This is a genomic window from Bradyrhizobium sp. HKCCYLR20261, from assembly GCF_051168435.1.
Taxonomy (GTDB): domain Bacteria; phylum Pseudomonadota; class Alphaproteobacteria; order Rhizobiales; family Xanthobacteraceae; genus Bradyrhizobium.
Genome location: NZ_JBNPUZ010000003.1, coordinates 624,851 through 667,500 on the forward strand (window position 1 = coordinate 624,851; position 42,650 = coordinate 667,500).

Sequence of the window (42,650 nt, forward strand, 5' to 3'; positions counted from 1 at the left end):
AATCTCTCCAAGGTGACGCTCGCGTGACGGTTCAACATCAGGATGTATCTCCGGAAAACGATCACAATGCTCGATCGCGACGGCAGACGAGCTACAAACAAACCAGATGATCGCCACAGTTGATGCAAATTCAACGAAATGAATGACCTAACTAACGAGGCCGTCGCACATCATCTGAGCGACGGCCTCACTCTTTGCGTCACGCCTTGGCGTCAGAAATTGAACGTCGTCGACACCAGATAGGTGCGCGGCGCACCGAGCGTGATCACGCCGCTATAGGCGGACGCCCAATAGGCCTTGTCGAAGACGTTCTCGACGGCCGCCCGCAGCACGATCGGCTTGCCGTTCCAGGGCGAAGTGAAGGTGTAGCGGGCGCCGATGTCGACGCGCGTCCAATCCGGCAAGGACATCGTGTTCTTCGCGTCGACATATTGTGTCGCCGTGTAGACCACACGTCCCGTCAGGGTCAGATCCCGCACGAACGGCGTGTCCCATTCGGCTCCAATATTCGCAGTCAGCTCAGGAACACCAACAGCGCGCAGGCCATCAGTGGCGCCGCCCTGAGTTTTTTCCTGCACACCGTGCGTATAGGCTACGCCGCCGAGCAGCCGGAATGCCGGCGTGACCTCGCCGAACACGTTGAACTCCGCGCCAGTGTTTCGCTGCAGGCCGTTGAGGACCTGGTCAGGCTTCGCCTGGCCAGGGACTGCGACGCTGATGATGCTGGGCCTCGAAATATCGAACGCGCTGAGCGTCGTGGTGATTCGGCCGAAGTCGACCTTGATGCCGGTCTCGACCTGCTTGGTCTGCCCCGGAGGAAACACCGTGCCGATATTGTTGAAAGTGGCGCCGGTTACGACCGCCGGCGTCTGCAGGCCCTCGATATAATTCGCATAGAGCGCGACCTGCTCGACTGGTTTGATCACCAGCGCATAGGCCGGCGTCCAGACGGACGTATCCTGGAACGGGCGACTGACCCCGGTCGGGAGGAAATTGGCAATCTCGGTCCCGGCGGTCTGCCGACGCGCACCGACCGTCAATTGGATCCTCTTGTCGAGGATGGACATGGTGTCCGAGACACCGATGCTCCACAGATTGGCGCCGACGACCTGATTGGCGGCCAGAGTGGAAGAGAATGCGGGCAGCGGGATGTTGGTCGGATCGGAATAGAGGCTCCACGGCGTCTTCTTGAAATCCGGAGTGCCGGTCACCACGCGCTGGGTATATGTCCGATCGGTGACGGAGTAGCCGACATTGATGGCATGGTTGACTGGACCAGTGTCCGCAGTGATCCGCAGTCCGGCCTCTCCGGCGTAGGTCTTGTAGGTTTCGCTTCCCGTCAATGCCGTTCCGCTCAGACTTCCATTGTTCGCGATCGTCGGCGAAATGTAACGGTAGTTGATGTTGCTGTCGTGATAGCCGAATCCCGCATACGCCGTCACGTGCTCGCCGAGATCGACCTCGCCCTTCACGGTCGAGAAGAAGTCCGTCGGCGCATAATAGGCCCACGGCATCTGGAAATTGGTGCCCGATGCCGGCGGATTGGGAATGCTGGTCGTGGTGGCCCCGATCGTGAAGAACCGCAGCGGCGGGTTCAGATTGTCCGCCTGATAGCCGATATCAGCGTCGAGCCGCACGTTCTCGCCATGATAGTCCACGGCGAGATGGGCGTTGCCGAACTCGTCAGTCTGCCGGTCCCACGGCGTGTTGCCATTGGAGTATTTGCTGCTCAGCCGCACGCCCCATTCCTTGTGCTCGCCGTAGCGGCGGCTGATGTCGACCTGCTCGCCGAATTGCGTCTTCGAAGCATAAGTCGCCGTCAACTGCGTGATGTCGGTGTCGAGCGCGTGCTTGGTGATCAGGTTGACGCTACCGCCGACCGCGCCGCCACTCGACGCGCCGGTGCCGCCGACGGTCATGCCGTTGAGCAGTGCAGCCGGGCCTTTCAATAGCTCCACGCGCTCGATGAAATTGGCCCCGGTCGAATAGTACGGCGCGATGCCGGCAAGGCCGTTCAGCGCATAGTCGCCGCTGTCGTAATAGAAACCGCGGATGTAGAGACTGTCCGCGCCGCCGCCGGCCGCCTGGATCGTGCGCACCGACGGATCGTTGATCAGCACGTCGCGGATCGTCCGGGCCTGCTGATCCTGGATCGTTTTCGCCGTGAAGCTGGTCTGGTTGAACGGCGTGTTCATCACACCGCGATTGCCGAGCAGGCCGAGCCCGCCCCCACTGGCGACCTGGCCGCCGGCATAGGGCGACGGCGGCGCACCGATCGTGCCCGTGGAAGGCGTCACATAGGCGACCGGCGCCGTCGGCGGAAGGTTGCGCGGGGCGACGCGGCGCTGCTGGGCGGTGCGCGTCGGGGTTGCCTGCGGCCTCGGCGCGACCTGCCGCGCCCTCGGCTTCGGTGCATCGACGGTGACATCGGGAAGCTGCGTCTGAGCCAGGGCTTGCGAAATGCCGCCAATATTCAAGGTGAGCGCCAGCGAGCTCACGAGTCCCAAAGATTTCGTCAACCTAACGTCTCTCACCCGAATACGACAAACCATCCTGACACCCCGATCATTCCAAGTTCCTGCTTGGTCCGTCGGTGCTCCTAACACACAGGTATTCGAGGATGGCGTCGCGTGACGTAGAACTCGTCTAACGAGCGACAGATTTGCCGCGCGCGCGATTCTAACTAATTGTGTTTGCGGCTGGATTTTCTTCGCGCGCGTTCTTTGAAGCCTTCCAAAGAAGCGCATGTCGTGTGGATCGCGTGGAGATTTCCGCGGCGATCGCGACAAATAGCATGACGGTGGGGGGCGATGATCTCGAATTCATCGCGCGGGCGTCGATCAACCCTTCATTGACAACTAATCACAACGTCACCTTTAAATCAACGTTTGCTTTCAATTGCGCCGCATCTTGGCCATCGATGCCGCAGAGCGGCGTGAAGTGACGGGCTTCAACGGATGAGTTCGCGCGCAGGGACACGCGCGCGGGGATCGACGACGCGGCCTGTTCCAGGCAGCTCCAGCGCATTCGACGCTGGAGATGTTGCGCTCGTCTGTATCCGCGCCGTCATGGCCGGGCTCGTCCCGGCCATCCACGTCGTACGGCATGCCGCGATGTGCGAATGATAGATGGGTGATTGATCGAAAGGCGACCGTGCGTCACGGTCAGCCGCGCAACAGCGCGGCAGCAGTCCCGTCACAGGGCACAGCTGCTGAGATCAACCTTGCGAAGGAAGCCCACGCAAGGGAAACGCGATCGCGCTCAGCGCGACTGATCGCGCCTGTCGCCCTGCACGTCATCCGGCGCGGTCTTCGCCGCGCGGCTCCAAGGCGTGCCATAGATCAGCGACAGCAGGATCGGCACCGACAGCCCGAGCCAGCACAGGCCATCCCAGAGGCCGTCGCCGAACAGGCCGAAGGCCAGCCCGGCGGTGGCGACGAGGCCGATCATCAGCGGCGCACGAAACACCTGCCAGGCGGAGAGCTGCGCGACGCGGGCCGAGGGCGGCGACGATGCTGCGGATGAACTCATGGCGACACCGTCACCGGCGAGGCCGCCGCAACCACGCCTGCCACCTTGCGCCGGCTGCTCCGCCGCTTCGCCACCCACAGATACAGACCGCTGCACAGCACGATGATGGTGATGACGTCCAGCACGGCCCAGATGATCTTCAACGGCAGCCCGCCATAGTCACCGAAATGCAGCGGCCGCGACACCTGCAGGGCGGTGAGATACCAGGCCAGTTCCGGCGCCACCATCTTGCTGCTGTCCTCCGCGTCCACCAGCACGGGCTTGAACATGCGCGCCGTGAACGGCGTCCGCCCCTTGGTCCAGACCATCAGGTGTTGCGGGCTGCCGAAACGCGTCGTGGTCGGCATGGTGATGGATGTCACCAGCCGGTCCGGAAAGGCGGTGCGGACGGCGTTGACAGCGGCCTCGATCGACTTGGCCTCGGCCAGCGGCTTGCCCTGATAGGGCGCGAGCAGCGCCGGCATGGTCTGGGCGCGCCAGAGATCGAACAGCGGCACCGCGAGCGTATTGATGGTGCCGGTCAAGCCGACCGCAAGCGCCCAGCTCACCGTGACGATGCCCAGGAGATTGTGCAGGTCGAGCCATTTCAGCCGCGCCGAGCGGTCGCGCACGGTGCCGAACTGCAGTCGCCGCATGAACGGCCAGTAGACGACGACGCCGGACACGATGGAGGCGGCGAAGACGAGCCCCATCAGACCGAGAAACAATTCTCCGGGCAGGCCGGTGAACATGTCCCGGTGAATGCGCAGGATCACGTCCATCACGTCCTGATGCGGCACCTCCTCGCCGAGGACTGCGGCCGTGCGCGCATCCACCGTGAGGCGATGAAACTGGCCGGGCACGGGGATGGCGGTCGGCGACATCGCCACCACGATCAGCGGCTCGTTCTGCTTCACGCTCACGAACAGCGCATGCTGCTCCGGAAGCTGCTGCTTGGCCGCCGCGATCAGACGATCGAGCGGCAGACGCGGCGTGTCCGCCGGCATCGCCGGCGCGGCGATCTCGTCCTCGAACAGATGCTCGATTTCGTCATGGAAGATCAGCGGCAGTCCGGTGAGGCACAACATCAGCAGAAAGACCATGCTGACCAGCGACGTCCACGTATGAACCTGAACCCACAGACGCATTGCGCTCGCACCACCCTGCTTCATTGGACGTTGCCGTCACATGAACCGACCGTCCGGCAAGAGAAGGGCTGCAGCAAACTGAATTGCTCTAAGTGTGCTGGAATTTCTTTAAAGTGGCGCGCAGATCCACCGCAAGCATCGGAACGGCAACGAGAATTTCGATCATCCGCGATCGGCCAGCGCGGCGGTCCGCGCGCCTGCCGCAGTCCGCCGCATCGAATCTCGACACCCGACGAATCATCCGATGCGGACACGGTGCGAGCCGCGGAGTCATGCGCGCGGAGACGAAATCTTTCTGCGCGATCAAGCTGATTTGGCCTGTCCAGTCCCTGCGGCGAAAAGATTCCTCTTTCGCTTTTCCGGAAAACATGTTTGATTATGGCATCCCGTCTCGAGCTGAGGGACGTACGCGCGGTCGTCACGATATGTGAGGCGGGGAGCGATGGGCATGGTGGATTGCAGCGCGGGTCGTACTCGCGCCGACGAACGATCTTCCATGCACGGTCAAGTCGCGCGGTCCTGATATCCCGATGCTGATATCAACTCATGACGAAGCCTGGCTTCGCATGGGGATGGTGGCCAGAAAGCCCGGCGCACCAGGGAGAACGCGAAGCAGCCGTTAAGCCATCGCGCAGGGAGGGCCGGGTTTCCGGCTGACCTGTGGTACCTGCCGCCTGCATTCTTGTTCGCAGGCGGGCCACGGGCCTCAGTCGAGGTCCGGCCTTCCCTGCGCCCTCACGATCTCCGAGGGCTTCACGCTGCATCACCCCGGACGGAGCGTCCGCCGCGGGATCACGCGGCCATGCGCCTTTTGACGGACGAACGATCATGCAAGATTCGAATGCCGGCTCGTTCCATCCACGAACAGCGGCAGCCGCACGACGATGCGGGCGCCGCGCGGTGCGTCGGTGATCTCGATGCTGCCGCGATGCGCCTCGACCAGCGTACGGACCACCGCCAGCCCCAGCCCTGCTCCTCCGGTCGCGCGATTGCGCGAGCTGTCCAGCCGTGTGAACGGCTCCAGCATCGCCTTGCGCTGCGCGACCGGAATGCCTGGCCCGTCGTCGTCGACCGTGAGCACGAGATGCTCGGCATCGCTGCGCAGCGAGACATCCGCCGCATGGCCGTATTTGATCGCGTTGTCGATGATGTTGGCGATGATCCGGCGCAACGCGATGCGGTCGCCGAGCATCAGCAGCTCACGGCGATCATCGGCCGGCGCGAAGCGCACGTTCGATCGATGCGCGCGGCGGTCGTCGACTTCGGCCCGCACCAGCTCGTCGAAGGCGATCAGCTCCTGCGGCAGCTCGCCGGCGCCGGCGCGCGTGGCCAGCAGCGCGTCGTCGAGCAGACGGATCATGTCGGAAATGTCGGCCTCGGCGCGCTGCCGCTCGGCCTCGTCGGGAATCTGGTCGACGCGCAGCCGCAGCCGCGTGGCAAAGGTGCGGACATCATGGGCGATGCCGCCGACCAGCACCATCCGCGCCTGCATCAGCGACGCCAACCGGTCCTGCAGACGGCCGAACGCGGTGACCACCGCGCGGACCTCGGGCGCATTGCGACGGACATCGGGCAGCGGCACCGGGGCCCCGGCCAGATCGACGCGGTCCACCGCTGCGGCGAGGCGTGCCAGCGGGCGCGTTTCACGCTGCATGATCACAAGCGCAAACAGCGCGACCAGCGTCCCGAACAGGCCGGCACCGAGACCGACCGGCAGTCCCCGCTGCGTCAGCATCAGCGGCGCGCGCGACTCCACCACGAGCACGTCGCCATTGTTCAGGCCGATGCGGAATTGCAGCGCATTCTGCGGCGCGCGCGACAACCGCGGAAACCACGGCCCGTCGGACTCGGTCACCGAGGCAATCGCCAGATGGCGAGCCCCCAGCGCATCGGCATAGGCCTCACGCAGCCCCTGCCTGAGCGACGCCTGCTCGGTTCGCGGCAGCGTGGCCGCCGCTCCGGCATCGACCAGCCGAACATCGAAACGGTCCGAGGATATTGCGTCCACGACCTGCCCCCGCGCCGCCCGGGGTGTCCGCTCCATGAGCTCGGCGACCGCGGCGAGCCGCGCGGGTGGCGGCGTCGCGCCTTCGATCTCGGCGGTGCGGGCGCGGTAGAATCGCGCCAAGGTGACGATCCAGATCGCCACGAGGCTGATGAGGACGATGAGGCCGATGCGCATCGCGAGCGTCAGCCGCATCATCACGACACCGTCCGCACCATCGCCGTGAACAGATATCCGCCGTTGCGCACCGTGGTGATCAGGTTCGATCCGGGACTCGCCGCCTCGAGCTTGCGGCGCAGGCGCGAGATCAGCATGTCCACGGTGCGATCGAACGGTTCGGCGGAGCGCCCCCGCGTCCAGTCCAGGATCTGGTCGCGGCTCAGCACCCGGCGGGGCCGCTGCACGAAACAGGCGAGCAGGTCGAACTCCGCCGAGGTCAGCTGGATCGGCGCAGCCTCGGCGTCCGCGATCTCGATGCTCCGGGCGTCGACGTCGATGACGAAGCGATCGAAGCCGAAGCGGCGGCTCGCCTCGCGCGGCGGGCTCGCCTGCGACCGCCGCAGCAGCGCGCGGACGCGCGCCAACAGCTCCCGGGGACCGAAAGGCTTGACCATGTAGTCATCGGCACCGAGCTCCAGCCCGACGACGCGATCGATCTCGTCGCTCTTCGCCGACAGGATCAGGATCGGGATGTCGTCGCTCTGCCGCAGCCGGCGGCAGACCGACAGCCCGTCCTCTCCCGGCAGCATCAGGTCGAGGATGATCAGATCGGGCCGTTTCCGCCGCAGCACCGCGTCCATCGCGGCCGCGGTATCCGCGATCTCGATCTCGAAGCCTTCGCGGCGCATGAATTCACCGACGAGCCGGCTGATCTCCGGATCGTCCTCCACCATCAGAAGCGTGGCTGCGGGCATGCTCATGACCAGGACTGATGCCCAAAAACCCCACCCCTTGGCAATGCCCCGGCGGCCGCTGTTACACACTGTTACCCGGCGCCGGCGCAGGCCCTGCGTCGCGCCCGCCGGCGTGCCTCGGACAATGGCCCGTCAGCCACCGCACACGCTTCCGCCATGAAGCACATTTAATTCCAGCGCCCACTTGATGGGTTTAATTAGATTTAATATAAATTAAATCACGCACCCGTGACGAACGATTTTGCGGCTCAGACGACCAATCCATGTTTTCGCAGGCATCGGGCGGCTTCGACGTCCGAGGCGCAACTGATGAAGCTCCCGACACATGCTGCACAATCCGAACGCGAGCACGGTTGCCTATCCCCCGCAGCAGGACCACGGCTGGGAACGCAACGGGCCGGGGCCTTTCGACCTCGCGGTGGGCTTCCTGCGCCGGCACTCCCTGGTGATCGCGATCACCACCGCGCTGTCGCTGCTCGCCAGCGTGATCGTTCTCAAGACCCTGCCCCCGACCTACACGGCGGACGTCAAGATCATGCTTGCGGGTTCGAAACCCGTGGTCGTGCAGCCACAGCCGCAGATTCCGCTGCAGGACGAGCCCCCGCTCGACATGGAATCCCAGATCGAGATCCTGAAATCCAAGTCGATCGCGACCGTCGTGATCAACAGGCTCGACCTCGGCAACGATCCGGACTTCAACGGCAAGGCCAGTCGTTTGCATGAGGCTGCGGGCGCCGTCCGGCGGCTCCTGGGTTCGGCATCCGAGCCGCCGACCATGGACGATCTGGTCGACGAGTTTCAGCGGCGCATGAACGCCTTCAGGATCGGCACCAGCGCCGTCGTCGAAGTCGATTTCAGCGCCAGCGACCCGAAACGGGCTGCGATGATCGCCAATGCCATCGTCAAGGAATATTTCGATCAGCAGACAAAGACCGAGGCGACCGAACACCGCACGATCACCGCCTGGCTCCACGACCGCCTTCAGGACCTCGGCAACGACGCCACCGAGGCCGAGCGCGCCGTCAATGAATTGAAGGGCCGCTACAACATCGTTTCGGCCGACGGCAAGTTCATGGACCAGCAGCAGGTCACCGAGCTCACCAACCGGCTCGTGGCCGCGCGGACGCATACGGCCTCGTTGATGACCCGCTTGAACCGCTTCGACGAAATGCTTGCCGCGAACAATGCGGAGACTTCGCTGGACCGCATCGCCGCCGTCTCGGACTTTTCTCCCGCGGAGCTCAGCGGGAACCTCAATCCGCCCGACGGCCTGTCCTTGAGCAATTCGAACAGCACACAGATCATCAACAGCCTGCGCCAGCAATATCTGGATCATGCCAAGCGCGAGTACGAATATTCCGCCAAATACGGCAGCGATCACGTGGCGGTCGTCAATATCCGCGCGACGATGAAGAGCATCCGCCAGGCGATCCTCGACGAGGTCCGGCGGCTTGCCGACGTCGCCAAGCACGACTACCAGGAGGCCAAGCAACAACAGCAGGAGGTCGAAAAGCAACTCGCACAGGCCGTCGTCCGGTCGCAGGACACGCGCGCGGCCGAGGTCAGCATCCGTGAGTTGGAGACCAGCGCCAGGGGCTATCGCACCCTCTACGACGCGTTCCTGCAGCGTTATATGGGCACCGTCCAGCAGGGCTCGTTCCCGATCGCGAAGGCGCGCGTGATTTCCGCAGCCACGCCTCCGAAAAAGAAGATCAAGCCAAAGTCGATGGTGCTGCTGGCGGTCGGGCTGTTTGGCGGTCTGGCGCTCGGCGGCGGCCTGGGACTTCTTGCGGATGTCGGGGACCGCAGCTTCCGCACGACCGCGCAGATCGAGGATCGCCTGCGGCTTCCCTGCCTCTCGGTCGTGCCGCTGCTGAAACAGGCGGACGTGGACCGGGTGACACGGGAAGCGGCGCTCAGCCGTGTCGCCAAGCCGGACGACGATTGCGGCCAGCGCCAGATCTCGAGAGGCATCGGGACGTGCTGGGCGGCATCCGCCATGCCCTCCTCGCGGTTTGCGGAGTCGATCCGCACGCTGAAGGTGGCCATCGATCAGGATCCGAGCCGGTCGTCGCGGAAGATCTTCGGTTTGACCTCCGCGCTTCCCGATGAGGGAAAATCGATCATCGCAGCCTCGCTCGCCCAGTTGATCGCGAATTCCGGCAAGCGCGTGATCGTGGTCGATTGCGATCTGCGGAATCCGTCTCTGTCCGGCATGCTCGCTCCCACGGCCGGGATCGGCATCGCCGACATCATCGCGGGAGACCGGCAGCTTGCCGACGCGATCTGGACCGATCCGGTGAGCCGGCTGGACTTTCTCCCGGGGAAAGGCGCCGCGCATCGCGACACCAGCGACAGTCTCGGCAATGAGCAGATGCGAGGCCTGTTCGAGCAGCTCCGCAGTTCTTATGACTACGTCATCGTGGACCTGCCGCCGCTCGCGCCCGTGGTCGACGCGCGCGCCGTCTCAGCGCTGCTGGACAGTTTCGTGCTGGTGGTGGAATGGGGACGGACACCGGCGGAGGTCGTCGAGCATGCACTGAACACGGCCCCCAACGTCTATGACGCGCTGTTCGGCGTGGTGCTCAACAAGACCGACATGAAGGCACTGAAACGCTACGCGCATCACTTCGGCGACTACTACAACCAGAAATACTACACCCGCTACGGGACCGTGATGGCTGAGTAGATGGGCCGCAGGGACGAGAATTTCGATCTCGGAGGTTCAGCGCTGGTGTTCGGGCCGCACGGAAGACTGCGCGAGGCCCGCCCGCTCCAGAACGCCGCGGACCATGATGCCTGCCAGATAGCCTGCCTGGACCGCAACAAGACCGCCGACGGAATACAGCGCAGCCGTCAATCCGTTCGCGAGCCCCGCGGCGAGGCACTCCAGCACGACGACGGCGACGAGCACGAGCAAGGTGCGAATGTTGAACATCGCGCCGGCAACGGCTCCGGCTCCGAAATGAAGCGCAATCACCCACATCAGTTTTCGTGCCTCCTCGGACGTCGGAAGGCTAGCGGCCATTGGTTAGCGATGACCTAAGCCGCTTCGGAGGCTTCGAGCAAGCGCAGGAGGGCAACACCCCGCCACCGAAATGTCACCATCGCCCGCCGGGACTGCAAACAGCCGAGGAGATCCCGCGCCGGGACTACGGACGATCGAGGCCGCCCAGCCGAAAAAGCCTCGCCAGCGGTGGTGAGACTCCCACGAAGCTGGCATCGCGGCCCTCGGCCCGCAGTCGCTTCCCGAGCATCAGCAGCAAACCGAGAAAGCGCGCATCCACGGCACAGACATTGGAAAAATCCAAGATGACCGGCTTCCGCGACGCCGCGGCGGCCCGGAAGACCGGAATGGCCCTGTCGACGTGTCGTGCATCCGCAGGGCCAGATAGGCTGAGGGTCACGGTACGAGCACCATGGTCCTGCGTAATGGTCAGGGCCTCGCCCCGCTCATGCGTCTGGCGCAACCACCAGGACCAGAACACAAAAGGAAGAACATGGGTGAGCAGCAGCCGCAGCATCGCGGATCCGTCGCTCCAGTAACGCCGCCAGAGATAGGGCTCCTCCTTGATGCGCCACGCCCACTCCAATCCCCATCTGCGCAGGATCGGCGGCGCGCGCCTGACTGTCCCCGCCTGGAAGTTGAGCGCGGCGCCGAGATGGGCCCGTACAGGGATTGCGAGGCGCTGATGATTGCGCTGCAGCCACGACTGGCCTTTGACGCTGCTCAGGGAGGCGATCAGAAAGTCCGCGCCGCTGGCGTTGATCTCGGCGATGATGTGATCCCGGCTCAGTTCCTCGGCCGACATGTAGCCCGGATTCGACCAACCGACGCATTGCACCCCATGGCGCCGGCTGTTCAGGCTCTGGGCGGCTTTCTCCGCCGCGCCCTCCGGTCCGCCAAAAAGGAACAGCTTCAAGGCATTTGCGGACCTCTCCTCGGCCTTCAGCGCATCGAAGATGTCGGCCCCGGCCGTGCGGCTTCTGATCGGGATTCCGAGAAGCCGCGCGATCCAGACAACGGGCATTCCGTCGACAGTGCAGAGGTCGCTCAGGATCAGCGAGTCCCTGAAGCTCTTGTTCGATTGGCTGGCAACGAGGAAATTGAGATTGGGTGTCGAAATCAGCAGGCGGGTCTGGCGGCGAACGGCATCGTGTATGCGTTGCAGCACACCGCGCATCGCAATCGCGTCGATCGGTACGCCGAGCATGCAATAGACGTCACGGGACAGGTCGTCCGGAGCGGGCGGCTCGATGACCTCCGCACCGGTGTCGGGCCTCCGGTCTACCGCCGTGCGGCCTGGGCGAGCCTGAGAGCGGACGGAAATCTGCACGTCCTGGGTAGTCAACATCGACCGGTCTTCCTTGCCGCCAGCCGTTCCAGGCGCCGCCGTTCGCCAGTCCCACATCGCCGAAGCGAGGGCGCCCAAATCAACATTTAATTCAGGGAAGACAACGAATTTAATGTGGCTTATTTTTGGGAATTAAATAATATTATTTAATACACCAAACCGCATGACGTGATTTAACATCTATCCCCGATCGTGCTCGTCACCGCCGCCATGAGCGGTCGTCGGACAGCATTTCACTCCGAGAGCGCGAATGCCCCGAAGCGCAGCCCCAAGACGAACCGCCCCCGCGCCGCCGGTTTCGGCAGATCGGTTTGATGTTTGCGCGCTGCTCCCGGTCCTGGCTTTCGCCTATTCCTCGCTCATTCAGCCGCTGATCTATTTCAGCTTCCCGCCATCGCCCGGGCTCCAGGGCCTGCTCGAGAGCAGGACCGAGAACAGGGTTTTCTGGCCTGCCCTCGCAGCTGTTGCTGTCGTCACCGCAGCCCAGCGCCTCACCCGCGGCGACCGCCTCGTTCTTCCGCCGAACATCATGGCTCTCTGCGCCTATTTCGGTCTCGCCGGGGCCAGCATCGCCTGGGCATTCAAGCCGGAGTTCGCCTTCGTGCGGTTCGTGCAGGAAGCCATGGTGCTGACGGCAATCATCCTGCCGGCCTTGCTGTCGCCGCCGAACGCCAACATCATGCGGGGCGTATTCCTCTGCTTCGCCGCCGGCGTCATACTCAACATCCTGATGATCCCGGGCGGCTATGCGACTTACGCGCAGTACGGCAACGCCCTGGTCGATATCGGCTACCAGGGCTATTTCTCGGGCAAGAACCTGCTGGGCGAGTTCGCGGCGATCGCCTTCCTGCTGTCTGTTCACGAATTGCTCTACCCGGGCCCCCGTCGCGCGGTCGGGATCGTCGTGGCGGTCGCGGCGGTCGTCTTGATTGTCCTGTCCAGTTCCAAGACCGCGCTCGGTCTCGCACTGCTCGCCCCGATCCTGGCCATTCTGACGCTCTCGATCGCACGAGCGCTGCGTCTTCCGCCCGTTTTGATCCTTGCCGTGATGATCGCCGGCTACCTGATCTTCGGCGAGCTCGCGGGGTTCACGACGGGCCGTATCGCCTACCTGCTGACCGGTGATTCAAGCTTCACGGGCCGTACGACGATCTGGGCGTTCTCCGAAACGCAGATCGCCCAACGGCCGCTTCTCGGATGGGGCTATCAGAGCTTCTGGCTGGTCGGCGCGGACGCGCCGAGCGTGACCGAGGCGCCTGGGTGGGTGAAAGGCATGCCGAACTCTCACAACGGCTACTATGACGCGATCCTGGAGCTCGGCTATGTCGGATTCGGATTTCTCATGGTGTTTCTTGCGATCTCGGTTCACGTGATCGGTCGCGTGATGGAGCGCGACTACAAGCGTTCTTGGATCCTGCTGTCCGTTGCCTTGTTCGTCATGCTCTACAACTTCCTGGAAACGCTGTGGCTGCGCGCGTTCGACGTCACCTGGGTCGTCTTCGTGCTGGTCATCGTCGACGCAGCGCGATGCTGGCGAGCGTCGCGGATGACCACACCGGCATTGCAGCCCGCCGGACAAGCCCCGCCGCGTTTCAGCCGCTCACGCCCCGCTTGGCGCCCGCGGCTCGGCGTGCGCTTCTGACAAAAGCCACGGCTCCGATGCTACCGCGTAACGCCCGGCGCTTGCGCGAACGGCATGCCAGCATCGTACCTCTCCTTGGCCGGCAGCCTGTGCAGCTTGCTTTCGCCGATCGGATCGACCCATGGCCAGGGATTGTCGCCGAAGAAGCCGGGCTTGGCGCTCAGATAGAGCGATGCGGGCAGCGGCCGCTGCGGGAGTTCGTCCGCCCACGCCACCCGATTGGTCAGATAGTCGAAATTGCCGCCGCGGATGGTGGTCGCCAGTGTCTTCGGATCCGGCGCCATCGTCCATCGCTCGGGATCATAACCCAGCATCCAGATGCTGCCCGCACCGCCCTGCCCCCACATCGCCGCTCGCGCGCGCATGGATGGATCTTCGTAGATCCATCCATCCATCCGGCCGGGGCGGCCGAGGACGTTGCCAACGAACGAGTTCCACCACGAGCCATACGCCAGACCGACCGCGCGGAGGCCCGAACGATCGACGAAGCGCTGCCGCTGTCCGGTCAAATGATTGCGGAAAAACGTCAGATAGATCGCGTTACCATGCGTGTAGTCGCTATCGGCGTTGTGGGACAGATTGCCTTCGAACAGAACATGGTGGGAGCCCGCCATGTGGGATGCATTGATGCCGACCTCGACCCAGCCGGGATTGTCGAAGTCGAAGGAATCGTCGGCATAGTTGTAGCCGACGACGCTGCCTGCGCCGGACGATCGGAACACCATGTTCTTGCAGACATCCACGAGAATATTGTTCTCGATCAGCACCTCCGACGAGCCCGCGGCCAGGCTGAGCGCGTAGCCGGCGCCGCCCGGCTGCGGCCAAGAACCCGCGTGGATATAGGAGTCGCGGAGCTCGACCCGAAAGGAATTGTTGATCGCGACGCCCTCGCCGAGCCACTGGGTCACTTCGATGGCCCTGGCCCAGGAATAGGCAGCAGCCTCGAACCTCAGAGCGCCGTCTGCGCCACCGATGATGCTCAACTCCTCCACGCCTGCGTGGCTGACGTGAATGTCGCGATGGTTGGGAGCGTGACCCCCGCTGTTCGGATCCGTGCTGTAGGGCGTGAGCTGTGCCCCATGATCCCGTCGATAGCTGATTGACAATGGCGAGGTGAATGTCACGCCTGTCTCGGAGACGGAAGCGATCTCCTTGATCTCGGCCGTTGCCCTGTCGGTCCGGGCGAACCACGACATCGATTTCGGCAGCATGCCAGGCGTCTGATCGTACGGCCCGCCAGCATCAGCACCTGCATTGTCATCTCCGGGCTGAACGGGATTGTGCATGTTCCAGGCGACCCGATCACCTTGCCAGACCCGCGCGGACCCAGAAAATCCCGCGGGCGTCGGCTGCCAAGATGCGCCCGAGGCTTCGTCGAGCAGCACGAAATCGCCTGCCTTCAAATGGACCGTCGTTGCGACGGTGACGGACGTCGCGCCCTGCGCGCCATCGGCCAGTAGATCCTGCGACGCGGAGCTGTCCGGACCGTTGTTCCAGCGCGAGGGCCCAACAATGATGACCGGCTTGGGATCATAAGAATATGAACTCGGATCGATCGGCATGAGAATTCCCCTGGTGCCGGGGATGACCATGGATGTCCTGCCGCGGGCGCCATTCGTCTTCACCAACCGCGTCGCGCCGGCGCCTGCGCCGCGCAGGGTGACGGGGCGATGGATGAGAAGCGGCTCGTTGACGATGAAGGTGCCCGGGCTGAGCGCGACCACCTGGCCAGGGGGCGCGGCATTCAAGGCCGCTTGAATCGCAGCGCTGTCGTCGGCCCCGCTTGGAACGAGTCTCCGATGGATGACGGTGCGGCCCGGAATGCCTCCGGCGGACATCAGGCCCGGATTCCATGCGGCGGCACGGTCGGCGGGCAGAAGATCTCCGGCAAGCATTGGCCCGGGCGATGCGGAGCCCTCGGCAGCGTCAGCGCCATGTCGAGGACCGAGCAGCATCAACAACACGAGCGCTGCTGCGCCGACGTCGCGGCGGATCGAGCCGGACGCCTGGACTGTGGCTATAAACCAAATCATGATTTTGACACGCATCGCATCATAATATTAAATCACGATTTAATTTATTGAAAGCTGGCTATCGAAACGGCGCATCGAACAAGCTCGGCGCCGATCCTTCCGCTTCCGAACAAGGGATTTGCCCCGTGACGCCCTCGCGCCGCTACCTGCTCATCTCACCATGCCGGGACGAGGCTCAATATCTCCGTCGGACCCTCGACAGCGTGGCGGCCCAGTCGGTGCCGCCGGCCCTGTGGATCGTGGTGGACGATGGATCGAGTGACGAGACGCCGGCCATTCTCGACGACTATGCGAAGCAGCTGCCCTATCTGCGCGTGCTCCGACGCGCCGATCGCGGCGGGCGCAAGGTCGGGCCGGGCGTGATCGAAGCCTTCTATGCCGGCCTCGAGACCGTGCGGCTCGAGGGCTTCGATTATCTCTGCAAGCTCGACATGGATCTGGATCTGCCAGCGCACTATTTCGAGTTGCTGATGCAGCGGATGGAAGGCGATCCGCGCGTCGGGACGACCTCGGGAAAACCCTGGTTCGTCCATCCGCAGACCGGGGCGCTGGAGCCGGAGGTCTGCGGCGACGAGATGTCGGTCGGCATGACCAAGTTCTACCGCGTCGCCTGCTTCCGGGAGATCGGCGGCTTCGTGCGCGAGGTCATGTGGGACGGCATCGATTGCCATCGCTGCCGGATGCTCGGGTGGATCGCCGAAAGCCTCGATACCGAGACGCTCCGCTTCATCCATCTGCGGCCACAGGGCGCCAGCCACAAGGGGATCTGGACGGGACGCCTGCGCAAGGGCTTCGGCCAGTACTTCATGGGGACGTCACCGCTCTATCAGGTCGCGGTTGCCGTCTATCACCTGCCGGCCTATCCGGCACTGATCGGCAGCACGGCGATGCTGTGGGGCTATCTCCGGAGCTGGCTCAAAGGTCTGCCGCGCTACGATGACATCGAATTCCGGCGCTTTCTCCGTGCCTATCAGCATGCCTGCCTGCGTCTCGGGAAGCGGGCAGCCACGGCCAGGATAAATGCGGAGCGGGCTCAGATCTGGCAAGCCAGCCATCCGCTGCCCGATCCGCGGTAACCGACAACTCGCGCAAATTCACCGCCAATAGCGTGGCGACGCAGGCACTCCCGCCAGTCCTGGACATCATGACCGAGATTCTCGAGATCAACGGCCTTCACGAGGCGCCCACGGCAGCGGCGAGCGCAACGGCCGGCAGCAGCGCCCTCGGCGCCACACTGGCGAACGCGCAGATCGGCACGTCTGCGCTGCTTCCGTCGCTCGACGGCATCCGCGCGGTCTCGGTCCTGATCGTCGTCCTCGGCCATTCCGGGCTCCAGGCGATCATCCCCGGCGGCTTCGGCGTCACCATCTTCTTCTTCCTCAGCGGCTTCCTGATCACAACGCTCATGCTCGCCGAGCACGAACGCCATGGGGCGCTCGACATTCCCCGCTTCTACGCGCGTCGCGCATTCCGGCTGATGCCGCCCTTGCTGCTGTCTCTGGCCATCGCCTATGCGCTCACGGCGGCGGGCGCACTCGACGGCGGCATCACCGCCAAGGGGCTCGCTGCACAGATCCTCTATTTCGCGAACTACTACGGCCTGTTCTTCGATCCGGGCAACACAGTCCCTGACGGCACGGGCATCTTGTGGTCGCTCGCCGTCGAAGAGCACTTCTACATCGTCTATCCCTTGCTGATGACGCTGCTGCTCGGAGCGGCACTACGTCCCCGCGCCATCGGTGCGCTGCTCGGACTGATCTGCCTCGGCGTGCTCGCGTGGCGCTTTCACCTCGTGCACAGCCCCGGCTTCTTCTCCGATCGGACCTACTACGCGTCCGACACCCGCATCGATTCGATCGCCTATGGCTGCATCCTGGCACTGCTTCTGAACCCGGCGGGGCAGCGCTCCCCCTCCGGCCCGATGTCGGCACCTCAATGGGCACTGCTTGGCGGTGCGGCGGCAGCGCTGCTGATCTCCCTCGTCTACCGCGACCCGGTTTTTCGCGAGACCCTCCGCTACAGCCTTCAGGGGTTGGCCCTGATGCCCGTCTTCTACTTCGCCGTCCGTTTCGCGCAATCACCGCTATTTCGCCCCCTCAATCGGACCTGGGTGATGACGCTCGGGACCTATTCCTACGCGATCTATTTGATCCATAATGTCGTGATCCGAGCGATCGAGAAGAACGCCCCTGGCATCGCCGGCAAGCCTTATCTGCTGTTTCCGCTCGCGCTCTTGGTCTCGGTGCTCTATGCAGCGGCGCTCGAGCGTCTGATCGAGCCGCATTTCAGGAAACTCAGGCAGCAGTTCAGGCCGCCTCTTGCAGCGCCCGCAGCTGCTTCGATTTCGACGCAGACTGCCGGCGACAGCTTCTCTTTGGCTCGGGCTCGGCCGTCGATAGGCAACGTCCCCCAACCGGCGAATGCAGCCGGTCTCCGAAAATGAGGATCATCGGTTAATCGGCCGCGTTCGGCGCAAGCTGCGGCTTTATGCGTCAAATTGTATAATTCAAATATTTTACCTCGCCATTTAATAATCGCGCACTGCGAAAAAAAATGTTTTTGAGGACTGGCAGATGCGGATTGCGAGCGCGGTTGCACGACGAATTCGCCGCAACACGCTCGGTCCCTTGCCGGACGACCCGGCGTTGCGACCGCCACGGTCACCGCTGCAGATCGATCTCTCCGGCAGGATTGCGCTGGTCACGGGAGCGGCCGGCGAGCTCGGCCGTCCGATTGCGCGAACGCTGGCTGCCTGTGGCGCCAAGGTCGCGATCCACTATCTGACGGCCCGTGCCGGCGCCGAGAAGCTGTGTGACGAACTCAATGAACTCCATCCGCAGCGCGTATGCACGGTCTCCGGCGACGTTGCCGAGCTCGCAGACGTCGAAGCGATGCGGCGTCTCGTCGAAAGCAGGCTCGGTCCGGTGGATATCGTCGTCAACAATGCGGTGACGTGGTTCGACGAACGCCCGGTCGTCGACCAGACCGCCGATCAGTTCGACCGCGTGTTTCGCTCCTCCGTGCTGCAGGCCTGGGCGACTGCCCGCGTGTTCTCGGCTCCCATGATCGAACGCAAATGGGGACGCCTGATCTCCCTGGGCACGGAGATGACGAGCTTGGCCTTGCCCAACCGTGCGCCCTACACCGCAGCCAAATGCGCGATGGACGGCATGCTCCGCTCGCTGGCGCGAGAGCTCGGCGAGCACGGCATCACAGTCAACCAGGTCGCGCCCGGATGGGTCATCTCCGACAAGGATCGTCGCGACCGCGACGAGGTGCAGCCGCACTACGAGCGTTCCGTGCCGCTCGGACGTCGCGGCTACGACCAGGACGTCGCCAACATGATTGCATTCCTCGCATCGGATCTCGCAAGCTTCGTGACGGGTGTGCGCATTCCGGTCTGCGGCGGCATCGTCATGCCGGAGGCCTGAGCGCCTCGGTCGCGCCAACGCGAGCTTGCTAAAGCTCCACCGCGTTCAGCGGAAGACGCGGTGGCGGTGACACCAGCGCACCAACACATAGATCGACCACACCCGCGACCAATAGATGCCGGGCGCTCCGTCGAGAAACGCCTGCCACAGTCGCGCGACGGCGGCAGGCTGCAATCCGACAGGCGCGACAGCCTGCGGATCGCGCAAGGTCTGGTCCATCGCATCCTGCAAGCCGCGCCGGATCCAGCGGTCAAGCGGCAGCACGAATCCCCTCTTCGGCCGGTCGAACAGCGTGAGATCGAGGCCGCGCAAGCCGATCCGCCTCAGCATCGCCTTGCTGCGCAGCGGCGCATAACGGAGATCGTCCGGCAAGCGGTCGACGCTGTCGAACAGCACCTGATCGACCAGCGGCACGCGCTGCTCCAGCGAGGCCGCCATGCTCGCCACGTCGTTGTCGCGCAGCAGCCGTTCGCCGAGGAACAGCCGTTGCTCCATGACGCTGATCGCCGACAGCGGCGTGCGGGAGCGAGTCTCGGCCGTGATCTTCGCCCGCATCGCGACCGGGAGGCCATCGTGCAAGCTGTCGACGAGATCCGGCGCGAGCAGCTCGCGCTGGAAGCCCGGCAGAAACAGGGCGTAGGCCAACTGATACAGCGCAAGCAGATCCGTGCCGTTGCGGACCATGTCGGGAAGCTTGGCCCAGCGCGTCTGCGGCGCGACCGCTCGGGCCGATGGCGACAGCAGCGTTGCGGCGAGGTGGGCAGCCGAGACCTTCAGGTTGTCCGGCAGCCAGGCCGTCCGCTCGGACCAGCGCTGCAGGACCGGCAGGTCGCGAAACGACGTGTAGCCGCCGAACAGCTCGTCGCCGCCCGTGCCGGACAACGCCACTGTGAAGCCGGCGCCCCGGATGGCGTGGGACATGTAGTAGGAGTTCAGGCCGTCGAACGTCGGCTGGTCCAGGCTGTCGAGCGCCGCGTCGAGGTTGTCGACAAAATGCTGCTCGGTGAGCACCACCTCGTGATGCTCGGTGCCGATCGCGTTGGCGATGCGCCGCGCAATCGGTCCCTCATTCAACTCCTGCTCTTCGAAGGCGAGCGTGAAGGTGTGGATCGGACTCGTGGCCGCGCGCTGCGCCAGATTGGCCATGACCGAGGAATCGATGCCGCCCGACAGAAACACCGCCAGTGGCACATCGCTGGCGAGATGCAGCCGCAGCCCCTCCTCCAGGATCTCGGCCAATTGCTCCTCGTCCATCCCGGGCTGCGGCGCTCTCTCCGGGATCGACCAGAAATCCTCGTCGCGGACCGTGTGGCCAAGACCATCGAATGCCGTCAGGTGGCCAGGCGGTAGCAGCTCGACGCCCCGCACCGCCGTGCCAGGTCCCACAACGAAGCCGTTCCAGACGCCACTGGCCACCGCCCGTGGATCGAGCTGCGGCTTGCCCAGAAGCCCCGAGGCCAGAAGGGCCCGCAGCTCGGAGGCAAAGGCCACCGACCAGCCGGCGTCCGGACGCGATGCGCGCGCCACGTAGAGCGGCTTGATCCCGAGCGGATCACGGGCGAGCAGCAATCGGCGCTCGCCCGGATCCCAACAGGCGAATGCAAACATGCCCCGCAGCCACGCCACGGCCTCCGGTCCGTGCAGGCCGAGCGCCCGCAACATCACCGCCGTATCACCGGTGGAGCCGAACTGCTGCCCCTCGGCAACGAGCCGATGCCGAAGTTCGGCGTAGTTGTAGATCTCACCATTGAAGACGATGACGTGCCCCGTCACCGGATCGGTCATCGGCTGCACGCCTGCCGGCGACAAATCGAGGATCGCAAGCCGCCGGTGCGCCAGCAGCGCGCCCCAGCCGCGCTCATCCGGGGTGGAGGCCCACGCGCCGCCGGCATCCGGACCGCGATGAAGCATGGCATCGCTCATGCGTCGCAGCGCCGCGCGATTGGTGTCGTCGATCCGCCCGATGATCCCGGCAATGCCGCACATCAAAGATCCCCGTGCGCCGTCATGACGGCGTGGCGATGGGCGGCCAGCATCGGCGTCCAGTGGCTTGCCGGCCCTTGCCTGGTCATCGACGAGCTCGCAGGGCCGCGGCGGCGTCCGGAGACCAGGATGCCGGCATCTCTATCTCTGTCGCCGTCGCCGTCGACACCGGACCGTACGTCCGCGCGAGACATTGCTGATAGTCGAGGGGCGGCGTCCAGCCGAGCGTCTGCCTCAGCTTGCTGTTGTCGAAACGGAGCGGCTTGAGCATGGCATCGAACTTCGTCGGCGTCAGGATCGCCGGCACCTTGGTCGCCCGCCTGAACACGGTCGCGAACGCCAGACGCACCGCCGCGCTGCCAAGCAAATAGGGTATCGGCAACCGTAGGCCGCGCGCGCCGGTGCCGCGCATGTAGTCCGTGAGATAGCTCCAGACCTGCTCGCCCGGACCATCGACGATGTTCAAGGTCTGGCCGATCGCACGCGCATCGGTCGCGGCCAGCGCAAAGACGTCGGCGCAATTCTCCACATGGGTCATCGGAATACGGGTCAACGGCCCGATCACGACGTGATGCCGTCCGATCTGCTGGCCCAGCGCGGCGAGATAGCCGTGATCGCGTCCCCAGATGAAGCCGGGACGAAGCACGGTGAGCTCCCAGCCCAGCTGATCGGCATAGCGGCGCGTCACGCGCTCCTGCCACCATTTCGCGACGGTGTAGCCGCCGCGACTGTAGACTTCGGGGGTCTGCTGCAGCGGCGAGCTCTCGTCGAGCACATTGCGCGTCGACGTGTAGTCGTAGACGGAGAAGCTGCTGCAAAGCACGAGCCGGCGACATGCGGTGGCCGCCATCACGTCGAGCAGGCGCTCGGTGCCGCCCACCGTTCCGGCGAATTGTGCATCCTCGCCACCGGAGACGACTGCCGCGAGATGAACCAGGACGTCGACATCACGGAAGGCCTCTGCGAGATCGCGCGAGCTGCGGAGGTCGGCCCTGACGATGTCGACCGCCGGTGACCAACCCAGCGTGTCCACCCGCGTTGCGGGGCGCACCATGGCGCGCACCTCGACGCCGCGCGCCAGCAGCGCCGCGACGACATGCCGGCCGAGAAACCCATTGGCGCCGGTGACGAGAACTCTCATCTCCGCTGCTCCCTCATGTTCCCTGCTCCCTCGGCTTCATGGCCTCGACCATCCGGTTGACCGAGAGCACATCCTCCACCGTGATCGGGAGCGGCGTTCCCAATTCGAGCGCGCGATAGGTGCGCGCCAGGCACTCCCAGAGACCCTCATAGGCGCCCGGCCCCTTAAACTTGCGCAGCAGGGTCGACAGCGCCGCACGCCTGATGTCGCCGCCTTCCTCCAGCCCGCTGAAGAACGGACGCAGCGGCTTCGGCACGTTGCGCGGTCCATCGAAGGTGAGCCGGGTCTCGAACAGGTTCGCCGTCGCCTGCATCCGCTCTCCATAGACACGCAGCCAGAACGCATCCGGCTGCGCGCTCGCGCTGAAGCCGAGCGTTGCCGTCCCGCGCTCGGCCTCGACCACGCTGCGAAACTCGTCGAACGGCAACGGCGACGGCTTGCGCTTGCTCCAGACCGTCTGCGCGCTGCGGTGCGGACCGACAAAGGCGTGCGACAGCGAGGCGAGATGCGGCAGGAAGTCGGCGATCGCACCGCCCGCCAGATCGAGCGCCGGATGCGGCGCGTTCGGGTCGGCAAAGCCGTCGGGACCGAGAATGTCGAGACAGATCAGAATGTCGACATGGGTGACAGAACCGAACTCGCCGGTCTCGATCCGCCGCAAGATTTCCTGCGGCGCGCGATTGAAGACGTAGTTGTAGTCCTCGACGACGTGACGGCCGCTCTGCTTGGCGCGCAGGATCAGCGTCTGCAGTTCCTCGAAGGTCGTGGTTGCCGGTTTCTCGACGATGACATGCGCGCCGGCCTCGATCGCATCGATCGACAGCCGGAAATGCGATGTGGGCGGCGTCGTCACATGCACGACATCCGGCCGCACCGTCTCGAGCATCGCGCGATGATCGGTGAACCAGGCCGGGATGCCGTAGCGTTCGGCAGCGGCCTCCGCCGTTGCCGGCGACAGATCACAAATGGCTGCCAAATGGACGCCAGGGAGCGTGTTGAGGCAGGCAAGATGCTGGCGGGCAATCTGCCCGGCGCCGATGAGAGCGGCCTTCATGACGGCGTGGACTCCAGGATCTCGCAGTAGAATTCTTCCAGCGCGCGCGCCGACGCGCTCCAGGCATATTTCTCGACCGCGACCTGGCGTGCCGCGTGACCGATCCGCGCGGCGAGAGCAGGCTCGGCGAGCAGCCGGCCGACAGCATCGGCGAAGGCTGTGGGATCATCGGCGATGAGGATGTCACGCCCCGGCACGGCCTCGATCCCTTCAGCCCCCAGGCTGGTCGAGACGATCGCCTTCCCCATCGCCATGGCCTCGACGATCTTCAGCCGGGTGCCGCCGCCGAGCCGCAGCGGCACGATCACCGCCGCGGCTTCGGCCAGATGCGGCCGCAGGTCCGGAACGAAGCCTGTCAGTTCGATGCGCGGTCCACCAAGCGCTGTCAGCGCCGGCGGCGGCCGGCCGCCGATGATCTTGCAGCGCGCATCCGGATGCTGCGCGGCGATGTTCGGCCAGATATCCCGCACGAAATGCGTGACCGCATCGATGTTGGGCACGGTCGACAACAGACCAAAATAGACCAGCGTGCGCCCGTCCGGCACGGGATCGGCGCTGCGCGGCTGGTAGAAGTCGACGTCGGCCGCATTGGGGATGACCGCCGTGCGCGCTGTCGCGATGTCCTGGCGCAGGCGCGTCTCATCATCCGTGCTGCAGAGATAGACGCCGTCCGCCGCACGATAGGCGGCAATCTCCTCGCGGCGCAGCTTGCGCCAATTGGCGCCCGCATAAAGCCGGCGGCCAATGCTCGCTCCCGTGACCGCGAACTGCCGTGCCAGATCATAGGCGATTTCATGCGAATCGACGATCAGCCGCGGCGGCCTCTCGCCCGCCGGAGCCAGGCGAAAATCGTAGTGAGCGAGATAGGGAAATTCGAGATTGACGATGTCGAACCTGGTGGCGCGCAGCAGCTGGTCCAACACCCGTTGCAGTTCAGGTAGCGCGACACGCAGCCGGTCGAAGCTTTGCAGTGAGGCCAGCGACCGCAATTGCAGCAGGCGCTTGGCAAGGCCGTCGCGACCGAAGGGGTTGGGTAACAGCACGACGTCGCGGCAATAGGCCTGCATCGCCGAGCGACATTCGTCGATATCGAAAGCATCGTCCACGAGCGCCACAGCCGTGATGTCGTGGCGGCGCGCGAGCTCGGTCATCAATCCGTGCATGCGCGCCTGTGCGCCGAAGCGCGGCGGGCTCGGCGGCATGTGCGAAACGCTGAGAATGCGAAGCCGGGGCCGACCGATACCGGTTCGCTCGACCGGCAGCCCCCGCGCAGGTTGCGCGGGCAGCCGGTCCACCACATCCGAGACGTCGCTGTCGCTGATCATGCCGTTCAATAAATTAAATCACATTTCTTATTATATTAACCATTTAAATCTTGGCGAGAGATAATTGCGCCATCGTCACCGCCTGCGGACGGCGTCCAGGATGAACGTGCCTGCAATTCTGAGCGGCTCGGCGTGCCGGAACAGGCCGACCACGACCGCCAGATACAGGCAGGCTGAAAAGCCGCCTGACAGGATCATGCGCAGCAGGGCCGGGTGACCGCTGAGCAGCGCGGTCTGCAACCACCAGCCCGCAGCGGCCGCAGCGACGGCGCCGAGTGCTTGCGGGCCCACCGCCCGGATCACCGTTTCGGCGCCGATGTCGATCGGGCGCCCCGCGTAGAGGACTGACGGCAAGGCCAGCAGCGAATACCCGATGGTGACGCCCCAGGCGACGCCGGCGGGTCCGAACGGCAGTCCCGCCAGCACCGCGAACAGTTGCGCCACGAGAGAGATGATGCCCCAGGTCTGCCATCGGTCCGCCCGGCCGAGCGAGAGATGCAGCCAGCCCTGGGAGCCCTCGACGACGTGCGAAATGCCACGCAGCGCGATGATGCTGAGCAGCGCCCCGGCGGGCTTCCACTTCTGACCAAGCAGGACGATCGTCAGATCCTCGGCGGTGACCGAGAGGATCGCCGCGGCCGGCATCAGGTAGAATGCAAGGCATGACAGCGCTGCCTCGTACTTCTGTCGGAGCGCAGCCGGATTCGCCTGCAGCTTGCTGAGTGTCGAGCTTCCCACCGCGTGAGTCTGGTTCAGCGCAGCGTAGATCGAATTGTCGTACAGGTTCATCGCGTTCTGGTAGTAGCCGACCTGATCGGCGCGATAGAGCAGGCCGAGAGCGATCCGGTCCACCGCGCGCGACAGCGTGTAGGCGACGGTGAATCCGACCACGTGAAGACCGAACCGGACCATCGAGCGCACCTCGGCGTCGAAGACAGGTGTGCCCGGCCGCCAGCGGCAGGCTGACCACGCCGCGAGGACGATGCAGACCGAGCTGATGACGGGCCGCGCCACCAGCGCCCAATATCCGTAGCCAGCGACGGCAACGGACACGGCCGCGAGCGTGCCGGCGAGCGTACCGAACAGCTGAATCTGTCCGATGCGTCCGAACTGGAGCGTGCGCCGAAGCAACGCCATGTGCTGGTTGGTGAGTCCGGACAGCACGAAGGTGATCGCGACACATAGCGCGATCGGCTGCAGCCGCGGGTCGCCATAGATCCAGGCGATCAGTGGACTTGATGCCGCGACGATGGCCGCCACCGCCGTTCCGATGCCCGCGCTGACCCAGAACAATCCGCTGACCTGCGCCGGCGTGATCCGGCTCCGCTGCGCAGTGGCATCGAGCAGTCCAAAATCGATCAGGAGAGGCGCAAAGCTCGTCAGTACGGTGACGATGGCGACCAGCCCGAAATCCTCCGGCGCGAGCAGCCTCGCCAGCACGATGGCGGCGGCAATCTGAAGCACGGCGTTGCCGTACTGGACGACGATGGAGATGATCCCGCCGCGCAGCGCGCGACGTCCGAGATCGTTCGTTTCCCGATGCTCTTCGAAATAGGCGGCGATCGCTTCCGACATATCCGTTCAATCGCCTCAAATGCTCGCGGCCGAGTTTCGAACGGCCTCTCGCAAGCCGCTCAGTCGGGCCGAGGCATCAACATTCGCACTCAGAATCGAGCCATCTCGAAAATCGCGTGCGTCCCGCACGAACGCACCCGCCGCAAATCAATGGCGTCTCATTGTGGCGGAGAAAAGGATTAAATCCCGATCATGGTATCAATACCGCCTCGCGATTTAATTCGCGATCGCCCTGTGATCCCCGGCCCTCCACCATGCCGGCCAGAGCCGCGAGCCTCGCCTTGCGCGCGGCGAGTCCCGGCATCGGCGCGAGACCAAGCCTCTGCAGGATCGTCTCCCACCGATAGACCCAGTCGTGGCGCATCAAGGTCTGCACCATTCCGGTCCGCCGGATCAGATCCTGGCGGTGGAGGTCACGATCCAGCTCTTCGATGACGCGATCGATGTGCGGCGACGTGTGAGGCACCTCGATCATCGGTTCGGGCCAATCGAACAAGCGGGGAAACAGCTCGTTGTCCGGGCGCTCTCCCAGCATGATGGCCCCCGCGGCCGCCCCCTCGAAGTAGCGGTATCCGAATTCGATCTGGCGCCCGGTCTCCTGCGGCTCGTCGAACTTGCCCGGATTGACCAGAAAGTATCGGCTCCGCTTGGCAAGGTTCGCCACCTGCGTCCGGTGCTCGTCGAGATCGATGGCCTGACTGCCGCCGATCGTGTCGTGGAGATAGAGCTGGCCCGTGCGTCTCGCCATCGCGAGCAAGGCCTGGTGCGTGACCCCGGACCGTCGTCCCATGCTGTAGACGTCGATGACCCTCTTGGGCGGATCGGGATAGGGACAGAAGCGCATCACATCGATGGCGAGCGGCAGATGCACGCATGCCTGACCGATCTCCTCGCTGAGCGGCCCGACCGTGCCGATCTGGAACGGCATGACGAGGTCGAACTTGGCGAGCACCTTGAGGAAGTGGCGGTGCTTGGCGATCTCCTTCACCCAGAGCTCGTCGAGCAGACACACCGACATTCTGCTCGCGCCCCGGAGATCCTCGATGGCATCGAACATGATCAGGTCCTGCGGGAAGCCGCAAATCGCGAACAGGACATCGTAGGGCTGCTGCGCCTTGATCCGCGCGATCCCGGGATTGAGCAGCACGGGCGCGTGATATCCCAGCCGCGTCGCAAAACTGGCCCGCCGGTTCGACGGATCCAGCGTGGGCGCGAACAGCTCGGCCGAATCCACGTCGCAGATGATGTCCTCGAATTCCACGTGAGGGCCGCGGTTCAACGCCCTCCCGAAGATGTTTCGAAGCGAAAAAACGGCGACACGTGGCGTGTCCGGAACCGAACTCATGAAACCTCACTTCGGTGCTGTGGGCGCACGCGCGACATCAACCTTCAAATCTCTATTCACGCATGCAAGACCATCACGGCAACACAGAAGGCTTGATCAGACCGGCCTCCAACGCCAGGCGCGCAGCGGCTTCGAGGCGCGCGAATGGAACGTCGGCGCGGATCGCCATATCGAGCAGGCTGTGCTCGCCATCCGCGAGGTTGAGGAGCCATAGAAGATCCATCTGCGTCGCTCCGCCCGCCTCCCGCTGGCCCGCGATGGCGCGATAAAGCCCGCGCCGCCCGAGCTGTGGCTCCCCTCGCCCATCGATGCGCACATAGACGGCGTCACGATCGAGCAGATCCAGCACCTCCGCGATCACGGCGTAGGACTGGTCGAGATACTCCGGCTTGACGAAATCCAGATTGTCCGCCGACGTGTGATACTCCGGGAACGTGCCGTGCACGCCACGCATCAGGCAACCGACGGGCAGATCGAATCCGGGCGAGCAGAACTGCCGCTCATCATAGCCGTAGGGACTGAACGGCAGGATCTCGTGCGGATATCCGCCGTGCTTGAGCACGTGGGCGACAGCACAGTCGACGGTCGCGCCCTTGCGGCTCTGCTTGTAGTGGAAGGCGCTGGAATCGCCGAGACAGGTCAGGACCAGACCATGTTGGATGCGGTCGAGATTGGGTTCATTGCGGTCGAGCCATGCGAGCGCACCGATCGTGGCCGGCAGAAACAGAAAGCGATATCCGAGCCGCGAGGTGCGCCGCGCTTGCCGCATGGCCAGCGCGGTCATGACCACGATTCCGGAGAGGTTGTCGTTGGCGAGGCTGGGATGGCAGACGTGACAGGTGATCAGCACCTCTTGCTGCGTCTGGCCCGGGACGAAGACCTCGCCGTAGGTCAAAGCCCCCTGAGAGAGCTCGCTGTCGATCTCGACGCGATAGACATCCTCCGTCATCTGTCGCCAGAGACGATCGGTCAGGCAGAAGCCCCAGTCGTCGGCGTAGTATCCGGTCCGATAGGGAATGAGGTCGGGCTGATCGGTCAGCGTATGGACATGCTTGGACAGTTCGGCCCGGCTCAGCACCGCCTGCACCGGTTTGCTATAGCCCATCACGTGGAGATTGTTGTCCGCGAAGTCGACGAGACGCTGCCCCGACATCGACGAAATCGACGCACTGCGGATGGTCCACTCCGCCGGGATGTGCCAGTCGAGGACGGGGGTTCCGGACGGCACCTCGTGGATGGCAAGATCGACATGGCGGCCAACGATGGCCAGCGTCTGGCGAACGCCATCGCCCGTCAGGCTTCGATTGAGCGGAAACAGCTCCGAGACCAGATCATGCAGATCGATCGCAGGCGTCCGCGACAGCACCGCCGATGAGAGAGTGTCCAGCATGACGCAAACCTTGCTGTCGAAGAGCGATCAGACCGGAGCCCGCGCAGCGTCCGCAGGAAGATCGGCGGCGGACAAGGGTACGATCGTCGGCTGGTAGATCAGATGCTCGGGGGGCGCCTCCGCCTGATCATAGGGCGCGACCACCTCCTCCGGCAGCCGAGCCAGATCGGTCACGCGCAGGAAGTCGCGCAGGTTCGTTCCCGTGGATTCCGAATCGACATTGGCAGCCCCGCGTCTGGCGCTGACGTCGGCGACGTGAACCGTTCGGAAATCGATGCTGAAGCGCGTCACGCCGGAGGTGTTCGGCACCGAGGAATGCAGATGCGCGCCGGAGAAGATCGTGACACCGCCGCTCGGCGCGATCACCCGGATCTGCGGATCCAGCTCGATCTCCTGCTCGGGCTTGGGTTGAACCCGCGTATCGGTCTTGATGTGCTGCGCCGCCGTCGCGCGCGACGTCCGATTCCACTCGTAATAGTCGTAGTTGCGGGAGCCGTTCTTGATCGCCTCGTCGAAATAGCGCGGGTGAAACGCCAAGCCGTTGTCGGGCGCGATGTCGTAGACCGGCAGCCACCAATTGAGCTGACATGGCGGCGCCGAATACCATGTGTCGCGATGCGGGTGGAAAGCGAAGGCGATGCCCGTGGTCAGATAGTCGTTGCTGGTCGCCGAGCGCAGCCGCGGCACGTCGAAATAGGTCAGCTCCGGGTCGCAGCCCAGCTCGCGGAGCGTCGCCCTCACCAGCTCCTTCGAGCGAGGGTGGTGGATGAAGAAGGGCTTCAGCTTGGCGAGGATATCGACATAGCGCTCGACCGGCAACTCGAACTGCGCCGTCCTCGGATCGAACGGATGAAACGCCTCCTCGATCAGCTGCCTCGTGAAGGCGACGAGAGACTGGAGCGACGGCGTCGGCGAGTACAGGAACAGTGCTCCCTCATACAATTTCTGACGCCGATCGTCGTCCGGCACCGTGGCATCAACGAAGATATTCGTCATTCCGTGGCCCTCCTCGCTGGATCGTCAAAATGTCCGGCGCGACCAGGCCGGCTGACCGCCGGGCCTGTCGTCCCCGTGAACGTGACCGGCCTCACCAGAGGCTCCGCTCGGCCAGCAGCGGCCAAGCCGCATCTTTCGCAGACAACACCGTCACCGGCTGCGGCCAGCGGATGCCGATCATCGGATCATCGTGCCGGAAGCCGTCCGAGAGTTCCTCCACGTAGTCGACACCCATGAGGTACTCGACCGTGACGTCGTCGGTCAGCGTCTGAAACCCGTGGGCAAAGCCCGCGGGGATGTAGAGCATCCGTGCGGTCGACGGACCGAGCTCGCAGGCATGGACCTCGCCACGGGTCGGCGAATGCGGCCTCACATCGACGATGACGTCGTGAATGAGTCCCGCTGTACAGCGGACGATCTTGGCATCCGGACTCGGCGCGCGCTGAAAATGCATGCCGCGCACGCTGCCTCTGACACGCGTGACCGAGCTGTTGCCCTGGCTCGGCCGGAAATCGATCCCCTCCGCCGCAAAGCTCTTTGCGCACCATGTCCGGGTGAAACTGCCACGCTCGTCGGAGCGAACGGTGAGCTCGATCAGTCGCGCATCCGATCGTCCCAGCTGAATGAACCTCATCCTCGAAACTCTTTCGTACTCCCGGCGGAGGCGCCCTGCCCGCTAGTCCTCGATGACCGCCTTCGGAACCGGTACGATGAAACGTCCTCCCCAGCTGCGGATCTCCGTCATCTGCGCCTTGATCTCGTCCTTGATGTTCCACGGCAGGATCAGCACGTAGTCCGGCCTGGCCTCGATGATCGCCTCCGGCGGCAGGATCGGAATGCGGACACCGGGCATGTAGCGGCCCTGCTTGGATGGTGCGCGGTCGACGGTAAAATCGAGAAAGTCGGTACGGATGCCGCAGTAATTGAGCAATGTGACGCCCTTGGCCGGCGCGCCGTAGCCGACGATCGTCTTGTTGTCGCGCTTCAACGCGGTCAGCAGCGCCAGCAGCGCCCGCTTGGTCTCTTTGACCTGCTCGTTCCAGGCCAGGTAGATGGCGTCGTCGTGCAAGCCGTATGCGCGCTCGCGCGCCAGGACGTCGGCCACATTCGGGCTCTCCGCATGCGAGGCCGCGTCGTGGCAGACGAAGAACCTGATCGAGCCGCCATGCGTTTCCGGAAGCTCCACGTCGAACACCCGCAGGCCCGCCCGAGCGAATATGCGCCGGCCTGCGATCAGCGACAGGTAGGAGAAGTGCTCGTGATAGATGGTATCGAACTGATGCCGCTGCATCAGCGTCAGGAGATGCTGCACCTCGAACGTCGCCACGCCCTCCGGCGCCAGCAGGATCTTGACCCCGCCGACGAAGTCATTGATGTCGGGAACGTGCGCGAGCACATTGTTCGCCGTGAGAAGATCGGCCGACCAGCCCTCCTCCAGAAGCTCCTTCGCGCACGCGCGGCCGAAGAACTCGATCCGCGTCGCCACTCCCTTGTCGCGCGCAGCCAGCGCCACGCTTTCGCAAGGCTCGACCCCGAGGCAGCTGATCCCTTTCTGGAGCGAGTATTGCAGCAGGTAGCCGTCGTTCGATGCGATCTCGACATGGCGCGAGGCCGGTCCAAGCCTGAAGCGCTCGGCCATCGCCTCGACATAGCCGCGCGCATGCGCAAGCCATGACGTCGAGTGCGAGGAGAAATAGGCATAGTCGGCCCGGAAGATGTCCGAGGCCGCCAGCAGATCGCGGGTCTGCACCAGGCGGCACTCGCGGCAGACGAACGTCTCCAACGGATAGAACGGTTCCCCACGCATGTAGTTCGCGGGATCGACATAGTCGTTCGCGACCGGCGAGGCGCCGAGATCGATCAGCTTGAGAGTCAGATCATCGCCGCAATGCCGGCATTTCGGCGCGACGCCGACGGCGGTGGGAAGGCTCAGCTCCATGGTGTCTCCGTCACTGTGCTGTCTCGCAGGGCCAAGGCCGTCTCGATGCCGTCACGTCCATTGCAGCCGGTCGTTGATCCTGGCCGTCTCCATGTGATCCTGCAGGACCTTGAGACGGACGAGATCGGACGAGCGAAACTCCGCGTCCTTGAAGTTCATCCGTGTCAGGCCGTCGATCAGGTTCTGGATTGACTGGTCCAGCGTGACCTGCGGCTGATGCCGGGGAGCCAGGGAGCGATAGAGGCCGAAATCGACCTTGTAGGAGCGGCTGTCCACCGGCGCGGAGGTGTTGATCGAAACCTCGGTCCCCGGCACCTTCGCCGCCACGGCGTGGGCGAGATCCCTGACCTGGTAGTTGCGGTCGTCCGATCCGGCATTGACCGTGAGAAAGTGGCCGCCCGTCGCAGCCGGACGGTCGATCGCCCAGTCGATTGCGCGTGCCATGTCGGCGACGTCGATCAGCGGACGCCAGGGCGTGCCGTCCGACAGCACGCTGATCTGCCGGCGCGTCAGCGCACAGGCGACGAAATCGTTCAGGACGAGGTCGAGCCGGAGCCGGTCGGACATGCCGCAGGCGGTGGCGAAGCGCAGGCAGGTGATGATCATGCCGGTGTCGAGCGCCGCAAGCGCCTGTTCCGATCCGATCTTGGATTTCGCATAGGCCGTGATGGGATTGAGCGGATCGCCCTCCTTGCGCGGCGGGCCGTCCGCGATGCCATAGACGCTGCAACTCGAGGCGAAGACGAAGTTCTTCACGCCCGCCGCTGCAGCAGCCCTGGCGAGCGCCACCGTGGTGTTCTGATTGATGTCGAGCGTCACGTCCTGGAAGCGGTTGCCCATCGGATCGTTGGAGATCGCAGCCAGCTGCACCACCGCGTCGTAGCCGCGGAGATCGAGCGACATGTCCCGGACGTCGCCATGGATCTGCTCGTCGAGATACCGCTCGGGCACCACCGGCGCTCCGGTCAGGCAATGGGCGAAATAGGCGTTGTCGAAGCCATGCAGCACCGCGTCCGGCCGAGATGCCCGCAAATGCTTCGCGACAACCGGACCGACATAGCCCATGTTTCCGGTAATCAGGACTTTCAAAATCATCACCTCTCGAGCGGCAAACCGAAAATTTAAATAACGAGCCTCAAATATAATTTAATATGATATTTATTGTCCAGCAGATCGAGACACCCCCCATCCGATCAGCGATAGCAAGACTGCCGCTCAGGCACAGCTCACTGAAACGACTATATAACAATGGGTTACACAGCAAAAAACGGCACCTACGACGCCCCCTTCGTTCGGAAACGCCGTTCCCTCACCGCAATTTAATTCTTCAAAATAAAATAAGCCACGAATTGAACAAACGACAACCGCAAACATCGTCCGCTTTAATTCGACTTGTCATATTGAGATGCGTCTCGCCCACGTGACGACTTCATCCGCCGCGGCGGGCGCATCGGCTGGATTTTTGAGAGACAGAGCATGACGCTATCCGCCGGCGACTGGGTCGAAGTCCGCAGCAAGGAGGAAATCCTGGCCACCCTCGACGTCAATGGACGGCTCGAAGGGCTGCCGTTCATGCCGCAGATGTTCAAGCTCTGCGGACAGCGCCTCCAGGTCCACAAGCGTGCCCACAAGACCTGCGATACGGTGACCGGCTACAACACCGGCGAATGGCTCGGACGCCGGCTTCCGAACACGGTTCATCTCGAGACGCGCTGCGACGGCGAAGCCTATGGCGGCTGCCAGGCGGCCTGCCTGATCTTCTGGAAAGAGGCCTGGCTCAAGCCGGTCGATGTAGTCCAAGCCGCTTCCGCCGATCGCGACCATGCGGCGGCCCGCCAAGCCTCCGGCGGATGCACGGCGCGCGCGGTCTGGGACGCAACCAAATCGCCCGAGCAGCAGCCGGGAAAAGGCCCGCGCTATTCCTGCCAGGCGACCGAATTGCCGAACTATACGCAGCCGCTGAGATGGTGGGATGCCCGGCAATATGCCGAAGACGTCGCCTCCGGCAACGTGTCGGCCGCTAAGATGCTGCGCGGCATGCTCTACTTCGCCTATGTCGGCGCCACCATGGCGCGCCGGCCGAAGCTCGGCCGTCCGGCGCGGTGGTTCTATGACCGCATCCAGTCGCTCTGGGGCGGCGTGCCGTTTCCGCGCAAGCGCGGCATCCTGCTGAGCGACAAGGATGCGCCGATCGCACATCTCGGCCTGCAGCCCGGCGATCTCGTCCGCGTCCGCCCGCACCAGGACATCCTGGCGACCATCGACAAGCAGACCAACAACCGCGGCATGGGTTTCGACGCCGAGATGGTGCCGTATTGCGGCAAGGTGTTCCGGGTGCGCACGCGTGTCGAGAAGTTCATCGACGAGCGCACCGGCTACATCCGGCGGATGAAGACGCCGGCCGTCATTCTCGACGGCGTCTACTGCCAGTCGCGCTATAGCGAGAACCGGCTGTTCTGCCCGCGCGGCATCTACGCCTGGTGGCGCGAGGTCTGGCTGGAAAGGGTGCCGGCCACAGCCGTGGCGCAAGCCTCCGCGCCTGAGGCCATCGAAGTGCCGCGGCGCGCCACGGGGTGATCCCGGCATCGAAGCGCGCGTCGCTCGCGTGCGGCGCCGCGCGGCTCAGCCGAGCGACAGCTTGCGGACGACGAACCCCTCGGCGTAGCGCTCGGCGGCGCGGCACTCCATGCCGCGAAGCCGCGCCAGGCCCATGAAGGTCTCCGGATCGAACCACTGCTTGGAACGCTGGCTGCCGAAATGCGACATCAGCAGCGCGACCTTTCGCTTCATGATCCGCTCAGACACCGGCATGTAGACGTTCGGCCGCCCGAGGTCACCGTCCCATTTCGGGATCTCGTATTCGAGCACGAGATGATCACGAAACGTGTTCCAGACCAGCCGGTTGACCTGCCGATGATCCTGGTGCGCATCATCGCGGCGATGGGCGAGAACGACGTCGGGATTGATCCGGCCCTTCAACTGCTCGAACCAGGCCTTGATCTCCTCGCCCTGCTCCGGAAAAAAACCGTCGCGAAAGCTCATGATCTCGAGATGGCGGCCGGCGGCCTCGGCGAGAAAATCGTCGGCGGAGGCCCTCGCCTCGACACCGCGCTCGTCATTGCCGCTGAGCACGCACCAATGGACGTCGAGGCGAACGCCCTGATCGAGCCAGGTCAGCAGCGTGCCGCCCGCCCCGATCTCGATGTCATCCGAATGCGCCCCGAGACACAGCACCGACAGCGAGTCCCCGCGGCCGGCGAGTTGCAGCGCCCTCATCCGTTCACCACCGCAGCAAGGTTCGCGCTGGAATGCCACGGCGTGTCGCCACGCTCGATCATTTCCTCGAGCACCTGGCGGTCCCGGAGCGTGTCCATCGCGCGCCAGAATCCTTCATAGCGGTAGGCCATCAGCTCGCCCCGATCGATCAGCCGCTTGAACGGCTGCACGACGAGCTCATCGCCTTCCTCGATGTAGTCGAAGATCTCCTTGCGGAAAATGAAGTAGCCTCCGTTGATCCAGATGTCCGAATCATTGCTCGCCGCCATGCGGTTCACCGTGCCGCCTGCGTCGAACTCGGCCAGATGGAAGCTGATCGGCGGATGGATCGCGATGAAGCAGCCGATCTTGCCGCTGCGCTTGAAGCGCTCGATCATGTCGGGCAGCGGCGCGTCCGTCAGGCCATCGCTGTAGTTGGCGAGGAAAATCTCTTCGCCTTCGACCATGTGCCGGACCGCCCGCAAGCGCTGTCCGATGTTGCGCCAGATGCCGGTGTCGACCAGCGAGACCCGCCAATCCGCCGGGCGCTCGCCCAGCAGCTCGATCTTCTTGCCGAACTGCGAAATGGTGCAATCGGTCGTGGCGGCCTGATTGTAGTTCAGGAAATAGTCCTTCACCACATTGGCCTTGTAGCCGAGACACAGGACGAAGTCGCGATGCCCATACTGGCTGTAATACTGCATCACGTGCCAGAGGATCGGCTGGTGGCCGATCGGAATCATCGGCTTGGGAATGCTCTCGGAATATTCCCTGATGCGCGTGCCAAGTCCTCCACAGAACAATACAACCTTCATGACGCGACGTCCTTGGGATCCACGATCGTTGAAAATGAGACCTATCAATCCGTGCAGCCGCGCCGGACGGTCTGCCGCCGGCGCTTCGCGCTCTCCGCCCGCTTCCCCTCCGCCCCGGGATGATCATTCCTCCGGGCGAGGCCGGCGCAGAGCACCTGCGAAAGGATGGTACTCCAATTAAATACACCCCGAAATTAAATATTAACACGGTCGCCGGAAAAAATATTGCTCTGCGGACATTAAATCGACACAAGCGTGGGGGACCCGGGGGCGCCGGCACGTCCCGCGCAGGTGAATCATCAGCAATGACATTCGCTTGCGGGCAAGATGCTGCAGCCGGAGCACGTCGCGGGAGACGGCCGGCCTCAGCAACGAGAACTGTTCCGCGAGACAATTTTTCATTGTCCAAATTAAATATCATGATTATATAAAATCAAATCTACTATTTAACTGAGTTTCGACACCGATATCCCATGAATTACGTGGATCAGCCCGAGACTCTCGATTCAAATGGCGTGACGTCCGCCGTATTGGCGGAGCGGCAATCCGAGGGGCGCAAATGGCCCCTGCATTACGATTCCGTGGAATCGTTCGCGATCGCGGCCGATGTCGCCACGATCACGGCGTCGAGCGTCCTGTCCGGGTTTCTGTACCATCTGCATGACGCCGCCGGCGCCAACGACGTCAGCAAGTCGCTGGGGCTGGCGATCCTCGTCTCTGCCCTGTTCGTGTCGTTGATGAAGATCCGCGGCATGTATCGCCCGACCGAGCTCCTGATCCTGACACGCCAGATCCGTGCGGTCTGCCTTACCTGGAGCACGGCGTTTCTGGTTCTGGCGGGCGCGCTGTTCGCGCTGAAGATCGGCAGCGAATTCTCGCGCGGGACCAGCATCGTATTCGCCATGTTCGGGCTCGCCGCGCTCGTTCTGCATCGGCGCATCACTGCATCGCTGCTCGCGAAGGGGCTCGCGGAGCGGCGTTTCTCCGGACGCTCGATCGTTCTGATCACGGACGCAGAGGGACAGGACAATATCGGACTGACCCAGGCGCTCACCGACGCCGGGTTTCGCGTCAAACGGCAGTTTTTGCTTCCTGATTCCACCTCGGATCCGGATCAGCGGCAGCATATGGTCGCGAGTGTGATCGATTATGTTCGCGGCTCGGACGTCGAGGAGATCGTGGTCGGCGCCAGTCCTGATCCCCGGTCCGACCTGCGCACGCTCGGCGCCGAGTTGCGGGTCCTCCCGTTTCCCGTGAGCTTCGTGCCCCTTGGCCCGGCGTCGGATATCTTCAAGCGACCTCGCCGCGAACTGGGCGATGCGGTCCGCATCGAGCTGCAGCGCGGCCTGCTCAGCCCCTTCGAGCACGCCGCAAAACGAGTCATTGACCTGGCGCTCGCTGGCATCGCGCTGACCGTCTTGTCGCCACTGCTCGTGCTGGTGGCGATCGCCATCAAGCTCGACTCACGCGGGCCCGTGCTGTTCCGGCAGCAGCGCTGCGGCTTCAACGGCCGATCATTTCAGATCTACAAGTTCCGCACGATGTCCGTGCTCGAGGATGGCCCCCGCATCATCCAGGCCCAGGCGGGCGACAGCCGGTTCACCCGACTGGGGAGCTGGTTGCGCCGGACCAGCATCGACGAACTGCCGCAGCTTCTGAACGTGCTCAATGGCAGCATGTCGGTGGTGGGTCCCCGTCCCCACGCTCTGGCGCATGACAACGAGTTCGACAAGCTCGTGCGGAACTATGCCTTCCGCCGTCGGGTCAAGCCGGGACTGACCGGATGGGCGCAGGTCCATGGCTGCCGCGGCCCGACACCGACGCGCGAATCCATCGAACGTCGCGTCGAGCACGATCTCTGGTACATCGACAATTGGAGCCTGTCGCTCGATCTCGCCATTCTGCTGAGAACACCGCTCGAACTCATTCGCGGCGACAACGCCTACTAGCGCGCTGATGGGCGGACGGAGCGCCGCGAACGATCAGGCGCGCTGACGGCGCCCCTTGGCCCCACCGGCCCCGTTGATCTCGAATTCCTCGATTCGACGTCCGGTCTTGATCGCCGCCACCAGCCAACGTGGCTGCTTGCCGCGTCCGGACCAGGTCTCCGACGTCTGCGGATTGCGATACTTCGGCAGCACCCGCGGATATTTGCGTCGCGCCTTCCCGCCGGCGGTCTGGGACACCGCGCCATCACCGCCGGTTCCCTCAATGGCACCGCGACTCCGGTTGAGCACCGCCAGACGACGTTCGAGCTCGCGCTTCTCGGACGTGATCCTCACGGCCAGGATCTGGCTGATCTGCTCGTGGAGGGACCAGAGGTCATCGAAGGACATCGCGTCGAAATCGATCTTCTTGGTGGACATGCAGCGACCCTTGTCTTTGATCTCTATCCTGCCGGATTAATGTCATATAATTCGGTATTTCGTTCCGCAAGTGGTTCGCAGTCGGAAAATCAGAATAATTCCCTCGTTCTCTCTTAGCCAGCGCGAATAGTTGTAGCCCGGAAAAATATCAACCCGCAACCTTTTCGGGCGATTGTGTCGGCTGCGCGCAGCGGCGCAGGATAAAATCGGCACCATCGACCGAAAGATCGCCAAATCACCACGTTTCAGGGTGGATTTCTGCATTAAATGGCGCGCCCGCGTCAAAATGTCGTGATTTTGGCGGCCGCAAATTGCTCGGCGATGGCACTCGGCCCAGGCTTTTGGTGCAGGGCCGAAGACGCATACAACCTATTCTGGCGCGGCGCGCCGGACATCCCGAGTTTCGATATTGAACTCCGCGCAGAAAATACCGCCGGCCGATTTAATTAAGCACTCCGGCGTGAATATGCCGCAATGCCGCCGGAAATCCCGCGCCGGCGAGATCGGCGGGATTGCGATGTTCGTGATCCCCGCACAAGGCACGCATTAAAATGGGGTGACCGCGCCCGCGTCTCGCGCGCGCTGGGACCAGAGAAGCAACGGAGATCGGCGGGGCGCTGCGGCGCTGACTTTGCGTCAGAGATCGCGCAGGCGGGCGGCGCATCGGATCGAGAGGAGCACGTCGGTGACACCGATGCGATGAACACCGGTCGTCAGGCCTCACGGCAGGCCTCTGAGCCACGCTGCCTGAAACAGCGTATCCCGGCAAATCGGGATCCCGTCTGCGGATCTTGCGACGCCGACGGCCCCCGCCGGTTCGAACGCGCCTTGTCTCTCCGCACCGTCTGCCCGCGCTTGAACGGCTATGTGTGCTGTCTGGCGCGGCCGACCAGAGATCGCCGTGGCACGATCGGATGAGCCGTGCTGCGGTGGCGGCGGGTCGTGACCTGGCGGCGCTGAGAGACCTTCGGATGCTCCGGCCGCTTGTCCAGGCTACGGCTGATGGCGCGAATCTCGCCCAGGAGAACGTTGCAGAGCTCAATCTGCGACAGCAGTGCCGATGGCGCCGCGTCGGCCGAGGCAAGGGATTTGATGGCCGCCCTTGCCGCGCGCATTTTTTTCAGCGACCTCAAAACGGCCTCTGAAGCTCCGCCGCAATCCGCCTCCCCGTCATCCTCAATCAACGCGCTCTCAAGTTCGTCACTCAAGGACGGACCCCACTCGTTGGCGAGATTTCAGAGGAGCTTCCCGTCGGACGCCGACGAATTGCGCCATCAGGACGCGCGGCTTTCCCGGGATTAAATTAACCACTCGCGACAAGTTAATTTACCACTTTGAATGCAAGACATTAAATACTTCCGGCACTTGGCGGGTCAGTAGCGTCGCAGCACCGCATCGCCCGAAAGGCCTTATTAAGCATCTTTCGTCGGGGAAAATTGCAGCTTTAGTTTGTTCGAGCCGCGCCTTTTCTGGCGCGGGCCGTTCGCGGAATATCATTTAATTAAAGATTGCACGAAGCTCCACACGCAACCTTTTATTTAATTTTCGCGCGCCGCCCCGCCCCCGAAGCAGGCCGCTTTGCCGAGGAGGCCGCACCTGCGGCCCAGGTCATGCGGGGCCGATCGCGAGAGCTACCAGACCATTGGCCGATCCGGCGCACCGCAGACCACGACACGACGAACCTGTACGCCGCGGGGAGTCCGGACGGCAACGCGCCGAATGCAGCCAGGATAGATCGCGAGATTGTAGTGAAACGGCGTGGCTTCGAACGTCCCGCTCAGCCGGCAGAGCTGGCTGAGGTCCGGCCCGCACTCCGTGAGCGGATAAAGGCCCCGCGCCGCTCCCGGCTCAGGGAGACCTGCGACGACGATGCTGGCGAGCGCGAGGGCCGCGATCCTGACGACAGTCGACAACAGCGTGCCTCCCCATGCTGCGATAGCTGATCGTGCAGCATAGACGTCATGGGGCGTGTCCGACAACTCGGGGAAGATGGGGATTCGGCGCCCCGCGTGTGGGCGAGTGATAACCGTTGCTCAACGGCTCTGTGCATAAGATCAGTGGGTTTCGAGATAATCATTGGAGTTTGCCTCACCGGGAGGCCGACCGCCCTGATAATGACCAGGAGACGGTAGCTCGGTGGGTCCGACTGTGACCTAATTGGCACGGCAAGACAAAAGCGGATCTTCCCCAGGAGAGGTGCGCTTTCACCCGGAATGGTGGCCGGATAGGTTGGAAGCAAGCGGGGCGGCGGCTTCTCTATGGGGGAGGAGCAGCGTGGGGAAACGTATTTTTGTTGTATCCGGGGATGCGTTTAAAGGCTCTGATTGATCTGCAGCGGGCTGGCTCCTTCATCCGCGCGATCGCAGCGGCGGTTTCCGTCTGGCCGGTCTCGCGCCGCGCGGCCCTGTCGCGCCCTGCCTTGTCGCTGCTGGCCCTGGCGCTGCTGGCGATCATGCCTGCGTGCTCATTCCTTCCCGGCACGGGCCCGACCAGCGACGCGGTCAGCGATAACGCAACGGCCAGCGTGCGCTCGAATACGGCGCTGCCTTACGCCCTCGTCGATGTCAGCTCCGAGACGATCGGCTTCCTGTCTCAGCCCAATCTCGTCACCTTCCAGGGCGTGTTTCCGGACAAGCGGCCGAAGCCGGTGCAGGTCGCGGGCATCGGTGACGTTCTGAACGTGTCGATTTTTGAGGCCGCTCCGGGCGGATTGTTCACGCCGCCGACCGCCGCCGGCGCTCGCCCCGGCAATTTCGTGGATCTGCCGGCCCAGGCGGTCGATCAGCAGGGCAACATCCGCGTGCCCTATGCGGGCGAGATTCCCGCCGCCGGCCGGACCCTTCCTCAGATCGAGCAGGAGATCGTCTTCCGTCTGCAGAAGCGGGCGCTCGAGCCGCAGGTCGTGGTCAGCCTGAACCAGCAGCATTCCAGCGTCGTCAGTGTTCTCGGCGACGTCAATACGCCGGGGGTCCTCGCCCTCAACAGCGTGGGCGAACGTCTTCTGGCGGTGATCGCCCGCGCCGGCGGCCCGAAGCATGAGGCTATCGAGAGCTACGTGACCCTGCAGCGGGACGGCAAGCGCGTGCGCGTGCTGTTGAGCCGCGTGGTGCAGGATCCGCGGGAGAACATCTTCATTCGCCCGAACGACGTCATTTACATCACGCGGGAATCGCCCACCTTCACCGCGCTCGGCGCCCTCAATCAGAACGTCTTCGGCTTCAATTCGGAGATTTCCTTCGATACGGAGACGCTGACGCTGGCGCAGGCGATCGGCAAAGCGGGCGGCCTGAACGACCAGCAATCCGACCCGGCCGAGGTTTTCCTGTATCGTTACGAGGAGCGGCCCCTGCTGCAGAAGCTCGGCGTCGATACCAGCCGCTTCATCTACGACCGCATTCCGACGATCTACCACGTCAATCTGCGCGATCCCTCGGGCATGCTGCTGGCTTCCGGCTTCCAGATGCGCAGCAAGGACGTGATGTACGTCGCGAACGCCAAGGTCGTCGACTACTACAAGCTGCTCGCGCTGATCAACAACACGGCGACGACCGCGTCGAGTACGGCCAACGCGGTAACCAACGTCAACACCGCCAGCAAGACCCGATGGTGAGGCGGAGCGCCGCGCAGGCCTGATCAGCGGCAGCCGCGGTATCGCATGAGATCGGCACCGACCGCGAGCCGTCGTGCCGGCACGTCCCGTGGCGCCGTCGGTGTGACAGACCGTTACAATCCGCCACTCACCGAGACCAAACGACACCGGCGCGGCATCTGCGCGCGATATCGCAAGGTCAATCTCCCTCCGCAGGCGACGCGATCGCCGGCGGGACACATTGGGAGACTGACGTGAAGACAACCCTTGGCACCCTCTTGCTGGTGGCCGCCCTGTCGGCGGCCGCCGCGGCTGACGCGAATGCCTGGACCCGCAGCGGCTCGATCACCGGGCCGCGGGGGACCACCAATTTCGGGGGCTCCGGCAGCTGCGCCGGCGGCGCCTGCGGCTGGCAAGGCGGCGGCACGGGTCCCGCCGGACGCAGTTGGTCGCGGTCGGGCTCGGCAAGCTGCAGCGGCGGCAGCTGCACCGTACAGGGCCAAGGCAGCGGTCCGCGCGGCAACGCCTACAGCTATAGCCGCACGGTGACGCGCTGAAGCGAAGGCTCCAGCGCATCATCAAGCCCCTGAATTGACCCGGTCCGCTTGCGACGCGAGCGGACCGGATCGTCTTCCCGGAGGCGTGCCACGCATCGATGGCGGTGGAGATGCCCTGCCCGGCTCGCCGGCAGCAGCATGGTCAGGATTGTCGAACAGGGAGCTGCGCGAGGGCGAGTCGCCCGTTGCTACTGAAACGAGACCGGCAGGCTCTGGAATTTCTCGCCCGGGGGTGCGCCTTCCGGATACATGTCGAACGCGAATCGCGCGCCGACTTCGGAC

35 protein-coding genes (1 of these 35 cut by a window edge) are annotated in these 42,650 nt (G+C 64.1%); 9 read left to right on the plus strand and 26 right to left on the minus strand.

From position 1 onward, the window contains the following. Positions 1–212: 212 nt before the first annotated feature. The 6 genes from ACQR1L_RS09890 to ACQR1L_RS09915 form a co-directional block, all read right to left on the minus strand. Positions 213–2,552: a TonB-dependent siderophore receptor gene (locus ACQR1L_RS09890; RefSeq protein WP_434857761.1), complete on the minus strand. Its 2,340-nt coding sequence runs from the start codon at positions 2,550–2,552 to the stop codon at positions 213–215. 709 nt (positions 2,553–3,261) lie between these two features. Then, a complete protein-coding gene (locus ACQR1L_RS09895; protein WP_434857762.1) occupies positions 3,262–3,531 on the minus strand; it encodes a hypothetical protein in 270 nt (89 codons plus the stop codon). Continuing rightward, positions 3,528–4,658 carry a PepSY-associated TM helix domain-containing protein gene (locus tag ACQR1L_RS09900; RefSeq protein WP_434857763.1) on the minus strand — a complete coding sequence of 377 codons (1,131 nt, stop codon included), beginning with the start codon at positions 4,656–4,658 and terminating at the stop codon, positions 3,528–3,530. The genes ACQR1L_RS09895 and ACQR1L_RS09900 overlap by 4 nt, the downstream gene beginning before the upstream one ends. Before the next feature lie 88 nt (positions 4,659–4,746). Then, a complete protein-coding gene (locus tag ACQR1L_RS09905) occupies positions 4,747–5,028 on the minus strand; it encodes a hypothetical protein (RefSeq protein WP_434857764.1) in 282 nt (93 codons plus the stop codon). 456 nt (positions 5,029–5,484) lie between these two features. After that, positions 5,485–6,861, minus strand: a complete 1,377-nt coding sequence (locus ACQR1L_RS09910; RefSeq protein ID WP_434857765.1) for an ATP-binding protein — start codon at positions 6,859–6,861, stop codon at positions 5,485–5,487. Further along, entirely contained in the window at positions 6,861–7,583 is a 723-nt protein-coding gene (locus tag ACQR1L_RS09915; RefSeq protein WP_434857766.1) for a response regulator, read from the minus strand. The genes ACQR1L_RS09910 and ACQR1L_RS09915 overlap by 1 nt, the downstream gene beginning before the upstream one ends. A gap of 319 nt (positions 7,584–7,902) precedes the next feature. Here ACQR1L_RS09915 and ACQR1L_RS09920 point away from each other — a divergent pair, with 319 nt between their 5' ends. Next, a complete protein-coding gene (locus ACQR1L_RS09920; protein ID WP_434857767.1) occupies positions 7,903–10,266 on the plus strand; it encodes a polysaccharide biosynthesis tyrosine autokinase in 2,364 nt (787 codons plus the stop codon). Between the two features lie 36 nt (positions 10,267–10,302). On the opposite strand, the gene ACQR1L_RS09925 is transcribed toward ACQR1L_RS09920, so the two are convergent. Both ACQR1L_RS09925 and ACQR1L_RS09930 read right to left on the minus strand, forming a co-directional pair. After that, positions 10,303–10,563: a hypothetical protein gene (locus ACQR1L_RS09925; RefSeq protein ID WP_434857768.1), complete on the minus strand. Its 261-nt coding sequence runs from the start codon at positions 10,561–10,563 to the stop codon at positions 10,303–10,305. 166 nt (positions 10,564–10,729) lie between these two features. Next, the gene (locus ACQR1L_RS09930; RefSeq protein ID WP_434857769.1) at positions 10,730–11,932 is read right to left on the minus strand and encodes a WecB/TagA/CpsF family glycosyltransferase; all 1,203 of its coding nucleotides are present in this window, start codon (positions 11,930–11,932) and stop codon (positions 10,730–10,732) included. A 601-nt stretch (positions 11,933–12,533) separates the two neighbouring features. Here ACQR1L_RS09930 and ACQR1L_RS09935 point away from each other — a divergent pair. Continuing rightward, complete coding sequence (locus ACQR1L_RS09935; protein ID WP_434857770.1) at positions 12,534–13,574, plus strand: O-antigen ligase family protein; 1,041 nt, start codon at positions 12,534–12,536, stop codon at positions 13,572–13,574. A 20-nt stretch (positions 13,575–13,594) separates the two neighbouring features. Here ACQR1L_RS09935 and ACQR1L_RS09940 read toward each other — a convergent pair whose 3' ends face one another. Next, on the minus strand, positions 13,595–15,622 hold the full coding sequence (locus ACQR1L_RS09940) for a right-handed parallel beta-helix repeat-containing protein (RefSeq protein ID WP_434857771.1): 2,028 nt from the start codon (positions 15,620–15,622) through the stop codon (positions 13,595–13,597). 110 nt (positions 15,623–15,732) lie between these two features. Between ACQR1L_RS09940 and ACQR1L_RS09945 the strand changes: the two genes are divergently transcribed. The 3 genes from ACQR1L_RS09945 to ACQR1L_RS09955 all read left to right on the plus strand — a co-directional run bounded on the left by ACQR1L_RS09945 (position 15,733) and on the right by ACQR1L_RS09955 (position 19,038). After that, complete coding sequence (locus ACQR1L_RS09945) at positions 15,733–16,683, plus strand: glycosyltransferase (protein ID WP_434857772.1); 951 nt, start codon at positions 15,733–15,735, stop codon at positions 16,681–16,683. A gap of 68 nt (positions 16,684–16,751) precedes the next feature. Then, entirely contained in the window at positions 16,752–18,050 is a 1,299-nt protein-coding gene (locus tag ACQR1L_RS09950) for an acyltransferase family protein (protein WP_434857773.1), read from the plus strand. Between the two features lie 130 nt (positions 18,051–18,180). Continuing rightward, positions 18,181–19,038 carry an SDR family NAD(P)-dependent oxidoreductase gene (locus tag ACQR1L_RS09955; protein WP_434857774.1) on the plus strand — a complete coding sequence of 286 codons (858 nt, stop codon included), beginning with the start codon at positions 18,181–18,183 and terminating at the stop codon, positions 19,036–19,038. A gap of 45 nt (positions 19,039–19,083) precedes the next feature. Here the strand turns inward: ACQR1L_RS09955 and asnB are convergent, their stop codons facing one another. The 11 genes from asnB to ACQR1L_RS10010 form a co-directional block, all read right to left on the minus strand. Then, positions 19,084–21,024, minus strand: coding sequence for an asparagine synthase (glutamine-hydrolyzing) (asnB, locus tag ACQR1L_RS09960; protein ID WP_434857775.1), 1,941 nt, complete (start codon positions 21,022–21,024; stop codon positions 19,084–19,086). An 82-nt stretch (positions 21,025–21,106) separates the two neighbouring features. Continuing rightward, the gene (locus tag ACQR1L_RS09965; RefSeq protein WP_434857776.1) at positions 21,107–22,162 is read right to left on the minus strand and encodes an NAD-dependent epimerase/dehydratase family protein; all 1,056 of its coding nucleotides are present in this window, start codon (positions 22,160–22,162) and stop codon (positions 21,107–21,109) included. Between the two features lie 13 nt (positions 22,163–22,175). Then, positions 22,176–23,216 carry a Gfo/Idh/MocA family protein gene (locus ACQR1L_RS09970; RefSeq protein WP_434857777.1) on the minus strand — a complete coding sequence of 347 codons (1,041 nt, stop codon included), beginning with the start codon at positions 23,214–23,216 and terminating at the stop codon, positions 22,176–22,178. Further along, on the minus strand, positions 23,213–24,541 hold the full coding sequence (locus ACQR1L_RS09975; protein ID WP_434857778.1) for a glycosyltransferase family 4 protein: 1,329 nt from the start codon (positions 24,539–24,541) through the stop codon (positions 23,213–23,215). The genes ACQR1L_RS09970 and ACQR1L_RS09975 overlap by 4 nt, the downstream gene beginning before the upstream one ends. Before the next feature lie 75 nt (positions 24,542–24,616). Next, positions 24,617–26,116: a lipopolysaccharide biosynthesis protein gene (locus ACQR1L_RS09980; RefSeq protein WP_434857779.1), complete on the minus strand. Its 1,500-nt coding sequence runs from the start codon at positions 26,114–26,116 to the stop codon at positions 24,617–24,619. A 190-nt stretch (positions 26,117–26,306) separates the two neighbouring features. Next, positions 26,307–27,350 carry a glycosyltransferase family protein gene (locus ACQR1L_RS09985; protein WP_434857780.1) on the minus strand — a complete coding sequence of 348 codons (1,044 nt, stop codon included), beginning with the start codon at positions 27,348–27,350 and terminating at the stop codon, positions 26,307–26,309. Between the two features lie 184 nt (positions 27,351–27,534). Beyond that, on the minus strand, positions 27,535–28,851 hold the full coding sequence (locus tag ACQR1L_RS09990) for a DUF4910 domain-containing protein (RefSeq protein ID WP_434857781.1): 1,317 nt from the start codon (positions 28,849–28,851) through the stop codon (positions 27,535–27,537). A gap of 27 nt (positions 28,852–28,878) precedes the next feature. After that, entirely contained in the window at positions 28,879–29,847 is a 969-nt protein-coding gene (locus ACQR1L_RS09995; RefSeq protein ID WP_434857782.1) for a hypothetical protein, read from the minus strand. Positions 29,848–29,938: 91 nt separating this feature from the next. Continuing rightward, complete coding sequence (locus ACQR1L_RS10000; protein ID WP_434857783.1) at positions 29,939–30,481, minus strand: dTDP-4-dehydrorhamnose 3,5-epimerase family protein; 543 nt, start codon at positions 30,479–30,481, stop codon at positions 29,939–29,941. Positions 30,482–30,523: 42 nt separating this feature from the next. Further along, positions 30,524–31,786: a methyltransferase domain-containing protein gene (locus ACQR1L_RS10005; RefSeq protein WP_434857784.1), complete on the minus strand. Its 1,263-nt coding sequence runs from the start codon at positions 31,784–31,786 to the stop codon at positions 30,524–30,526. A gap of 51 nt (positions 31,787–31,837) precedes the next feature. Next, entirely contained in the window at positions 31,838–32,875 is a 1,038-nt protein-coding gene (locus ACQR1L_RS10010; RefSeq protein ID WP_434857814.1) for an NAD-dependent epimerase/dehydratase family protein, read from the minus strand. Between the two features lie 387 nt (positions 32,876–33,262). On the opposite strand from ACQR1L_RS10010, the gene ACQR1L_RS10015 reads away from it, so the two are divergent. Further along, the gene (locus tag ACQR1L_RS10015) at positions 33,263–34,363 is read left to right on the plus strand and encodes a hypothetical protein (protein ID WP_434857785.1); all 1,101 of its coding nucleotides are present in this window, start codon (positions 33,263–33,265) and stop codon (positions 34,361–34,363) included. 45 nt (positions 34,364–34,408) lie between these two features. Here ACQR1L_RS10015 and ACQR1L_RS10020 read toward each other — a convergent pair whose 3' ends face one another. Both ACQR1L_RS10020 and ACQR1L_RS10025 read right to left on the minus strand, forming a co-directional pair. Continuing rightward, positions 34,409–35,062: a PIG-L deacetylase family protein gene (locus tag ACQR1L_RS10020; RefSeq protein WP_434857786.1), complete on the minus strand. Its 654-nt coding sequence runs from the start codon at positions 35,060–35,062 to the stop codon at positions 34,409–34,411. Then, positions 35,059–35,856, minus strand: coding sequence for a glucose-1-phosphate cytidylyltransferase (locus tag ACQR1L_RS10025; protein WP_434857787.1), 798 nt, complete (start codon positions 35,854–35,856; stop codon positions 35,059–35,061). Before ACQR1L_RS10025 ends, ACQR1L_RS10020 begins: the two co-directional genes overlap by 4 nt. Positions 35,857–36,329: 473 nt before the next feature. Between ACQR1L_RS10025 and ACQR1L_RS10030 the strand changes: the two genes are divergently transcribed. Next, positions 36,330–37,805 (plus strand): undecaprenyl-phosphate glucose phosphotransferase, encoded by a 1,476-nt coding sequence (locus ACQR1L_RS10030; RefSeq protein WP_434857788.1) that lies wholly within the window; start codon positions 36,330–36,332, stop codon positions 37,803–37,805. Positions 37,806–37,838: 33 nt separating this feature from the next. Here ACQR1L_RS10030 and ACQR1L_RS10035 read toward each other — a convergent pair whose 3' ends face one another. From ACQR1L_RS10035 to ACQR1L_RS10045, 3 genes are all read right to left on the minus strand, one after another. Continuing rightward, complete coding sequence (locus tag ACQR1L_RS10035) at positions 37,839–38,222, minus strand: H-NS family nucleoid-associated regulatory protein (RefSeq protein WP_434857789.1); 384 nt, start codon at positions 38,220–38,222, stop codon at positions 37,839–37,841. Between the two features lie 863 nt (positions 38,223–39,085). Further along, complete coding sequence (locus ACQR1L_RS10040) at positions 39,086–39,430, minus strand: hypothetical protein (protein WP_434857790.1); 345 nt, start codon at positions 39,428–39,430, stop codon at positions 39,086–39,088. A gap of 423 nt (positions 39,431–39,853) precedes the next feature. Then, positions 39,854–40,135: a hypothetical protein gene (locus tag ACQR1L_RS10045; RefSeq protein WP_434857791.1), complete on the minus strand. Its 282-nt coding sequence runs from the start codon at positions 40,133–40,135 to the stop codon at positions 39,854–39,856. A 377-nt stretch (positions 40,136–40,512) separates the two neighbouring features. On the opposite strand from ACQR1L_RS10045, the gene ACQR1L_RS10050 reads away from it, so the two are divergent. Further along, positions 40,513–41,832 carry a polysaccharide biosynthesis/export family protein gene (locus ACQR1L_RS10050; RefSeq protein ID WP_434857792.1) on the plus strand — a complete coding sequence of 440 codons (1,320 nt, stop codon included), beginning with the start codon at positions 40,513–40,515 and terminating at the stop codon, positions 41,830–41,832. Positions 41,833–42,065: 233 nt separating this feature from the next. Further along, on the plus strand, positions 42,066–42,368 hold the full coding sequence (locus ACQR1L_RS10055) for a hypothetical protein (RefSeq protein ID WP_434857793.1): 303 nt from the start codon (positions 42,066–42,068) through the stop codon (positions 42,366–42,368). A gap of 188 nt (positions 42,369–42,556) precedes the next feature. Here the strand turns inward: ACQR1L_RS10055 and ACQR1L_RS10060 are convergent, their stop codons facing one another. Further along, positions 42,557–42,650, minus strand: the 3' portion of a protein-coding gene (locus tag ACQR1L_RS10060; protein ID WP_434857794.1) for a hypothetical protein. 131 nt of this gene lie beyond the right edge of the window; only the last 94 of its 225 coding nucleotides appear in the window; its start codon lies beyond the right edge, outside the window — the gene reads right to left on this strand; its stop codon occupies positions 42,557–42,559.

Bases quoted from the DNA above. Each gene is read 5' to 3' on its own strand.
- ACQR1L_RS09910 (WP_434857765.1), bottom strand. From the start codon at position 6,861: ATGATGCGGCTGACGCTCGCGATGCGCATCGGCCTCATCGTCCTCATC.
- ACQR1L_RS10000 (WP_434857783.1), bottom strand. From the start codon at position 30,481: ATGAGGTTCATTCAGCTGGGACGATCGGATGCGCGACTGATCGAGCTC.
- ACQR1L_RS10020 (WP_434857786.1), bottom strand. From the start codon at position 35,062: ATGAGGGCGCTGCAACTCGCCGGCCGCGGGGACTCGCTGTCGGTGCTG.
- ACQR1L_RS10015 (WP_434857785.1), top strand. From the start codon at position 33,263: ATGACGCTATCCGCCGGCGACTGGGTCGAAGTCCGCAGCAAGGAGGAA.
- ACQR1L_RS09905 (WP_434857764.1), bottom strand. From the start codon at position 5,028: ATGTTTTCCGGAAAAGCGAAAGAGGAATCTTTTCGCCGCAGGGACTGG.
- ACQR1L_RS09890 (WP_434857761.1), bottom strand. From the start codon at position 2,552: ATGGTTTGTCGTATTCGGGTGAGAGACGTTAGGTTGACGAAATCTTTG.
- ACQR1L_RS09970 (WP_434857777.1), bottom strand. From the start codon at position 23,216: ATGAAGGCCGCTCTCATCGGCGCCGGGCAGATTGCCCGCCAGCATCTT.
- ACQR1L_RS10035 (WP_434857789.1), bottom strand. From the start codon at position 38,222: ATGTCCACCAAGAAGATCGATTTCGACGCGATGTCCTTCGATGACCTC.
- ACQR1L_RS10025 (WP_434857787.1), bottom strand. From the start codon at position 35,856: ATGAAGGTTGTATTGTTCTGTGGAGGACTTGGCACGCGCATCAGGGAA.
- ACQR1L_RS09925 (WP_434857768.1), bottom strand. From the start codon at position 10,563: ATGTGGGTGATTGCGCTTCATTTCGGAGCCGGAGCCGTTGCCGGCGCG.
- ACQR1L_RS09920 (WP_434857767.1), top strand. From the start codon at position 7,903: ATGCTGCACAATCCGAACGCGAGCACGGTTGCCTATCCCCCGCAGCAG.
- ACQR1L_RS09955 (WP_434857774.1), top strand. From the start codon at position 18,181: ATGCGGATTGCGAGCGCGGTTGCACGACGAATTCGCCGCAACACGCTC.
- ACQR1L_RS09975 (WP_434857778.1), bottom strand. From the start codon at position 24,541: ATGATCAGCGACAGCGACGTCTCGGATGTGGTGGACCGGCTGCCCGCG.
- ACQR1L_RS09995 (WP_434857782.1), bottom strand. From the start codon at position 29,847: ATGACGAATATCTTCGTTGATGCCACGGTGCCGGACGACGATCGGCGT.
- ACQR1L_RS09895 (WP_434857762.1), bottom strand. From the start codon at position 3,531: ATGAGTTCATCCGCAGCATCGTCGCCGCCCTCGGCCCGCGTCGCGCAG.
- ACQR1L_RS09990 (WP_434857781.1), bottom strand. From the start codon at position 28,851: ATGCTGGACACTCTCTCATCGGCGGTGCTGTCGCGGACGCCTGCGATC.
- ACQR1L_RS09915 (WP_434857766.1), bottom strand. From the start codon at position 7,583: ATGAGCATGCCCGCAGCCACGCTTCTGATGGTGGAGGACGATCCGGAG.
- ACQR1L_RS09900 (WP_434857763.1), bottom strand. From the start codon at position 4,658: ATGCGTCTGTGGGTTCAGGTTCATACGTGGACGTCGCTGGTCAGCATG.
- ACQR1L_RS10030 (WP_434857788.1), top strand. From the start codon at position 36,330: ATGAATTACGTGGATCAGCCCGAGACTCTCGATTCAAATGGCGTGACG.
- ACQR1L_RS09965 (WP_434857776.1), bottom strand. From the start codon at position 22,162: ATGAGAGTTCTCGTCACCGGCGCCAATGGGTTTCTCGGCCGGCATGTC.
- ACQR1L_RS09930 (WP_434857769.1), bottom strand. From the start codon at position 11,932: ATGTTGACTACCCAGGACGTGCAGATTTCCGTCCGCTCTCAGGCTCGC.
- ACQR1L_RS09980 (WP_434857779.1), bottom strand. From the start codon at position 26,116: ATGTCGGAAGCGATCGCCGCCTATTTCGAAGAGCATCGGGAAACGAAC.
- asnB (WP_434857775.1), bottom strand. From the start codon at position 21,024: ATGTGCGGCATTGCCGGGATCATCGGGCGGATCGACGACACCAATCGC.
- ACQR1L_RS09940 (WP_434857771.1), bottom strand. From the start codon at position 15,622: ATGCGTGTCAAAATCATGATTTGGTTTATAGCCACAGTCCAGGCGTCC.
- ACQR1L_RS10005 (WP_434857784.1), bottom strand. From the start codon at position 31,786: ATGGAGCTGAGCCTTCCCACCGCCGTCGGCGTCGCGCCGAAATGCCGG.
- ACQR1L_RS09950 (WP_434857773.1), top strand. From the start codon at position 16,752: ATGACCGAGATTCTCGAGATCAACGGCCTTCACGAGGCGCCCACGGCA.